This is a genomic window from Lactobacillus sp. UMNPBX17, assembly GCF_002553735.1.
Taxonomy (GTDB): Bacteria; Bacillota; Bacilli; order Lactobacillales; family Lactobacillaceae; genus Lactobacillus; species Lactobacillus gallinarum.
This window is the reverse complement of record NZ_PCYT01000006.1, coordinates 1-52315: the sequence shown is the minus strand read 5'-3', so window position 1 is coordinate 52315 and position 52315 is coordinate 1. Positions and strand designations below refer to the sequence as shown.

At 36.5% G+C, this 52315-nt stretch carries 52 protein-coding genes; 37 read left to right on the top strand and 15 right to left on the bottom strand.

Annotation, left to right across the window (positions count from 1 at the left end):
• Positions 1–121: 121 nt before the first annotated feature.
• Positions 122–2035, bottom strand: a complete 1914-nt coding sequence (locus tag CP368_RS02190) for an ABC-F family ATP-binding cassette domain-containing protein (protein WP_098045722.1) — start codon at positions 2033–2035, stop codon at positions 122–124.
• A 173-nt stretch (positions 2036–2208) separates the two neighbouring features.
• Between CP368_RS02190 and CP368_RS02185 the strand changes: the two genes are divergently transcribed.
• From CP368_RS02185 to CP368_RS02175, 3 genes are all read left to right on the top strand, one after another.
• Positions 2209–2856: a redox-sensing transcriptional repressor Rex gene (locus CP368_RS02185; RefSeq protein WP_025005199.1), complete on the top strand. Its 648-nt coding sequence runs from the start codon at positions 2209–2211 to the stop codon at positions 2854–2856.
• A 138-nt stretch (positions 2857–2994) separates the two neighbouring features.
• A complete protein-coding gene (locus CP368_RS02180; protein ID WP_025005198.1) occupies positions 2995–3453 on the top strand; it encodes a LytTR family DNA-binding domain-containing protein in 459 nt (152 codons plus the stop codon).
• Positions 3450–4196, top strand: a complete 747-nt coding sequence (locus CP368_RS02175; protein ID WP_087175998.1) for a hypothetical protein — start codon at positions 3450–3452, stop codon at positions 4194–4196. The genes CP368_RS02180 and CP368_RS02175 overlap by 4 nt, the downstream gene beginning before the upstream one ends.
• 33 nt (positions 4197–4229) lie before the next feature.
• On the opposite strand, the gene CP368_RS02170 is transcribed toward CP368_RS02175, so the two are convergent.
• Positions 4230–5216: a LacI family DNA-binding transcriptional regulator gene (locus CP368_RS02170; RefSeq protein ID WP_087175999.1), complete on the bottom strand. Its 987-nt coding sequence runs from the start codon at positions 5214–5216 to the stop codon at positions 4230–4232.
• Positions 5217–5228: 12 nt separating this feature from the next.
• Positions 5229–6686 carry a sucrose-6-phosphate hydrolase gene (locus CP368_RS02165; RefSeq protein ID WP_098045721.1) on the bottom strand — a complete coding sequence of 486 codons (1458 nt, stop codon included), beginning with the start codon at positions 6684–6686 and terminating at the stop codon, positions 5229–5231.
• Between the two features lie 221 nt (positions 6687–6907).
• Here CP368_RS02165 and CP368_RS02160 point away from each other — a divergent pair, with 221 nt between their 5' ends.
• On the top strand, positions 6908–8857 hold the full coding sequence (locus CP368_RS02160) for a sucrose-specific PTS transporter subunit IIBC (RefSeq protein ID WP_098045720.1): 1950 nt from the start codon (positions 6908–6910) through the stop codon (positions 8855–8857).
• Between the two features lie 268 nt (positions 8858–9125).
• Here CP368_RS02160 and CP368_RS02155 read toward each other — a convergent pair whose 3' ends face one another.
• Positions 9126–9176 (bottom strand): hypothetical protein, encoded by a 51-nt coding sequence (locus tag CP368_RS02155; protein WP_324170368.1) that lies wholly within the window; start codon positions 9174–9176, stop codon positions 9126–9128.
• Positions 9177–9555: 379 nt separating this feature from the next.
• Here CP368_RS02155 and CP368_RS02150 point away from each other — a divergent pair, with 379 nt between their 5' ends.
• The 3 genes from CP368_RS02150 (at position 9556) to groL (ending at position 12234) form a co-directional block, all read left to right on the top strand.
• A complete protein-coding gene (locus CP368_RS02150; protein ID WP_098044056.1) occupies positions 9556–10089 on the top strand; it encodes a hypothetical protein in 534 nt (177 codons plus the stop codon).
• 179 nt (positions 10090–10268) lie between these two features.
• Complete coding sequence (gene groES, locus CP368_RS02145) at positions 10269–10553, top strand: co-chaperone GroES (protein WP_003627770.1); 285 nt, start codon at positions 10269–10271, stop codon at positions 10551–10553.
• Between the two features lie 52 nt (positions 10554–10605).
• Positions 10606–12234 carry a chaperonin GroEL gene (gene groL, locus CP368_RS02140; protein ID WP_025005191.1) on the top strand — a complete coding sequence of 543 codons (1629 nt, stop codon included), beginning with the start codon at positions 10606–10608 and terminating at the stop codon, positions 12232–12234.
• A gap of 168 nt (positions 12235–12402) precedes the next feature.
• On the opposite strand, the gene CP368_RS02135 is transcribed toward groL, so the two are convergent.
• The 4 genes from CP368_RS02135 to CP368_RS02120 are packed head-to-tail and all read right to left on the bottom strand — an operon-like array spanning position 12403 to position 16640.
• Positions 12403–13695: an ABC transporter substrate-binding protein gene (locus tag CP368_RS02135; protein ID WP_098045719.1), complete on the bottom strand. Its 1293-nt coding sequence runs from the start codon at positions 13693–13695 to the stop codon at positions 12403–12405.
• Positions 13695–14363, bottom strand: a complete 669-nt coding sequence (locus CP368_RS02130; RefSeq protein WP_098045718.1) for a response regulator transcription factor — start codon at positions 14361–14363, stop codon at positions 13695–13697. The genes CP368_RS02135 and CP368_RS02130 overlap by 1 nt, the downstream gene beginning before the upstream one ends.
• Positions 14356–15657: a sensor histidine kinase gene (locus CP368_RS02125; RefSeq protein ID WP_098045717.1), complete on the bottom strand. Its 1302-nt coding sequence runs from the start codon at positions 15655–15657 to the stop codon at positions 14356–14358. Before CP368_RS02125 ends, CP368_RS02130 begins: the two co-directional genes overlap by 8 nt.
• Entirely contained in the window at positions 15657–16640 is a 984-nt protein-coding gene (locus CP368_RS02120) for a substrate-binding domain-containing protein (RefSeq protein ID WP_098045716.1), read from the bottom strand. The genes CP368_RS02125 and CP368_RS02120 overlap by 1 nt, the downstream gene beginning before the upstream one ends.
• A gap of 210 nt (positions 16641–16850) precedes the next feature.
• On the opposite strand from CP368_RS02120, the gene CP368_RS02115 reads away from it, so the two are divergent.
• The 20 genes from CP368_RS02115 (at position 16851) to trxA (ending at position 38510) form a co-directional block, all read left to right on the top strand.
• On the top strand, positions 16851–17294 hold the full coding sequence (locus tag CP368_RS02115; RefSeq protein ID WP_098045715.1) for a PTS sugar transporter subunit IIA: 444 nt from the start codon (positions 16851–16853) through the stop codon (positions 17292–17294).
• Positions 17295–17312: 18 nt separating this feature from the next.
• Positions 17313–17816, top strand: coding sequence for a PTS sugar transporter subunit IIB (locus tag CP368_RS02110; RefSeq protein WP_098045714.1), 504 nt, complete (start codon positions 17313–17315; stop codon positions 17814–17816).
• Positions 17817–17856: 40 nt separating this feature from the next.
• Positions 17857–18726 (top strand): PTS sugar transporter subunit IIC, encoded by an 870-nt coding sequence (locus CP368_RS02105; RefSeq protein WP_098045713.1) that lies wholly within the window; start codon positions 17857–17859, stop codon positions 18724–18726.
• A gap of 2 nt (positions 18727–18728) precedes the next feature.
• Positions 18729–19571 carry a PTS system mannose/fructose/sorbose family transporter subunit IID gene (locus tag CP368_RS02100; protein WP_098045712.1) on the top strand — a complete coding sequence of 281 codons (843 nt, stop codon included), beginning with the start codon at positions 18729–18731 and terminating at the stop codon, positions 19569–19571.
• A gap of 22 nt (positions 19572–19593) precedes the next feature.
• Positions 19594–19938 (top strand): PTS fructose transporter subunit IA, encoded by a 345-nt coding sequence (locus CP368_RS02095; protein ID WP_098045711.1) that lies wholly within the window; start codon positions 19594–19596, stop codon positions 19936–19938.
• A 154-nt stretch (positions 19939–20092) separates the two neighbouring features.
• Positions 20093–22669 carry a DNA mismatch repair protein MutS gene (gene mutS, locus CP368_RS02090; RefSeq protein WP_098045723.1) on the top strand — a complete coding sequence of 859 codons (2577 nt, stop codon included), beginning with the start codon at positions 20093–20095 and terminating at the stop codon, positions 22667–22669.
• Positions 22669–24579 carry a DNA mismatch repair endonuclease MutL gene (gene mutL / locus CP368_RS02085; RefSeq protein WP_098045710.1) on the top strand — a complete coding sequence of 637 codons (1911 nt, stop codon included), beginning with the start codon at positions 22669–22671 and terminating at the stop codon, positions 24577–24579. The genes mutS and mutL overlap by 1 nt, the downstream gene beginning before the upstream one ends.
• A gap of 3 nt (positions 24580–24582) precedes the next feature.
• A complete protein-coding gene (gene ruvA, locus CP368_RS02080) occupies positions 24583–25173 on the top strand; it encodes a Holliday junction branch migration protein RuvA (RefSeq protein ID WP_025005189.1) in 591 nt (196 codons plus the stop codon).
• 47 nt (positions 25174–25220) lie between these two features.
• Positions 25221–26237, top strand: a complete 1017-nt coding sequence (gene ruvB, locus CP368_RS02075; protein ID WP_087176006.1) for a Holliday junction branch migration DNA helicase RuvB — start codon at positions 25221–25223, stop codon at positions 26235–26237.
• A 58-nt stretch (positions 26238–26295) separates the two neighbouring features.
• On the top strand, positions 26296–26709 hold the full coding sequence (gene yajC / locus CP368_RS02070) for a preprotein translocase subunit YajC (RefSeq protein ID WP_199161213.1): 414 nt from the start codon (positions 26296–26298) through the stop codon (positions 26707–26709).
• Between the two features lie 108 nt (positions 26710–26817).
• Positions 26818–28269, top strand: coding sequence for a glucose-6-phosphate dehydrogenase (zwf, locus tag CP368_RS02065; protein WP_098045709.1), 1452 nt, complete (start codon positions 26818–26820; stop codon positions 28267–28269).
• Positions 28262–29383, top strand: a complete 1122-nt coding sequence (dinB, locus tag CP368_RS02060) for a DNA polymerase IV (protein ID WP_098044060.1) — start codon at positions 28262–28264, stop codon at positions 29381–29383. The genes zwf and dinB overlap by 8 nt, the downstream gene beginning before the upstream one ends.
• Before the next feature lie 59 nt (positions 29384–29442).
• Entirely contained in the window at positions 29443–30399 is a 957-nt protein-coding gene (locus CP368_RS02055; RefSeq protein ID WP_087176010.1) for a bifunctional oligoribonuclease/PAP phosphatase NrnA, read from the top strand.
• Positions 30392–31753: a DEAD/DEAH box helicase gene (locus CP368_RS02050; protein WP_098044061.1), complete on the top strand. Its 1362-nt coding sequence runs from the start codon at positions 30392–30394 to the stop codon at positions 31751–31753. The genes CP368_RS02055 and CP368_RS02050 overlap by 8 nt, the downstream gene beginning before the upstream one ends.
• Positions 31754–31990: 237 nt before the next feature.
• Complete coding sequence (alaS, locus tag CP368_RS02045; RefSeq protein WP_098045708.1) at positions 31991–34630, top strand: alanine--tRNA ligase; 2640 nt, start codon at positions 31991–31993, stop codon at positions 34628–34630.
• Positions 34631–34690: 60 nt separating this feature from the next.
• Positions 34691–34948, top strand: a complete 258-nt coding sequence (locus CP368_RS02040; RefSeq protein WP_003627753.1) for an IreB family regulatory phosphoprotein — start codon at positions 34691–34693, stop codon at positions 34946–34948.
• Positions 34948–35376, top strand: a complete 429-nt coding sequence (ruvX, locus tag CP368_RS02035; protein WP_025005181.1) for a Holliday junction resolvase RuvX — start codon at positions 34948–34950, stop codon at positions 35374–35376. Before CP368_RS02040 ends, ruvX begins: the two co-directional genes overlap by 1 nt.
• A 1-nt stretch (position 35377) precedes the next feature.
• On the top strand, positions 35378–35689 hold the full coding sequence (locus tag CP368_RS02030) for a DUF1292 domain-containing protein (RefSeq protein ID WP_025005180.1): 312 nt from the start codon (positions 35378–35380) through the stop codon (positions 35687–35689).
• A gap of 62 nt (positions 35690–35751) precedes the next feature.
• Positions 35752–38109 (top strand): endonuclease MutS2, encoded by a 2358-nt coding sequence (locus CP368_RS02025; RefSeq protein WP_098045707.1) that lies wholly within the window; start codon positions 35752–35754, stop codon positions 38107–38109.
• 89 nt (positions 38110–38198) lie between these two features.
• Positions 38199–38510 (top strand): thioredoxin, encoded by a 312-nt coding sequence (gene trxA, locus CP368_RS02020; RefSeq protein ID WP_014563092.1) that lies wholly within the window; start codon positions 38199–38201, stop codon positions 38508–38510.
• Between the two features lie 45 nt (positions 38511–38555).
• On the opposite strand, the gene mscL is transcribed toward trxA, so the two are convergent.
• Both mscL and CP368_RS02010 read right to left on the bottom strand, forming a co-directional pair.
• Positions 38556–38927: a large-conductance mechanosensitive channel protein MscL gene (gene mscL / locus CP368_RS02015; protein ID WP_025005178.1), complete on the bottom strand. Its 372-nt coding sequence runs from the start codon at positions 38925–38927 to the stop codon at positions 38556–38558.
• A 104-nt stretch (positions 38928–39031) separates the two neighbouring features.
• Positions 39032–39445 (bottom strand): YslB family protein, encoded by a 414-nt coding sequence (locus CP368_RS02010; protein ID WP_098044064.1) that lies wholly within the window; start codon positions 39443–39445, stop codon positions 39032–39034.
• A gap of 76 nt (positions 39446–39521) precedes the next feature.
• Here CP368_RS02010 and murI point away from each other — a divergent pair, with 76 nt between their 5' ends.
• Complete coding sequence (murI, locus tag CP368_RS02005; RefSeq protein ID WP_098036979.1) at positions 39522–40325, top strand: glutamate racemase; 804 nt, start codon at positions 39522–39524, stop codon at positions 40323–40325.
• On the top strand, positions 40325–40945 hold the full coding sequence (locus CP368_RS02000; protein WP_098044065.1) for an XTP/dITP diphosphatase: 621 nt from the start codon (positions 40325–40327) through the stop codon (positions 40943–40945). Before murI ends, CP368_RS02000 begins: the two co-directional genes overlap by 1 nt.
• Positions 40946–40982: 37 nt before the next feature.
• Here the strand turns inward: CP368_RS02000 and CP368_RS01995 are convergent, their stop codons facing one another.
• Positions 40983–41834, bottom strand: coding sequence for a mechanosensitive ion channel family protein (locus CP368_RS01995; protein WP_098044066.1), 852 nt, complete (start codon positions 41832–41834; stop codon positions 40983–40985).
• 129 nt (positions 41835–41963) lie between these two features.
• Between CP368_RS01995 and CP368_RS01990 the strand changes: the two genes are divergently transcribed.
• Positions 41964–42389, top strand: a complete 426-nt coding sequence (locus CP368_RS01990) for a DUF948 domain-containing protein (RefSeq protein WP_003627742.1) — start codon at positions 41964–41966, stop codon at positions 42387–42389.
• Between the two features lie 17 nt (positions 42390–42406).
• Positions 42407–42775 (top strand): hypothetical protein, encoded by a 369-nt coding sequence (locus CP368_RS01985; RefSeq protein WP_025005173.1) that lies wholly within the window; start codon positions 42407–42409, stop codon positions 42773–42775.
• A 65-nt stretch (positions 42776–42840) separates the two neighbouring features.
• On the opposite strand, the gene CP368_RS01980 is transcribed toward CP368_RS01985, so the two are convergent.
• Entirely contained in the window at positions 42841–43947 is a 1107-nt protein-coding gene (locus CP368_RS01980; protein ID WP_098036978.1) for a Xaa-Pro peptidase family protein, read from the bottom strand.
• A gap of 145 nt (positions 43948–44092) precedes the next feature.
• Between CP368_RS01980 and CP368_RS01975 the strand changes: the two genes are divergently transcribed.
• A complete protein-coding gene (locus CP368_RS01975; protein WP_087176020.1) occupies positions 44093–45094 on the top strand; it encodes a substrate-binding domain-containing protein in 1002 nt (333 codons plus the stop codon).
• A 47-nt stretch (positions 45095–45141) separates the two neighbouring features.
• Here the strand turns inward: CP368_RS01975 and CP368_RS01970 are convergent, their stop codons facing one another.
• Entirely contained in the window at positions 45142–46512 is a 1371-nt protein-coding gene (locus tag CP368_RS01970) for a glycerophosphodiester phosphodiesterase (RefSeq protein ID WP_098044067.1), read from the bottom strand.
• Between the two features lie 93 nt (positions 46513–46605).
• Between CP368_RS01970 and CP368_RS01965 the strand changes: the two genes are divergently transcribed.
• From CP368_RS01965 to CP368_RS01945, 5 genes are read left to right on the top strand one after another with little or no spacing between them, the layout of a single operon-like run.
• The gene (locus tag CP368_RS01965; RefSeq protein ID WP_025005169.1) at positions 46606–46926 is read left to right on the top strand and encodes a hypothetical protein; all 321 of its coding nucleotides are present in this window, start codon (positions 46606–46608) and stop codon (positions 46924–46926) included.
• Positions 46927–46940: 14 nt separating this feature from the next.
• The gene (locus CP368_RS01960) at positions 46941–48332 is read left to right on the top strand and encodes a bifunctional UDP-sugar hydrolase/5'-nucleotidase (protein WP_098045706.1); all 1392 of its coding nucleotides are present in this window, start codon (positions 46941–46943) and stop codon (positions 48330–48332) included.
• Entirely contained in the window at positions 48316–48933 is a 618-nt protein-coding gene (locus CP368_RS01955; RefSeq protein ID WP_098045705.1) for a YutD family protein, read from the top strand. Before CP368_RS01960 ends, CP368_RS01955 begins: the two co-directional genes overlap by 17 nt.
• Positions 48933–49712 carry a TIGR01457 family HAD-type hydrolase gene (locus tag CP368_RS01950; RefSeq protein ID WP_098044070.1) on the top strand — a complete coding sequence of 260 codons (780 nt, stop codon included), beginning with the start codon at positions 48933–48935 and terminating at the stop codon, positions 49710–49712. The genes CP368_RS01955 and CP368_RS01950 overlap by 1 nt, the downstream gene beginning before the upstream one ends.
• A complete protein-coding gene (locus CP368_RS01945) occupies positions 49709–50317 on the top strand; it encodes a TIGR01906 family membrane protein (protein ID WP_098036973.1) in 609 nt (202 codons plus the stop codon). Before CP368_RS01950 ends, CP368_RS01945 begins: the two co-directional genes overlap by 4 nt.
• 12 nt (positions 50318–50329) lie before the next feature.
• On the opposite strand, the gene CP368_RS01940 is transcribed toward CP368_RS01945, so the two are convergent.
• Positions 50330–50980 carry a VTT domain-containing protein gene (locus tag CP368_RS01940; RefSeq protein WP_025005164.1) on the bottom strand — a complete coding sequence of 217 codons (651 nt, stop codon included), beginning with the start codon at positions 50978–50980 and terminating at the stop codon, positions 50330–50332.
• Between the two features lie 9 nt (positions 50981–50989).
• Positions 50990–51985, bottom strand: coding sequence for an NAD(P)/FAD-dependent oxidoreductase (locus CP368_RS01935; RefSeq protein WP_162606866.1), 996 nt, complete (start codon positions 51983–51985; stop codon positions 50990–50992).
• Positions 51986–52315: the final 330 nt, after the last annotated feature.

The following is a 52315-nucleotide window of genomic DNA, read 5'->3' as shown; positions in this document are numbered from 1 at the left end:
TTTAAACAAAAAATGAAGCCAAACTTCTTATTATGCTTGACTTTACGTAGAAAAATCCGTTACTTAATATAGCCATAAACACAAAAAAGACTACCACATATTGTGGAAGTCTTTAGATATGTTATTCAAAATTATCCATTTCTTCGATTGCTTTTTCCCAAGCGTTATTTGCATCATCTAGCTGTTTTTGAACATCAGATAATTGCTCTTGAAGTGGTCCAAGCTTATCAAAATTGGAAGCAATATCAGGATTTGCCATTTCATTTTGAATACTTTGTTCTTGTTCTTCTAATTCTTCAATCTTTTGTTCAGCTTGGTCAATTGCGCGCTGCAATTTTCTCTTTTGTGAATCACGCTGTTTTTGTTCTTGGTAAGAAAGCTTTTGCTGGCTGACTTGTTTAGTAGGTTGAACTTCTGTTGAAGATGAGGCAGCTATTTCTTGCTTTGCTTTTTCATCAAGATAGTAAGAATAATTACCATTATATATCTTGGCGTGACTATTTCTAACAGAAACAATTTTATTAGCTAATTGATTAATGAAGTAACGGTCGTGAGAAACGAAGAGCAAAGTGCCATCGAAGTCTTTTAGTGCTTTTTCAAGCACTTCTTTTGCTTCGATATCCAAGTGGTTGGTAGGTTCGTCCATCAACAAGAAGTTATCGTGTTCAAGAGAAAGAACTGTTAAAGTTAATCTGGCTTTTTGACCACCGGATAGTTGTCCGACAGTTTTATCAATATCTTTAGCAGTAAAAAGAAAACTGGCCAAGATTGAACGAACATCACGTTCTGGCATTGTCTTATGACGATCCCAAACAGTGTCCAAAACGGTCTTAGAAGGATCAAGTCTTTGCAATTCCTGATCATAATACCCGATGTCTAAAGATGCGCCGTATTTAATGGAACCACCTTTAGGCTGCAATTGTTTCATAATGGTTTTAAGTAATGTAGATTTACCGATACCATTTGGTCCAATAATAGCTACACGATCACCTTTATTAATTTGGAAGGAAATATCACTAACCATTGTTTTGTCTGGATAACCAATAGTTAAATCGTTAAGAATTAAAACTTCCTTACCAGAAGGGCGCTCGCTATTAAAGTGAATTCGAACCTTGTTCTTATGCTTTGGTGGCTTGATTCGTTCGATTTTTTCAAGCTTTTTACGACGACTCTGAGCACGTTTGGTAGTAGTAGCTCTTACTAAATTCTTTTGAATAAATTCTTCGTCTTTTTTGATCTCGGCCTGTTGCTTTTCATATGCTGCTTCTTGATCTTTATCACGTTGTTCACGCTGCATTACGTAAGCAGAATAATTACCCTTAAATGGAGTTAATTTACCAAATTGCAATTCGAAGATTTGAGTTGCCAAATGATCTAAGAAGTACTGGTCGTGGGATACAACCAAAATTGCACCGCTATAGTTCTTCAAAAAGCCTTCCAACCAATCAAGCGTATCCAAGTCAAGGTAGTTAGTAGGTTCGTCTAGCAAAAGCAATGCGGGCTTACGCAGAAGCAACTTTACGAAAGCTAATCTAGTCTTTTCACCGCCAGAAAGGCTGCCAATCTTCTTTTGCCAAGTATTTTCTGGAAACTTGAAACCATTCAGGATACTCTTAATATCTGATTGGTAGGTATAACCGCCTTTTTGTTCAAAAGCAAATTGCTTTTGGTCATATTGCTTAAGCAGTTCCTGGTCTTCGGGATGTTCCGCAATTTGTTCTTGCATGTGAGTTAAACTTTTTGCTTCCTTTATTAAGGGTGCAAAAACAGATTCCATTTCATCCCAAATGGTCTTGTCTTCGTTTAATGCATTTTCCTGAGCAATGTAACCTACATCAATGCCCTTGTTAACAGTGAATTCACCGTGAGTTGGTTCTTGCTCGCCTGTCATAATTTTTAATAGGGTAGTTTTACCGACCCCGTTGGGACCAACTAAACCGATTCGGGCATTAGAATCGATTGAAAAAGTAACATTTTTAAATAAAGTGTTGGCACCAAATTGTTGTTCTAAATCGTGTCCTTGTGCAATAATCATAATTTTTCACCTAACCATTATTCTACCATATGGTAGAAAGTGATCGAATACTAAATACATGTGAAAAATAATCTTTGTGAAAAATATGTTTGGACAAACACCCTGTTAACAGGTATGATAGATATGCTTGATTGTGCATTCACAAACATGAAATACAGTTGGGGGCTTCTATTATGGATAGAATAAAAATTCCAAAAGCAACAGCAAAAAGACTACCTTTATATTATCGTTATTTGATCATTTTAAATGAAGAAGGCAAGGATAAGGTTTCTTCCACTGAACTATCTGAGGCAGTTCAAGTTGATAGTGCTTCGATTAGAAGAGATTTCTCATATTTTGGTGCTTTAGGTAAGCGCGGATATGGTTATGATGTAAAGAATTTGCTGAGCTTTTTCAAAAAGATTTTAAATCAAGATACATTGACAAACGTTGCTTTAGTTGGTGTTGGTAACTTGGGAAGGGCGTTACTTAATTACAATTTTAAGCGAAGCAACAATATTAGAATTTCTTGTGCTTTTGATATTAATAAAAAAATTACAGGTCGTATCCTAAGCGGCGTTCCTGTTTACGATATGAAAGATTTAAAGCAGCAATTAAGTGATCAACAAATTTCAATTGCTATTTTAACTGTTCCTTCAACCGCTGCCCAAAAGACTACTGATGAAATGGTAGATGCGGGAGTTAAGGGAATTATGAACTTTACACCGATTAGATTATCTGCTCCTGCAAGTGTAAGAGTGCAAAATGTAGATTTGGCAACAGAATTGCAAACATTGATTTACTTTTTAGATTCTGAAAAGCAAAAGAACGATGAATTATAATCTTAAAAGACTACTTTTCTAAATGAAAGGTAGTCTTTTTTACCTCTTAGTCATGAAAATTGACCACTTAGTCTAAATAGCTAGTTTTCACGCAAGATTCTTGGTTTAATATAGTTAAGTCGAAGGGAGGGATGAAGCTTGAAGGTAAAATTAAATATTGATCCTAATCAAAAGGAGACAGAAATAGTTATTAATGCTTCGGAATTAACGCCAGAAATTGAACAATTGTATCATGCCTTGCAGAAACAAACGCCTAATCTTGAGCAGATCGAAGCTATCAAAGATGATGTCTCTTATTATTTGAATTTAAGCGACATCCTTTTCTTTGAAACTGACAGTAAGATCGTCATGGCTCATACGACGAAAAATGCTTATCAAGTTAAATACAAATTGTATGAGTTAGAAGATATATTGGGCGGCAATTTTATGCGAGTAGCTAAATCTACTATTTTGAATTTGGATAAAATATATGCCATTACACGTTCGATTTCTAACTGTCAGATTAAATTTGAAGAATCATATAAAACGGTCTATGTATCGCGGCATTATTATCGTGATTTGCGTAATCGTTTAGAAGAAAGAAGGAATTTTCAATGAGAGGTAAATTGGGACGAGCTTTTTGGGGCATCTTCTTTATTGCCTGTGCATTGTTTGTAGTTTTAAACCAAATGGGGATTTGGACTTACAGACTAGGGTTCTGGGCTGCGATTGGGACAGTGATTTTTGCAATCAGTTTATTAGATGGATTAATTAATCGTCGGATCACTGAGAGTGTCTTTTCTGTTGCGTTCATTTTAATGATTTTCGCTGAACCACTACATATTACTCGGTTGGTACCGTGGACTATTTTACTTGCAGCAGTCCTAATTTCAATTGGATTGGGGATTATTTTTCGCAATCGATTTCATACGGTGGTTTATGCAAATAAGAAAATTAAAAACTTTAGGGACAAAAGAGAAAATCTTACAGATCATATCTTTACTGATACAGTAAGCAAAGAACAAGGTTCTCATGTAGTAGTTGATCAAACTATGTCAGACACTTCTCGTTATATTCATTCTAAAGCACTAGAGACAATCGATGTGAATGCTAAAATGAGTGATGTTAACTTATACTTAGATGATGCTCAGGCAGCAAATGAAACAGTGACAATGAATGTCAATATAACAATGACAGATTTGACGATCTATTTACCATTATCATGGCAGGTAGAAAGCAACATGGCATCTACTTTCATGTCAGGTGATTTTGAAATTGATGGTACGTCTAACGGTGGTGGACCAACTTTAATTATTCAAGGTCGTTCGAGCATGAGTGATATCAAAATAGAATATGTCTAAAAAATAAGGCTTGGAAATCTCCAAGCCTTATTTTCATGCGGTTGTTAAACTTTTAATTAATTTAACAGGTAAGATGTAATGCTTTTTGTTAAGTTCTTTATTAGGATCACTAATTCTTTGAAGCAAAAGTTTAACTAACAAAATAGCTATATCATTGATGGGTTGAGCAATTGTTGATAATTCAGAATGGTAAGTTTGAATTTGTTTAGTACCATCAAAGCCAATTACTTTTAAATCTTCAGGTACTTTTAATCCTAACTTTCGTGCTTCTTGTAAAACTAAGATTGCGGTTAAATCATCTGTGCAAACAACACCATCAGGATGATCATTTTGCAGCATTTCGTGAATAGTTATATTCTTCAATAATGTAGAATCAGAAAATGCTACTGAACAAATGTGGGGAGTAAAATTTAAATTTTCTGCTTCGTTTAAATAGGCCTTTAATCGTTGGTCTGTAGGGTTACCTTTTAATTGTTTATTTCCTAAAAAGAAAATTTTATGACAACCACTTTGAATTAAATCATGTACTGCTAATTTGATTCCTTGATAATTATCACAACTGACAATAGGTACATTTTCGGATAATTTACGATCAAAAGAAACAATCGGCAATCCTAATTCTTGATATTCTTCGATTCCTAAATTATGAGCTCCGGCAATAATACCATCAACCTGGTTGGCTAAGAGCATTTTTAGGTAGGCACGTTCTTTTTCTTTATCTCTTTGAGCATTACAAAGGATTATCTTATATCCCTTTTCAAATAAAATGTTTTCGATATCTTGTATTAGTTCCGCAAAAAATGGATTGGTTATTTCTGGGAAAATCAATCCAATTAATTTCATTTTTTTGCCTTGAAGTGATCGAGCAAGGGAATTAGGTTGATAATTTAATTCTTTCATAGCTGTGAAAACTTTATGTTTGGTTTTATCGCTTAAATAGCCATGATTATTAATTACTCGAGAGACAGTTGTTACTGAAACACCAGCTTTTTGTGCAACATCTGTCAATTTTACTGCCATAATATCACCTTATTAAAGGATCGTTTCCATATTGTAGAAAGTTCCTTGATAATTTGTATCTTGATCAAATTTAATTCGTTGGTTAACTGGATCAGTGAAAAATCTGCCAGTTAGAACATGTTCGCCACCGTTAACGAAGATTTCTACTAATGAGTGATCGACAAAAATATCAAGTTTTAAGTCTTCGTGTGGAGTAAAGCTAGTAGATCTAGTGGTGCCATAATCAACTGCTACTTTCTTCCCAGCCTGAGCACGATCCAAAGTTAATTTTCCATCGTTGGTATCAAACTTGATTTGCAAGCTTTCGCTTAAATCATCGTTAGCAGCAAAGTGCAAAGTGCCAGTTTGGTTAGCTGAAATATTTAACTTTAATTCATATTGGCCGGTAGTATTTTCTTTTATTGTCTTACCACTAACTTTTTCTTCATTTCTGCGTAATGACTTGATAGTTTCAACTGGTTCTTGAATTAGTTTGCCATCATGAATACTCAACTTCTTAACTTGGCTTAAGCAGTTAGCCCAATTTTCATCATCGGTTGGGTAAGTGGTATCAGGCAAACCAACCCAGCTAACTTCGTATGCAGTACCATCAGGGGCGTTAAATGCTTGTGTAGCATAAACATCGAAGCCTTCGTCGAGGTTGTGTAAAGGACCTGGGTTGATTAAACAGTGATTTTCAAAATCAATGTCATCGGCAATCACATACATGTTAGGGTAAATATCATCATAGTCTGCAATCTTTTTATCTAAACCTTGAGGGCAGAAAATGACTACGACTTTACCGCCGACGCGAACAATGTTAGGACATTCAATCATGTAGCCTAAAACGTGATCTGATAAGTTTAAGAAGCCTAATTCTTCCCAATTCTTAAGATCCTTAGATTTCCAAACATCAATATGACCGTGTTTTTCAGCTTTGTCTTGTGCACCTAAAATCGCATAGTAAGTGTCATTTTCCTTAAGAATTTGAGGATCGCGGAAATGTTCAGTGATGTGATCAGGATTCTTGAATAAAACAGTTTTGTCTTTGACGACACCATCTTTATCCATCCAAGCACCAATTTGGTAAGGAGTGCGAACCCAGTTTTCATCACGGTGATTACCTGTGTACATTAAGAATAATTTGCCGTCGATTTCACGAGCAGAACCTGAGTAGGCACCGTGTGAATCTGCCATGCTGTCAGGCTTAACAGCTAAGCCGAGATTGATCCAGTGAACTAAGTCTTGAGACTTGAAGTGGACCCATGATTTTAAACCGTGAACAGCACCAAATGGATATGATTGATAAAACAGGTGATATTCACCATTAAAATAAGAAAATCCATTTGGATCATTAACTAAACCTGAAATAGGGTGTAAATGGTAATGCATTTGATAAGCGGAATTTGCGGCCTCTGCTTGTAAGTCAAGTAAGGTCTCTGCATCCCATTTACTATAAGGTAAATAACGTTTTTCTCTTGTCCATTCCATAATTTTGCCTCCGTGTAAGCGTTATCTTTCATTTGTATTTTAGTAGATAATAAAAAATGTGTCAAACGCTTATCATATTTTATATCAGCAAAATTGGCTTATTAAGTCATAAGTCTGTAAAATAAATAAAGAAATTTCTGTCAAACGATTGACATATTTCATGAATGCGTTATCATAGTTAGTGAATTGAGAATAAAACGTTTACATAGGAGGAAACAAATATGGACCACAGAAAGGTGGCTGAACGAGTAATTAAAGACGTGGGCCGCGACAATATTATCGCTGGTGCTCACTGTGCTACTCGTTTGCGTTTAGTTTTAAAAGATGACTCAAAGGTTGACCAAAAAGCATTGGACAACGATCCAGATGTTAAAGGTACCTTTAAGACTAATGGCCAATATCAAGTTATTATTGGGCCAGGGGATGTTAATGATGTTTATGATGAATTCATTAAGATCACTGGCTTGAAAGAATTATCAACCGATGATTTGAAGAAGGTCGCTGCAGAAGGTAAAAAGAAGAATCCAGTAATGGATTTCATTAAACTTTTGTCTGACATCTTTGTTCCAATCATTCCAGCCTTAGTTGCTGGTGGTTTGTTGATGGCTTTGAACAACTTCTTGACTTCACCAGGACTATTTGGTTCTAAGTCAGTTGTTCAAATGGCACCTAATATTGCTGGCCTTTCTAACATGATCCAAGTCATGTCAGCTGCTCCATTTATCTTTATGCCAATTCTGGTAGGTATGTCGGCGGCTAAAAGGTTTGGAGCTAACCAATTCTTGGGTGCTGCAATCGGTATGATTATGACCACACCTAACTTGGGTGGTGCTACTAAGTTCTGGGATATCTTTGGTTTACATGTTGCACAAACTAACTACCAATACCAAGTTATTCCTGTCTTAGTATCAGTTTGGGTATTATCAATTTTGGAAAAGAGATTCCACAAATGGCTTCCATCTGCAGTTGACTTTACCTTTACACCACTTCTTTCAATTATGATTACTGGTTTCCTTACTTTTGTAATTATTGGACCAGTCTTCAAGGGTATCTCAGACGCTATTACTAATGCAATCGTATGGCTTTACAACACTACTGGTGCCTTTGGTATGGGTGTCTTTGGTTTGACTTATTCAGCAATTGTTACTACTGGTCTTCACCAAAGTTTCCCAGCTGTTGAAACTCAACTTTTGGCAGCATTTGCTAAGAATCCAGCAAGTTCTGGTGACTTTATCTTTGTTACCGCATGTATGGCTAACGTTGCTCAAGGTGCCGCAACCTTCGCAGTTTACTTCTTGACTAAGAACAAGAAGATGAAGGGGTTGGCAAGTTCATCAGGTGTATCTGCACTTCTTGGTATTACTGAACCAGCATTGTTCGGTGTTAACTTGAAGTACAAGTTCCCATTCTTCTGTGCTTTGATCGGTTCAGGTGTTGCTGCTGCATTTGCTGGCTTCATGCACGTAACTGCTGCAGCTCTTGGTTCAGCTGGTTTCCTTGGATTCCTTTCAATTTATCCAAAGACTATCCCAATGTGGGTTGTCTCAGTTGCAATCAGTTTTGCAGTTGCATTCATTCTTACTTACGTTTATGGTAAGGGTCACTTGAAGGAAGAAGTTGCTGAACAAGACGTTCCAGTAAACGATGCTGATGATTACGCTGAAGAAAACCAAAAGGCAGAAAAGCTCGGTAAGGAGGAATTATCATTAAAGGATGAAGTTATTGCTTCACCAGTTGATGGTACTCCAGAAAGCTTAACTAAGGTTAACGATCAAGTATTCTCAGCTAAGTTAATGGGTGACGGTGCTGCTGTTATCCCTAGTGACGGTACAATTTACTCACCAGTTACTGGTACTGTAACTATTGCTTACGAAACTAAGCACGCATACGGTATTAAGTCAGATGACGGTGCTGAAGTATTGATTCACATCGGTCTTGATACTGTAAACCTTAAGGGTGAACACTTCGAAAGCTTTGTAAAACAAGGTCAAAGAGTTGAAAAGGGCGATAAGCTTGGTACAGTTGACCTTGATGCTGTGAAGAAAGCAGGTTACGACACTACTGTCATGGTAGTAATTACTAACACTGCTAACTACGCAAATGTTCAACGCATTACCGACGCTGGCGACAAACACGGTGATAATTTGATCGCTGTCACAGCTCATAATTAATCATTAACTTATATAACTTACACTTCTCTAGAAAACAAAAAAGTTAAAAAGATAGATAAAATAAAGAAGACACTAAGAAAGATTATTTCTTGGTGTCTTTTTGTGTAATTAATATGTGAATGGACGAAATATGTTATAATTTAAGTAAAGAAAAAAGGAGACACAAAGGTCTCCTTTGCAGCCCGCTTTAAGAGCGGTGGCTAAAAATTATAAGATTGACGAACGTCTACTCAAATAACCTGCCAAAGTTATTGAATTGAGTGGCGTTTTATTTTTTGTCGTGATGATCGATGTAGGTCAGCAAAGCCAACACAAACATCCCAAACAAGAGCATCAAAGAAATGCAATCGTAAACCGACATGGTTGAACCCTTTCTCTAGTTTATTGACCATAGACCTCACCTCCGGGAGGTAAAACAACCACCGCTCATAAAACTTTCTGCGGAAATAATTATATCGAAAGCTAGTTCGCAAAGAGGAGACGAACAAGTAAAAAAGCTCGCAATTGCGGGCTTTTTTAGTATGTCTATTTAAAACAAGAATCTAATTAACTTAATTCTTTTGCTGATTTGACCAAAAGATTCCAACTAATTGGATTTTTATGCTGAAATAGAGTAAAGATGTGAGTTGATTAAATTTTGATTATTAGTAGTGTTACACCTTAACAACATGCTATAATTTTGGCTAATTAAAGGGGAGATGATGAGAATGAAAAAAAAGAAAAATGAAACACTAAAAATCACTTGGATCATGACCGCTGTTTATTGGGTAGTTGGTCTATTATGCATGTTTTGGGGCAAGATAGATCATGCTTTTGCTAACCAAGTAAAAGATATTAACAATGTGTATGCACTGACCTTATTAATTATTCTGATTTTGCCACTGCTTTTTTCAATCTTATTATCCATGAAAGTGAAGCCACCACGTTTAATTTGCAATCCACTGGTTGCCGTAATTTACTTGCTAATCGTAATTGCAGCAGGGATGGCATATAATTTTCAAAATATTATTGGCTATTTCTTTCCGATTATTCTTTTTGTTTTGATGGCATTTTTGGCAATCTTTTATGCTTTGCCTAAAACCATTAGAAATAAGAAAAATAGTAAATATTATTTCGTTGATGGTAAAGATAAAGAGGAATGTAATAGCTTTTGGGATGCATATAAGCAATATTATGCGATGGGATTAACCTCTGGCATTATTGAAGGTTTACTAACTGTAGTTTTTAATTAAAAATAAGATAAAAATAAAATTAGCACTCTTTTATAAAAAGTGCTAATTTTTTCTTGCTTTTTTTAATAAAACAGGTTATTATCATATTTGTAAGTTAGCACTTAAGAAATAAGAGTGCTAATCACTGATAAAGATATCAAAATTTTAAAAAAGAAAACTAATTATAAGGGGGACTAAACGTGTTACAACCAATCGGTGATCGCGTGATCGTAAAAGTTAAAGATGAAGAAGAAAAGACTGTTGGTGGTATTGTTTTAGCATCTAACGCTAAGAAGAAGCCAACTGAAGGTGAAGTTGTAGCCGTAGGTGAAGGTGCTTACGCATCAAACGGTGAAAAGATTCCTATGTCAGTTAAGAAAGGTGACGTAGTTCTCTACGATAGATATTCTGGCACCAACGTTGAATACGAAGGTGAAAAGTACTTAGTACTTCACGAAAAAGACATTTTAGCAATTGCAAAATAATTGACGCAATTATTAGAAATTAAAATACGAGATTAAGGAGCATAGATAACCTATGGCAAAAGATATTAAATTCTCAGAAAACGCAAGACGTTCACTTTTAAAGGGTGTTGATAAGTTAGCTGATACTGTTAAGACTACTATTGGTCCTAAGGGTAGAAACGTTGTTTTGGAACAAAGCTATGGTAACCCAGACATCACTAACGATGGTGTTACTATTGCTAAGTCAATTGAATTAAAAGACCACTACGAAAACATGGGTGCTAAGTTAGTTGCTGAAGCAGCTCAAAAGACTAACGACATCGCTGGTGATGGTACTACTACTGCTACTGTTTTAACTCAAGCTATCGTACGTGAAGGTATGAAGAACGTTACTGCTGGTGCTAACCCAGTTGGCATTCGTCGCGGTATCGAAAAAGCTACTAAGGCTGCTGTTGATGAACTTCACAAGATCAGCCACAAGGTTGAATCAAAGGACCAAATCGCTAACGTTGCTGCTGTTTCATCAGCTTCTAAAGAAGTCGGTGCTTTGATTGCTGACGCTATGGAAAAGGTTGGTCACGATGGTGTTATCACTATTGAAGACTCACGTGGTATTAATACTGAACTTTCAGTAGTTGAAGGTATGCAATTTGATCGTGGTTACTTATCACAATACATGGTAACTGACAACGACAAGATGGAAGCAGACCTTGATAATCCTTACATCTTGATCACTGACAAGAAGATTTCAAACATCCAAGATATCTTGCCATTACTTCAAGAAATCGTTCAACAAGGTAAGTCATTATTGATCATTGCTGACGACGTAACTGGTGAAGCTCTTCCAACTCTTGTTTTGAACAAGATTCGTGGTACTTTCAACGTTGTTGCTGTTAAGGCTCCTGGCTTTGGTGACCGTCGTAAGGCACAATTACAAGATATCGCTGCATTAACTGGTGGTACTGTTATTACTGAAGATCTTGGTCTTGAACTTAAGGACACCAAGATTGATCAATTAGGTCAAGCTCGTCGTATCACTGTAACCAAGGACTCAACTACTATTGTTGACGGTGCTGGTTCAAAGGATGCTATTGACGAACGTGTTGACACTATCAGAAAGCAAATCGAAGACTCAACTTCAGACTTCGACAAGAAGAAGTTACAAGAACGTCTTGCAAAACTTACTGGTGGTGTAGCTGTTATCCACGTTGGTGCTGCTACTGAAACTGAACTTAAGGAACGTCGTTACAGAATTGAAGACGCTTTGAACTCAACTCGTGCTGCCGTTGACGAAGGTTACGTTGCTGGTGGTGGTACAGCTTTAGTAAATGTTGAAAAGGCTGTTCGTGAAGTTAAGGGTGAAACCACTGATGAACAAACAGGTATCAACATTGTTCTTAGAGCTTTGAGCGCACCAGTTCGTCAAATTGCTGAAAACGCTGGTAAAGATGGTTCAGTAATCTTAGACAAGCTTGAACACCAAGAAAACGAAATTGGTTATAATGCTGCTACTGATAAGTGGGAAAACATGGTTGACGCTGGTATTATCGACCCAACCAAGGTAACTCGTACCGCTTTACAAAACGCTGCTTCAATTGCTGCTCTTCTTCTTACTACTGAAGCTGTTGTTGCAGAAATTCCTGAACCAAAGCCAGCACAACCAGCAGGTAATCCTGCAGGCGCACCAGGAATGGGAATGTAATTGTAGCTCTTAATGCTTTAGCATTTAGAGATACAATTCTTGATTACGAAGTAATCAAGTTCCTTAAAAGAATGCTGTAATGCAACACTCTCACTCTATTTCAAGAAAACAAATAAATATTAAAAACTTCGAAGTTGAAAAAAGTTCATCTTCGAAGTTTTTTTGTATTTAATTTTTCAATATAGAATTAGCTTGTTGTTGAATATAGAAGAGATGTTTATCTAGTGTATTAGTATCTAAGGCGTTGATTATGGAATGATCCAATGTGTTGTAAACTTCACTCCAATTTCTAAGTTTAGGTTGATTCCAACCATTATTCATGATGGCGTTCAGCTTAGTAGTAGATAAACTACCTTGACTATTTTGATTTAAAATCTTTTGTGTTTTCTGATTTAAAACGACCTGTGGTAAAACCGAGCATCCCTTGTTAACTTTCATTGCTTTCTGTTGAACCTTGGGATTAAGACAAAGTGTCTTCAGAAATGACCATGCTAGTTTGGGATTGCGAGCCTTTGATGCGATTGCAAACATGGAAACATCTATTTGAGTTGCCTTAGCATTCTTAATATGAGGCATTTGCAAACAATTCCAAGTAAAGCTTTTTTCATTAGTTACATAATAAGGATAAGAAGTATAGGTACGATATTTAGCTAAATTAATAGGCGTAAATGCAACCTTTCCTTTATCAAATAATTGGCTATCAACTTTTCTTGTATGACCAACATTTTGTAAATACTCGATTAAATTAAATCCTTTAATAGCCGCATTGTTAGTTAACTGAATAGGATTATCTTTAGATTTACTAAGTTTGTAATTATAAGCTAATAGAGCGTTGTCCCATTTATAGTCAGAGGTAATTCCCAGATCTGGATCCTTGCTTTTAATAAGTGCTAATTGATGACAAATCTTTTTTAACTCGGTTGGGGACCAATTAAATGATGGAATGGATAATTTATTTCTTAAAAGTAAGTCCTTATTCATTACCATAAATTGAGGATTAGCTTGAAAGGGTAAAGCATACTGATGATCATTCAAGTTACCAGCATCAAGAGCTACCGAATAAAAGCGATCAGGTGATATTTTGTCTTCAGCCATAAAACCTGACAAATCTTTAAAAGCACCATCATGTGCCAGTAGATTGAATGAATTGTCAGGCACAATCATTAAATCAGGGGTTTTACCTTGAACGATTTTTTCGCTAAGCCAGTTACGATAGTCAGATTTCTGAATTCCATTTTCGTATTTAATCTGAACGTGGGGATGCTTCTTCTTGAATTGTTTGATGGCATAGTCAAAAGCTTGATATTGATGATTATTAGGTACGTCCCAGGAACTACCACTATAAATACCAATTGTTAAGACATGTTCCTCCTGCCAAGCTTGATATTTTATTATTGCCGTAATCACAATTAGAAGAAACAAAACACTTAAATATAAAATATCCTTTTTTGTTTTAGTCATTAGCTAAAATCCTTATTAATAATGCCTTTTTGTACGGCCCAAATAGCTAATTGTGTTCTATCATGTAATTCTAGGCAGCTCAAAATTTTAGAAATATAGTTTCTAACAGTTCCTTCTGATAGAAATAACTTTTTAGCAATTTCCTTGTTAGTTCGCCCCAAGCCAACTTGTTGTACTATTTGTAATTCATTTTTACTTAAATTCTTTGCCTGGGTATCATCGACCGAAATAGAATAGTTAGATTGTGCCATTTTAGAAAAGAGACGGAAAACTTTACCAGCAATGTCTGGATTAATCATGGCTCCACCCGAATATACAGTATCAATTGCTTGATATAAATCATCAGGGGATACGCCTTTAAGTAAATAGCCTGAAGCACCGTATTTTAAAGCGCTGAAGATAAAATCATCATCATCAAAAGTAGTTAAAATAATGACCTTGATATCAGGATATTTTTCCTTAATATGTTTGGTACAAACCGTGCCATCCATTACCGGCATGCGAATATCCATTAAGACGATATCCGGTTTATTTTTTTCGATACTTTCCAAAGCTTCTTGACCATTGGTTACAGTATCGGTAATAGAGTATTTAGGATTAACCTCAAGGATAATCTTGATTGAATCCTTAATTAATTCCTGGTCATCAGCTATAAGAACTTTAATCATTATTATTACCTTCCTTAGGAATCATTACGATAGTAGTAAAACCAGCTTTACCGTCAAATTTAATTTGACCACCTAAACTAGATACTAAATCTTGCAAGTAATTTAGGCCAACTCCTGGCTCAAAATCAGGAGTACTGAGGCCATTATTGTGGATTATTAACTGATAATAGTTGTCTTTCATACTACATATAATCATAACTTGAGTAGCATGACCGTGCTTGAGAGAATTAGTAAAGGTTTCCTCAATGATATGAAAAATCACATCTTCTGTTGTTTTTTCTAATTTTTCAGCATCCCAGTTGTATTCTAAGTCAATTTGAAGGTGAGATATGTTTTGAAACTTATTAAGCAAACCTTCAAGTGCAGCCTTGAACGTGTAATTATCTAGTGCTCCAGGTCTGATTCTATTTAAAGATTCGCGAATATTCAATAGACCTTCTTTAACAGAATCAGAAACTTTTCCTAATTGTTTTTTAGCAGCGGTGGGATTGACGTCAATCAGCACGATAGCTGCATCTAATCCTACGGCAAAACCGGTAAGAGTATGACCAATTGTGTCATGAATATCACGGGCTAATCTTTCTCGGTCTTTATCGTGGGAGATATGTTCTGTTAAATCCGCCATGGATTTGAATTCTTCACTAATTGCTAATTTATTTTTGAGCTCTTGTTCACGTGTAATAGAGTAGTGTGCATACAAAACCAAAATAATAATAAAGAGCATTAAATTAGTTAAAGAAAGTAAGTTGCGAATAAAGGAAATAATGGATTCTGTTGATTGTGGTAAAAAAGTGATGTATGAGGATAGACTTGGTGCCTTGATCATTTCATTAATTAAATTTTGATCAGAGATAGAGAAAAGAATAAGCAGAATAAAGCCAGTCGATAGCCATAGCCGATATTTATTAAATTCCGCTTCGTCTTTATTGTTAAGAAAAAGATTGATGAAAACTAAGAGAAAGATTCCGTTGTAAGCCATATTTAGTGAAAAGAAAATGGCTAATGCTAAAACAAGTTCTAATAGAAGAATGAGATTGTTTTTAATCTTAGTTAGGTCAGCATTTTGTCTAAAAATAATGATGATAGCCAAAATAAAGAAAAGAATTAAACTTCTTGAAAAGATTACCATTGGACTAGTAGGAATAGAATTTAATCTAGTTAGCAGTTGATAATCTAGTTGATTTTCATTGATGTAGCGGCTAATAAAAAGATATAGAGAAGCATTAAATAAAACAGCGAGAAAGTTAATTCCTAATAAAACATTTCTTAATTTAACGATTTGATGAAATTTCATTATTGCCACCCACTTATATTATGCTGATCTAAATTATTTTTATTAATTAGATAGACTGGAACAATGATCTTTTTAGGTACCTTTTTATGCTCTATCAAGCGGTAAGTTGCATTAATAGCTATTTTAGCCATCTTAAGCGGAGATTGCGCTGCCGTAGCTACTACGTCCGAATTTAGTGTAAACATCTTTTTCATATTCTCGGAACCGTCAACACTATAAAGGGATACATGATGTGAATAATTAGTAGAATCGATTGCGGCTAGTGCTCCTATTGCAGCCCGGTCATTTAAAGCCATGATGGTGTCAAAATTAGTCCCATTGTTAATAGCTTTTTTAACTAAAGGTAAAGAAATTTCAGATTGTCCATATGTATTTAAACGTTTGACGATCTTGAAGTTCTTTGCCTTTTTACTATGTTTAAGAGTATCAATAAATCCTTGAATCCGTTCAACACCTGAAATGGCAGATCTATGTTCTAGTAGCAAGATTCTGCCGCTTTTTTGTCGTTTGAGCATGTATTTTGCATTTAATTGTCCTGCATGATAATTAGCAGATTCAATTGTACAATCAGCAATTTTCGAATCTTTAAGCGGACTATCAATAATGACAATCTTAATCCCTCTGCTTCTGGCTTCTTTAAGTGCTTGATTTAACTTCTTAGAATCTCCATTAACAGGATTAATAATGATTGCTTGTACACCCTTGTTAATAAAAGAATGAATTTCTTCGATTTGTTTTTGCTGGCTTAGTGCCGGATCGCGATTATAAAGATGATCACCCCGATTGTTAATCTGGTTAGCGATTTGTTCATTAATAATAGGGTAAAACTCATTATTCATCGTCATATAACTGCTGCCGATTTTAATAGGACGGCGTTGTCCTATGTGACAGAAGTAAATGCTTAAAGTCAGCATTATTAAAATAATGGCGATAATACATTCGATTAGTGCATATTTATTTAGATTTAATCGTTTTTTGCTCATAGGATTTTCCTTAAATAATAGCGAGAATTGTATTAAGCAGTATTTAAGTAAAAGTTAATAGTAACTGTATAAATATTATAAGCGAAAAAGTCAGGTAAAAAATGTGACAAATGTCATTAATCAAAATTCGAAACAAGTTACATTTGACACTATGTAAGCGGTTAATTAAATGATAAATTTACAGTGTAAACAAACGAGAGGAGCGAAAATATGAAATATCTGATCATGGTTTCCCATGGCCGCTTTGCGGAAGGAGTTAAAACATCTTTGGAAATGTTTGCTGGGGATGCAAACGATCGTGTATTTGCCTTATGTTTGCATAATGGTAAATCTGCTGATGACTTTAAGCAAGATGTTGAAGACTTTCTTGATCAACACAAATTCAAGGAAGACGATGAGTTTATTATTTTAGCCGATATTATCGGTGGTAGTCCTTTAACTACTTTCTTAAATGTCTTTTCAGCACGAGGCTATTTAGACAGAGCTGTAGTTTTAGGTGGGATGAACTTCACGATGGCATTAACGGCAACCGTTTCTTTAGACACTATGGATAAAGAAGCTATCGCTAAGACGGCATTAAGCGAAGCTAAGACTGCTGTACAACAATATGAAGTTCCATCATCCACAGATAATGATGACGACGATGATATTTAATTTTTAGGAGGAAAAATTATGACAGTATCACTTGTTAGAATTGATGATCGTATGATTCACGGCTTAATTACCACTCGTTGGGCAAAGGAAGTTCCTTGTGACGGCATTATCGCTGTTAATGATAAGGCTCATGATAATCCAATTTTAAAAGAAGCATATAAGTCAGCTGCAGAAGGTCAAGGCAAGAAATGTTTCGTTTGGACTATGGACCACTTTAACAAGGTTAAGGACAAGGTTTTAGCTTCAAACACCCGTTACTTCTTAATTACTAAGAATCCACTTGATATGAAGAAGATTTTAGTAGATTGGGGCTTCGTTCCTAGCGATGTTAAAGAAGTCGTTGTAGGGCCAGGTAATGATCGTCCAGGTGCAATTAAGCTTGGTGATAATCAATCATTTACTAAAGAAGAAGGAGAAGCTTTTGAAGCAATGGCAGAAAAAGGCTACAAGATTCACTTTGCACTTCTTCCAGATAAACAAATTGGTTACTGGGACAAATACAAGAACAAGTTTGGTTATTAAACAATGGTAAATAACTTGAAATAAAAAAGAGGGAATAAAAATGACAATAAGTTGGTTACAAGCTGCCATCCTTGGTTTGTTTGCATGTCTTTGTTCTAACTCATGTATGGCAGGTCAGGCTGTTGGTAACTATACAATCGGTCGTCCACTTGTCGGTGGTTTAATCTGTGGTATTATTTTGGGCAATATTCCTTTAGGTATTGCTTGTGGTGTTGCTACTCAGTTGGTTTACATCGCATTGGTAACTCCTGGTGGTACTGTTGCAGCTGATGTTCGTGCTATTTCCTACATTGGTATCCCTTTAGCAATGGTTGCTATTAGTTCACGTGGTTTGAATCCATTTAGTAGCGATGCTGCTAACTTAGCTAAATCATTGGGTACCTTGGTAGGTACTGTTGGTTCAGTATTATTCTACGCAGTTGCTTTCATGAACTTGATTTGGCAGGCATTTGGTTGGAAAGATATTGAAAAGAATAAGTTAACTAGACTTTATGGCGTTGACTTCGGTTGGCCATGGCTTTCACACTTATGTTTTTCATTCTTACCAACAATGTTAATGACTCACTTTGGTGCACAAGCCGTTACTGCTTTGCGTAATGCTTTACCAATGGACGGTATTCCAATGAAGACGTTGTTCACTGTCGGTGCAATGCTTCCATGTGTTGGTATTGCGATTTTGCTTCGTCAGATTGTTAATACTTCAGTTGACTTTATTCCATTTTTAGTTGGCTTCACTTTAGCTGCTTCATTACATTTGAACTTAGTTTCAATTACTATTATTTCATTGCTTTTCGCTATGATCTTCTACGAAATTGAAATGTTTGGTGTAAAGAAGGATAACGGTCCATCTGCTTCAACTGCTTCAGCTTCAAGCTCAGATGACGATGATGAAGAAGAGGAGGATATCTAATTATGGATGCTGGTAACGAAAAAAAGATTAGTAGGAAAACATTAAATAAATCTTTTAACCTCTGGTTCTGGGGAGCATTAACCTGTTTCTCACAAGAACACATGCAGACATTCGGCTATTTAGCTTCAATGCTGCCAATTATTAAGGAACTTTATCCAAATAAAGAAGAGCAACAAAAGAATATTCACGCATATACTGCATTCTTTAACACAAACCCAATGCTTGGTTCAGTTATTATTGGTACTACCGCTTCAATGGAAGAGGCTCGTGCTAATGGTAAAGGCATTGACGGAGAAACCATTAACGACATGCGTGCCGGTTTGATGGGTCCTATCGCTGGTATTGGTGACTCACTTATTGATGGTACCTTGATTCCTATCTTGCTTGGTTTGGCATTAGGTATGTCACAAAATGGTTCACCAGTTGGTGCAATCTTTTACATCATTGTTTGGGACTTGATCGCATACTTCGGTCAACGCTTCCTTTACTTCCGTGGTTACAAGTTAGGTGACAAAGCCGTATCAATCTTAATTGGTAAACAAGGTAAAGCTATTCGTCACGCTATTTCAATCATCGGTGGTATGGTTGTTGGTGGTGTTTTGGCTAGTTGGGTAAATGTCACTACATCACTCCAATTAAAAGATTCTACTGGTAAGGTATTCTTGAATTTGCAAAAGCAGTTAGATAGTATTTTCCCTGGCTTATTAACTGTAATTGTAACTTTGCTTTGCTGGTGGTTAATGGCTAAGAAACATGTATCAGCTATTTGGACAATGATTATTTTGATCGTTGTCGCACTCCTCGGTGTATTAGTTGGATTCTTCAACCCAGGTTTGAAGTACTAATTTATAGAAAGGTTGATTTCAAATGACAATTGAAGAAATGCAAAATGGTTATAAAAAAGAAGTTAACTATCAAAAACATATGCTTCGTAACTTAGGTTACTGGTTCCAACTTTTCCTAACTATTAGTGCAATAGGTTTAGTCCTAATATATTATTTCCATACATCCATGTTGTTTTTCTTCATTGTCGGAATCATACTAATGGTTATTGGTGTACTAGGAATGTTTACTTTTGGCTATGCATCATGGCGTGGTCGAAAAAATGTAGATCTAGTCATTAAAGATTATGAAAATAAATTAGCAGAAATCAAAAAAATTGATAAAAATCCAATTGGTACAGAAAAAATAAAGTATAGATCAAAAAATTAACTCAATCCCTTCTCTAGGTTAAAAACTTCGAAGTTGAAAAAAGTTCAGCTTCGAAGTTTTTCTTTTCTCTTCCTTTATAGCGTATAATACTTAACAGTAACTCACTCTAGATGAAAATAGGAAAGGGACGTAAATGGCTGAGAAAACAACTCCTATGATGGAGCAATATTATGAAATAAAGAAGCAATATCCTGACGCCTTTCTTTTTTATCGCGTCGGAGATTTTTATGAATTGTTTGAAGATGATGCGGTTAAAGGGGCACAGATTCTAGAATTAACTTTGACACATCGCTCAAATAAGACCAAGAACCCTATTCCAATGGCTGGCGTTCCGCACATGGCTGTGGATACTTATGTGAATACTTTGGTTGAAAAAGGGTATAAAGTAGCTCTTTGTGAACAACTTGAAGATCCTAAAAAAGCTAAAGGCATGGTGAAGCGAGGCATCATTCAACTAGTAACTCCGGGTACCATGATGAATGAAGGACCTAATGATGCCAAGGATTCTAATTATTTAACTTCTGTAGTTACTACTAAAAATGGCTTCGGTTTAGCTTACAGTGATTTATCCACCGGTGAAATTTATTCTACTCATTTGAAGAGCTTTGCCGCAGTTTCTAATGAACTTTTGTCTTTGAGAACAAGAGAAGTTGTGTATAACGGCCCATTAACTGAACAAAACAAGGACTTTATGCACAAGGCAAATATTACGGTTTCAGCACCTACACCAATTGAAGGCGAGCATGCGGAAATTTCGTATGTTGAACAGAATTTGACCAATACAGCCGAAAAAGAGGCAACACGTCAATTAGTCGGTTACTTGCTTTCAACGCAAAAGCGAAGCTTAGCTCACTTACAAATTGCTAAGAGCTATGAAGTAAATCAGTATTTGCAGATGTCACATACTGTACAAAACAATTTGGAATTAGTGGCATCAGCTAAGACCGGTAAAAAGATGGGGTCACTCTTCTGGATATTAGACAAGACCCATACCGCCATGGGAGGTCGTCTACTCAAGCAATGGTTGGCCCGTCCATTGTTAAATGTGGATATCATTAATCATCGTGAAGAAATGGTTCAAGCATTGCTTGATGGCTATTTTACTCGAGAAAATGTGATTGATGCCTTAAAAGGTGTATATGACCTAGAACGTTTAACAGGACGAATTGCCTTTGGCAATGTTAATGCCCGTGAATTATTGCAATTGTCGCGTTCTTTGCAAGCAGTGCCGGTTATTCTTGATGCACTTAATCAATCTGACAGTGATGTTTTGACAGATTTCGCCAAAAAAATTGATCCTTTAAAGGGTGTTGCTGAATTAATTTCTACTACTCTAGTAAAAGATCCACCACTTTTAACCACAGACGGTGGATTAATTAGAGATGGTGTGGATAAACAACTCGATCGCTATCGGGATGCCATGAACAATGGTAAAAAGTGGCTTGTTCAAATGGAAACTGATGAACGTCAAAAGACAGGCATTGACAACTTGAAAGTCGGTTTCAATAAGGTCTTTGGCTACTATATTCAAGTATCTAATGGTAACAAGAGTAAGGTGCCTCTTGATCGCTATACTCGTAAGCAAACTTTAACTAATGCAGAACGCTACATTACTCCAGAGTTGAAAGAGCATGAAAATTTAATTTTAGAGGCGCAGACTCGTTCAACTGATCTTGAATATGATTTATTTGTTCAATTGCGTGATGAAGTCAAGAAGTACATTCCTGCTTTGCAAAAATTGGGTAATCAATTAGCTGCCTTAGATGTTTATTGTGGCTTCGCTACAGTTGCTGAACAAAACAATTATTGTCGCCCATCTTTCCACACTGATAGTCAAGATATTGACGTCGTTAATGGTCGTCACCCGGTTGTGGAAAAAGTAATGACTGCAGGTTCATATATTCCTAATGATGTGAAGATGGATTCTGCTACAAATATCTTTTTGATTACTGGACCAAACATGTCAGGTAAGAGTACTTATATGCGGCAGATGGCGTTAATTGCCATTATGGCGCAAGTTGGTTCATTTGTCCCTGCTGATAGTGCAGCTTTACCTATCTTTGATCAAATCTTTACTCGTATTGGTGCAGCTGATGATTTGATTTCTGGTCAAAGTACTTTCATGGTGGAAATGAGCGAGGCAAACGATGCTTTGCAATATGCTACGAAGCGCAGTCTAGTTTTATTTGACGAAATTGGACGTGGTACGGCTACTTATGATGGTATGGCCTTAGCGGGTGCTATTGTTAAATACTTGCATGATAAAGTTGGTGCCAAGGCACTTTTTGCTACGCACTATCATGAATTAACCAGCCTTGATGAAACACTCGATCATTTAAAAAATATTCACGTTGGGGCGACCGAAGAAAATGGTAAGTTGATTTTCTTACATAAAATCTTGCCAGGTCCTGCTGATCAAAGTTATGGTATCCACGTTGCACAACTTGCTGGCTTGCCACGTGCCGTTTTACGTGAAGCAACTAAATTATTGAAGCGCTTAGAAGCACAGGGGAGTGAACTGGCACCAGTTAGTCAGCAACTTGATTTATTTGCCCAACCAGCAACGGATTCTGATGAAATTGAAGATAATGACAGTGAAAATAGTCCGATGACCGATGCGGAACAAGATGTGCTTGATGATATTTCTAATCTTTATTTAGCTGATAAGACACCATTGCAAATCATGCAAATGGTAGCTGATTGGCAAAAGGACTTGAAGGATGATAAGTAATGGCTAAAATTCACGAGCTATCTGAAAATTTAACTAATCAGATTGCAGCGGGTGAAGTAATAGAGCGTCCGGCTAGTGTAGTTAAAGAACTTGTGGAAAATTCACTTGATGCTGGTGCAACGAGAATTAGAGTCGATTTTATTGATGCCGGATTAAAGCAAATTGTAGTCCAAGATAATGGAACTGGAATTGCACGTGATCAAGTAGATTTAGCATTTACTAGGCATGCCACAAGCAAGATTAACAATGAGCATGATTTGTTCAAGGTTTCTACTTTAGGATTTCGTGGTGAAGCTTTAGCTTCAATTTCCGCTGTTAGTCATGTCGAAATTGTGACAGCCACAGAAAATGCGATTGGGATTAAGGCAGAATTTAGTGGCGGCAGTAAAAAAGGCCAAGAAGATGCAGCGTCACAAAAAGGAACTAAAATTACAGTTCGAGACCTATTCTTTAACACGCCTGCGCGATTAAAGTATTTACGTAGTCCACGGACTGAAATTATGAAAATTGTGGATATTATTAACCGTTTATCTTTAGGTTATCCGCAAGTTTCGTTTACCTTGTCAAATACGGGTAAAGTTTTACTCAGAACAACTGGCAATGGCAATTTAAAACAGACGATCGCTAATGTATATGGCCGTCATATTGCTGAAAAAATGGAAAGTTTTGAAGCAAAAGACAGTGATTTTAAGATTACAGGATTAATGTCCAAGCCGGAATTAACTCGTTCTACGCGCAACTTTATCTCGATCTTATTGAATGGCCGTTATATCAAGAATTTTCAATTGAATAATGCCATTATGGATGGCTACGGTTCAAAATTAACGGCACGTCATTATCCTATTGTCGTGATCGCTATTCATGTTGATCCATTATTAGTAGATGTGAACGTCCATCCCACTAAGCAAGAGGTACGTTTATCTAAAGAAAAAGAACTTAGTCGTCTGATCACTGGTGCTATTAGCGATGCTTTGCTAGATAAAACTGAACAAAGTAGTGGCTTTGCCAATTTAGAAAATAAACGTGAGACTTTAGTTGATCAATTAGAATTCAATTTGAATCAAGATGTTGTCAATACAACGCGTAAGACGCCAGAAGTTCATGAAGAAGCTGAGAAGGCAGAATTTTTAGTAAAACAAGAAGCTAAAAAAGCTGAGGAGCCTAAAAAAGAAACTACGCATAACTATGTGGATATCAATATTCCACGTGAGGATGATCAATATATCATTACTAAAACCTGGGATGAGAATGTTGCCTTGCAACAAAAATTGATGCCGTTTAGCAATAAAAAGGTAGATCAAGAAGTTATTTCAACTGGGGATGAAACTTTAGCCAATAATTTGCCGCGCCTTGCTTATGTTGGGAAAATGGATACGTATATACTGGCTGAAAATGATGGTGACTTATATTTGATTGATCAAGTGGCCGCCAGACGCCGTCTTCAATTTGAACAAATCTATCAAACTATTACTTCTAAAAAAATAGTGCAGCAAGGTTTGCTGACACCGATTGTGTTGGAATTTGGCAATTTAGATTTTTTGCAAATTAAAGATAAAATTGATCAAATTAAGCAACTAGGCATTTATTTAGATGAATTTGGTCAGAATAGTTTTATTGTGCGTTCGTACCCTACATGGATTCATGAGCATGTCGAAGAATCCATCCGTGAAATTTTGGATAATTATTTAAATCTTGATAAGGGTAAATCGCAAAATTTATTTAAACGAGTAGCGGCTTTAGAAGCTAAACACAGTGTTAAAGGTAAAATCAATTTATCCGCTGCAGAAGGTGCACAAATTATTGCGGATCTGCGTAAAACGTCCGATCCTTATCATGATGCAGATGGCCAGTTAATTTTAGTGCGGATAAGTCAGAACGAGTTAAGAAAAATGTTCAAGAAGGATGAATAATAAATGTACGAATATTTTGAAGGAATAGTTACAGTTATTACACCAAGTTATATCGTAGTCGATGTAAATGGCGTAGGTTATAAAGTATATAGCCCAACTCCTTTTGCTTACCAAAAGGGAGATAAAGCTAAGATCTTTATTGAACAAATTGTAAGAGATACAGGAATTACTCTTTATGGTTTTCAAAGTGAAGATGATAAGGGGCTCTTTCTTAAACTCTTAAGCGTTAGTGGGATTGGTCCTAAGAGTGCCTTAGCAATCATGGCAGCTGAAGATGCCAACTCTTTAGCCGAAGCAATTGAACAGGGAGAAGTAAAATATTTAACTCGTTTTCCTGGTGTCGGCAAAAAGACGGCGTCTCAGATTGTGCTTGATTTGAAGGGCAAGCTAGGCGATTATGTTGCTCGACTTGATCGTCAAGATGAAGAACAAGGAAATATCCCGCCAGCATTGAATGATGCTTTGTTAGCATTAATTGCTTTAGGTTATACTCAAAAAGAAGTCGACCGCATTACTCCTAAGCTTGAAGAAGTTAATGCAGATACAGCCGATCAATACATTAAAAAAGGTTTAGCATTACTGCTTAAGAAGTAGATCTTGTTATAATAGTAAATATTGATATAAGTGAGGAAGTGAAACTGGTGGCAGAAAATGAAGATGCAGTAACTTCAGGTGAAGTAGAAAATTCTGAAGAAGAACAAATGGAATTGTCTTTAAGACCCCAAACTTTGGATCAATATTTAGGTCAAAAGCGTGTTAAAAAAGAAATGTCCATTTATATTAAAGCCGCAAAACAGCGTGATGAGGCTTTAGATCATGTCTTGCTTTATGGACCACCAGGTTTAGGTAAGACAACTTTAGCTTTTGTAATTGCAAATGAACTTGGCGTGCATTTAAAGAGTACAAGTGGTCCTGCAATTGAAAAAGCGGGGGATTTAGTAGCACTACTTTCAGATCTTGATCCAGGGGATGTGCTTTTTATTGATGAAATTCATCGTCTTGCTAAGCCTGTTGAAGAAGTTTTGTATTCAGCAATGGAAGACTACTATATTGATATCGTAATTGGTGAAGGGCAGACTACACATGCTGTTCACGTGCCGTTGCCACCATTTACTTTGATTGGGGCAACAACCTTGGCTGGTCAATTATCTGCACCACTCCGAGATCGATTTGGTATCGTTGAACACATGCAGTATTACACAATTGATGAACTAGAAAAGATTGTCCAACGATCAAGTGATGTTTTCCATACTTCAATTGCACCTGAGGCGGCTCATGAATTAGCCCGAAGGTCTCGAGGAACGCCGCGTGTAGCTAACCGTCTTTTGAAACGTGTTCGTGATTTTGCGGAAGTTAAAGGTGAAAAGACAATTTCTCTTGCTACAACTGAAGGTGCATTGAAGCAGCTTCAAGTGGATGACGAGGGGTTAGATCAGACTGACCGTCGTTTGTTACGGACAATGATTGAAGGCTACAATGGTGGACCTGTTGGCATTAGAACCTTGGCTGCTAATGTAGGTGAAGATATGGAAACAATTGAATCACTCTATGAGCCTTATTTGTTGCAGCATGGATTTATTTTGCTTACACCACGTGGGCGAATGGTGACAGACAAGGCATATTTGCAATTAGGTTTTCCTGTTCCAGGTGATAAATAATATTATTTTCTGTATAATAGACATAATATCTAGACAATAATTTTATGAGGTGAAAGATTTGAATACTTTATTTTTAGCAAATGCTGGCGCTGCTGGTGGCAGCAACATGATGATGATCATCTTGTTCATCGTTTTGATCGGTTTTACTTACTTTGGTATGATTCGTCCGCAAAAGAAGCAACAACAACAAAGATTGCAAATGATGGATAAGTTGAAGAAGGGTGACGGCGTTGTTTTAGTTGATGGTTTGCACGCTAAAGTTGATAAGATCAACAGTGACAAGACTATCGTAGTAGATGCAGACGGTATTTACTTAACTTTCGAAAGAATGGCTGTTCGCCGCGTTATTCCTGCTGCAGCACCAGTTGAAGAAAATGATGCTCCTGCAGCAGATAAGACTGAAGATGCACCTGCTAAAGAAGATACTAAGAGCACTGATGCTTCTTCAGATGAAACTAAAGAAGACAAATAATTAATAATAGCAAAAGCGTCAATTCAGACGCTTTTTGTTTTGCCATGAAAAAGCTTGTTGTAAAATAGAAATGATTTAAAAAAGCAAATTAAAGAAAAGGATAGTATTATGAAAAATATTCCTGTAGTTATGATTATTTTTGGTGGTAGTGGTGATTTAGCTCACCGTAAGCTTTACCCAGCTTTGTTTAATTTGTATCAACAAGGCTTAATTCATGATAATTTTGCCGTAATCGGAACAGCTCGTAGACCTTGGTCACACGAATATTTACGTGAACAAGTTAGTGATGCTGTTCATGAAACTCACGATGAGGTTGATGAAAATAGTTTAAAGCATTTTGCTAGCCATTTTTACTATCAATCACATGATGTTACAAATGTTGAACACTATGAGACACTGAAAAAATTAGCTCAAGAATTAGACGATCGTTATTGCGCACATGGCAACCGTCTCTTTTACATGGCAATGGCTCCAAGATTCTTTGGCACGATCGCTACACATATCAATGACCAATGCTTAACAGGTAGTGGCTTCAATCGAATCGTAGTAGAGAAGCCGTTTGGTCATGATTTGGCATCTGCCGAAAAATTAAATAAAGAAATTACCGCTTCGTTTAATGAAGATGATATCTTTAGAATTGACCACTATTTGGGCAAAGAAATGGTTCAAAACATTATGCCAATGCGTTTTACCAATCCTTTAATCAAAAATATTTGGTCAGCTGATTACATTAAAAATATTCAAGTCACTTTGGCAGAACGATTGGGAGTGGAAGCACGTGGTGGATACTATGATACTTCCGGTGCTTTGCGTGATATGGTTCAAAATCATATCTTCCAAATCATTACTTTGCTTGCTATGCCAGAACCCAAAGATTTAACTTCTGCTAGTGTCCACAAAGCTAAGCAAGATTTGCTTGAAAGCATGATCATTCCTAGTCCAGAAGAAGTAAAAAAGGATTTTGTTCGCGGTCAATATTTAGGTAGTGATACTACTTTTGCTTATAAGCAAGAACCAAATGTTGATGAAAATTCTACTACTGAGACCTTTGTAGCTGGTAAAGTTAAATTTAAGGAAGGCCCAATTGCCGGTGTGCCGATTTACTTTAGAACTGGTAAAGAATTTAAGGAAAAGAAGAATAGAATCGATATCGTATTAAAGCATATCAATAATCCTTATGGTCAAGCCCATTCCAACAATATTACGATTGAGATTGATCCTACTAGCAAGATTTATATCACCATTAATGGTAAAAAGATCGATCAACCAGGAATTAGACGCGAAGATTTAACCTATGAATTTTCAAAATCTGAAATGGTAAAAGTTCCAGACGGCTATGAGCGGCTTTTACATGATGTTTTTGTCAATGATTCAACTAACTTTACCCATTGGAGCGAATTAAAACGTTACTGGGAATTTATCGATTCTGTTGAAGCTGATTGGCAAAAAGAAAATGAAGCAGGCAATGCCAAAATTGCTCAATATTTGCCATATAGAATGGGTCCAAAGGAAGCAAACGATATCTTCGAGGCTCCAACGGAACATTGGATTTATGAATAAGCAAAATTTATTGCCGCAAAACGACATCCATCGTCGGATTATACATCTGGATATGGATGCTTTTTACGCTTCAGTTGAAACTCAAAGAAATCCAGAATTAAAAAATAAGGCACTAGTTATCGGGCAAGATCCTCGTAATAATGGTGGGCATGGAGTTGTAGCAACTTGTAATTATATAGCTCGAAAGTACGGCGTTCATTCGGCAATGCCTGCGATTAAGGCGGTTAAGTTGATTCCAAAGTCAGAATTAGTTTTTATTAGACCTGACTTTAAGAAATATCGTAGCGTGTCAGCCGAGATTCATTATTTTATGCATAATATTACAGATAAGGTAGAATCAATTGCTTTAGATGAAGCTTATCTTGATGTCACCCATAATAAGTTAGGACAAAAATCCGCGGTCCAATTAGCAATTAGCTTGCAACGCCGGATTAGAACAGAGCTTGGACTGAATTCATCTTTTGGCGTTTCTTATAATAAGTTTTTGGCTAAAATGGGGTCAGAATATGCCAAGCCCTTTGGCAGAACCGTTATTTTGCCTGATGAAGCTAAGCAATTTTTAGGGATGCAAAAAATTGAAAATTTCCCAGGCGTAGGTCCTAAAACGCAAGAACAGTTACATGAGATGGGGATTTATACAGGTGCGGATTTGCAGCAGGTTGATGATTTTGTTTTAATTAAAAAGTTCAAAAAGATGGGCTACTTCTTAGCGCAGCATGCACATGGGATTGATTTGCGCCCGGTCATTGCGGATTCAGATGCAAATCGTAAATCGATTGGTATGGAACGCACTTATGAGCCGGCTATTTATACACGTGATGAGGCGTTGACGCACATTCGGCATTATTGTAAACATTTAGAAGAAGAACTAAAAAAGCGTAACTTTTTTGCCCAAACTGTAGTAATAAAAGTTAGAGATAATGATTTTGATACTGTGACTAAGCGCAGAAAATTGACGAAACCGTCAAATAGCCAGTATGATTTCTATGACAGCGCCCGTGATTTGTTTGATAAAACCAGTAACTTTTTGGAAAAAGGTATTCGGTTAATCGGGGTAACTGTTACTGATTTTAAGCAGGATGAATATCAAGCAATCAATTTATTCGATTACTAAAAGAAGTCCTTTTTCTGGTAAACTAGATACAGATAATTTTTAGAAGATGAGGAAAAATAATGAGTAGTTTTGATGACATTTACGAAAAAATCTTACAATATCCAACTATTATTTTGCACCGTCACACTAGTCCTGACCCAGATGCAATTGGTTCACAAGCTGGTCTTGCACGTGCAATTATGGAAAAATTCCCTGACAAGCGCGTTTTATGTGCTGGTGAAAATGACGAAGGCGATTTAGCTTGGATTAATCATATGGACCAAGTTAAAGCAACTGATTACGAAGGTGCATTGGTAATTACTACTGATACTGCTAATACCCCAAGAATTTCAAACAAGCTTTACGACAAGGGTGACTTTTTAATTAAGATCGACCACCACCCAGATGTAGATCCATACGCTGATATGAGTTATGTTGATCCTGATGCTCCAGCAGCTTGTCAAATCATCGTTGACTTCTTAAATGAAGAAGGCTTTAAGATTACTCCAGAAGTCGCTTACCCACTTTACGCAGGTATTGTTGGCGATACTGGTCGTTTTATGTATCCAGAAACTTCAGAACATACCTTTAAAGTAGCAGCTCAACTTGCTTCAACTGGTATTGATATTACTGAAATCGCTAGAAACATTGCCGATGTAACCTTTGATGAAGCTAAGCTTCAAGCATTAGCAATGGACAAGATGGAAATCGATCCAGTTGGTGCTGCTTACACTATCTTGATGCAAGATGATTTGAAGAAGTTAGGTTTGACTGATGATCAAGCTAATGTTGCAGTTTCAACTCCAGGTCGAATCAAGGATGTTTTGGCTTGGAACGTATTTGTTGAAAAGCCAGATGGCACTTTCCGTGTGCACTACCGTTCAAAGGGTCCAGTAATCAATGAATTAGCTGCTAAGCATGATGGTGGTGGCCACGCATTAGCAAGTGGTGCCAATGCTAAGGACATGGACGAAGTAAAGCAAGTCTTTGCCGAAGTTGTTGAAGTAACTAAGAAGTATAAAGAAGATCATGAATAATATTTTCACAGATTCCAGAATTAAACCAGCTATTCAAGAGGGGTTAAAGAAGATCCATTTTGAAAAGCCAACTAAGGTGCAGGAAAAAGTTATTCCGGCAATGCTTTCTGATTTGAGTGTTGTAGTGCAAGCTGCAACTGGGTCAGGCAAGACACATGCTTATTTGGTGCCTATCTTTAATGAAATTGATGAAGATGCTCACTATGTGCAAGCAATTGTGACTTTGCCTAGTCGTGAATTGGCTGATCAGCTTTACCAAGTGGCACGTCAATTAAGAGATGCGGCAGGGATGCATTTTTCTATCGCTCACCTTGCTGGTGGTACTGACCGTGAACGTCAGTTAGAAAAGTATCAAAATAATACGCCACAGTTGGTAATTGCCACTCCTGGACGACTCCTTGACTTTGTACAAAAAAAGGTATTCATTGTTGATCAAGTTAAGACTTTTGTCATCGACGAAGCTGATATGACTCTTGACATGGGCTTTTTGGCCGATATTGATCAAGTAGCAAGCAAGATGCCTAAGGATGTACAAATTGCAGCTTTTTCAGCTACTATTCCAGTTAAGCTATCTAACTTCTTGCGTAAGTACATGGCTCACCCAGATCAAATCGTGATCGATAATCCAAGTGTCATTGCACCTACAATTAAGAATGATTTGCTTGATATTGGTTCAAAGAACCGTAAGAGCATTTTGTACAAGTTATTGACTATGGGTCAACCATACTTGGCTTTGGTTTTTGCAAATACAAAACAAACTGTTGATGAATTAACTAGATACTTGCAAGATCAAGGCTTAAAGGTAGCTAAGATTCATGGTGGGGTAACTGAGCGAGAAAGAAAGCGGACTTTGCGTCAAGTTGAGCAAGGACAATTTCAATATGTTGTTGCTTCTGACTTAGCAGCACGTGGTCTTGATATCGATGGGGTAAGTTTAGTTATTAACTATGAAATACCACGTGATATCGAATTTGTAATTCACCGGATTGGTCGTACCGGCCGTAATGGTTTATCAGGTCATGCGATTACTTTAATTCGTGAAGAAGAAATGAATCGAATCGAAGATTTGGAAAAGATGGGCGTTCATTTTGACTTTGTTGAACTTAAGAATGGTGAATTAGTACCACGTAAGCATTACCGCAGTCGTGAGAACCGTCAAGGTAAGAATCGCAAGCTTGATACTAAGTTAGTTGGTTACGTTAAAAAAGAAAAGAGAAAGCGTAAGCCTGGCTACAAGAAGAAGATTAAGCGAGCAATTCAAGAAGATAATCGTCAAAAGCGTAAGCTTGAACAACGTCATGAGATTAGAAAAGCTAAGCGTTTAAGAAAACGCAAGCGTGAACAAGGACGTTGACAGACGAGGATTTTGTAGTACAATTATTTTCAGCTTAAGATATGTCTATTAAAGTTGAATTTCAAAGAGAGAGCCAATTGGTGAGAGGGCTTAATTCGCTTTAACAGATGCTCCTTTAAGTTGTATTAATTAAGAATATCAAGAGGTAACAAACACTGTTGCAATCAAGGTGGTACCGCGCGCGGAGCGTCCTTGAATAAGCAATGGTGTTTTTTATTTTGTTTATGGGAGATAAAAATGAAGAAACTAACTAGTTCAGAGTTTCGCCAAATGTTCCTTGACTTCTTCAAGGATCATGGCCATATGATTATGCCAAGTGCATCACTTATTCCACAAGATGACCCAACTCTTCTTTGGATTAACTCTGGTGTTGCTACTATGAAGAAATATTTTGATGGTTCAGTTGTACCAAAGAACCACAGAATTACTTCTTCTCAAAAGTCAATCAGAACTAACGATATTGAAAATGTTGGTAAGACCGCTCGTCACCAAACTTTCTTTGAAATGCTTGGTAACTTCTCAGTAGGTGATTACTTTAGAGATGAAGCTATTCCTTGGGCTTGGGAATTCTTAACTAGTCCTAAGTGGCTTGGCTTACCAAAGGAAAAGCTTTACTGTACTGTTTATCCAAAAGACGTTGATTCACAACGTGTCTGGGAAAAAGCTGGTATGCCAGCAGACCATATTGTTAAGTTAGAAGACAACTTCTGGGATATTGGTGAAGGTCCATGTGGTCCTGATACTGAAATTTTCTACGACCGTGGTCAAGAAAACAACGACGTTGCTGAAGACGATCCAGAAAACTTCCCAGGTGGTGAAAATGCACGTTACCTTGAAATTTGGAACATCGTATTTTCACAATACAACCACTTGCCAAATGGTAAGTACGTAGACCAACCACACAAGAACATCGATACTGGTATGGGGCTTGAACGTGTACTTTCAATTTTGCAAGATGCACCAACTAACTTTGAAACTGACTTATTCTTGCCAATTATTCACGCTACTGAAGAAATGACTGACGGTAAGAAGTACGGTGAAAACAAAGAGGACACTACTGCATTCAAGATTATTGCCGACCACGTTCGTGCCGTAAGTTTTGCTATTGCTGATGGTGCTCTTCCATCAAACTCAGGTCGTGGTTACGTTCTTCGTCGTTTGATTCGTCGTGCCGACCTTAACGGTCAACGTTTGGGCATCAAGGGGGCCTTTCTTTACAAGCTTGTACCAGTTGTTGGTAAGATTATGCAAAGCCACTACCCAGAAGTTATGGATCAACGCGGCTTTATCGAAAACGTAATTCAAAACGAAGAAGAAAGATTCCAAGCTACTCTTGATACTGGTTTGACTTTGCTTGATGACTTAATTGATAAGGCTACGAAGTCAGATGACAAGACTATCTCAGGTAAGGATGCCTTCAAGATGTTTGATACTTATGGCTTCCCATACGAATTGACCTTTGAATCAGCTCAAGATGCTGGCCTTAAGGTTGATAAGAAGGGCTTTGATGCTGAAATGCAAGCTCAAAAGGAACGTGCACGTAAGGCTCGTGGTGATCTTCAATCAATGGGTCGTCAAGATGTAACTTTGATGAACATTAAGGACAAGTCAGTCTTTGAACGTGATACTTATGAAGAACCACATGCCAAGCTTCTTGACATCGTTGTTGACGATAAGTTAGTTGACAAGGCTGATGGCGAACACGCAACCTTAGTCTTTGACAAGACTCCATTTTATGCAGAACGTGGTGGTCAAGTTGCCGACCACGGTAACATTTATGATCAAGATGGTGAACTTGTTGCTAAGGTAACTGATGTCCAACACGCTCCAAACGACCAAAACTTGCACTTTGTTGACCTTATTTTACCAATGGAAAAGGGCAAGGAATATATTTTGAAGATTGACAAGGAACGTCGTGAAGGTTTACGTCACTCACACTCAGCAACCCACTTGCTTCACGCTGCACTTCGTCAAGTTTTAGGTGAACATACTCACCAAGCAGGTTCATTAGTTGATCCCGACTACTTGAGATTTGACTTCACTGCTATGGAACCAATGACCCCACGTGAAATTAAGTCAGTTGAAGAATTAGTTAACCAAAAGATTTGGGAAGCTATCGATGTTAAGACTACTATCACTACACCTGAAGAAGGTGAAAAGATGGGTGCTTTAGCCCTCTTTGATGGTAAGTACGGTGACAAGGTTCGTGTTGTTCAAATGGGTGACTTCTCATCAGAATTCTGTGGTGGTACTCACTGTGATAACACTAACCAAATCGGTATCTTCAAGATTACTTCTGAATCAGCTGTTGGTGCTGGTATGCGTAGAATTGAAGCTGTAACTTCAAAGAAGGCATACGAATACTTAGCAAATCGTTCAGGTTTACTTGATGATATTCAAACAGAAGTTAAGGTAACTAAGCCAGACAACATTATTGATAAGATTGACTCACTTGAAAGTGACTTACATGATAGTCAAAAGCAAGTTGAAGCTTTGACTAAGCAAATCAACCAAGCTAAGGCTGGTCAAATCTTTGATGATGTAAAACAAGCTGGTGACTTGACTGTAATTGCTACTATTGCAGATGTTAACGGCATGAACGACCTTCGTGAACTTGCTGACAACTGGAAGAGTGGCAACAAGTCAGACGTCTTAGTTTTAGCTGCTGAAAATGATGGCAAGGCTAATATGATTATTAGCTTGAATCAAAAGGCCTTAGACAAGGGTCTTAAGGCTGGCGACTTAATTAAGAAGGCTGCTCCAATCTTTGGTGGTGGCGGCGGTGGTCGTCCTAACATGGCTCAAGCCGGTGGTAAGAAGCCAGAAGGTCTTAACGACGCTATCAAGGCTGTAATCGAAGAAATTTCAAAGAACTAAGAATTAATTAATTGTGTTTAAGCTTTTTTTCAAGTAAAATTGTTGACAGGAGGAATAAATATGAGTTCGCTAGATAAGACTATGCATTTTGACTTTAACCAAAATAAAGGAAAGAATGTTTATGACACTCTGCAAGATGTTTACAATGCGCTTGAAGAAAAGGGCTATAATCCTGTCAACCAGATTGTAGGTTATTTACTTTCTGGCGATCCTGCTTATATTCCACGGCATAATGATGCCCGTAACTTAATTCTTAAGCACGAACGTGATGAAATTATTGAGGAACTCGTTAAGAGCTATCTTGGTAAGAATAAATAATGCGATTATTAGGTTTAGATATAGGCTCTAAAACTGTGGGTGTTGCGGTCAGTGATGAATTAGGAATTACTGCACAGAAGTTAGAAACTATTAAAATTGATGAAACTAGATATAATTTTGGGATGCGTCCATTAAAAAAGTTAGTTAGACAATATGAAGTAGATGGCTTTGTATTAGGTCTGCCTAAGAATATGGATGGCACTTCGGGAGCTTCAGTTGCCCGCAGTAAGGCTTACGGTAAAAGACTCGAAGAAAAGTTTGGCTTGCCCGTGCATTATTCTGATGAAAGATTAACAACTATCGAATCACGCCGAGTACTCGTAGAAGATGCAGGTATTCATGATCGTAAAAAACGTAAACAAGTGATTGATCAGATGGCAGCGGTGCTCATCTTGCAAAATTATTTGGATTTACACCGAAAGGATTAATATGGCAGCACAAGTTAATGGTGACGATCAAGATCGTCAAATTACTTTGATCGATGATCAAGGTAATGAAGAATTGTATGAAGTATTATTTACTTTTCATTCAGATGATTATGATAAGTCATACGTACTTCTTTATCCAGCCGCTGTTGGGGACGATGAAGATATTGAAGTACAGGCTTTCAGTTATGATGCAGATGACGCAGGTGATGTCACTAGCAGTGATTTGCATGAGATTGAATCTGATGATGAATGGGACATGGTACAAGGAGTTTTGAATACTTTCTTGGATGATGATCGCCTAAGTGGTAAATAATAAAAAAGGACTAGCTGCGGCTGGTCCTTTTTGTTAGTTTATAAAAAGAAATATAAATAGCTATGAATGATAAAATTTTAAAGATCTTAGAGTTCGGTGAAATTACTAAAAGATTAAGTAAATTAGCAATTACCGCTCCAGCTAAAGATGCGGCATTGAAGTTAAGACCGAGTGGTAATTTTGACCGAGTACAAAATGAATTAAAACAAACTTTAGCATTGGCTGACTTATTGCGAGTTAAAGGACAACTTCCGTTAAATGATTTTCAAGATGTTCATCCTAGCACTAAAAGATTGAGTGTAAAAGCAAATCTGAATGCTCAGGAATTGGGTAATTTACTTCTTGTTTTAAGCTTAGCCAATGAGATTAACGAATTTCTGGAAGGTGTTGATGATGAAAAGCTTAACTTATCAGCTATCGATTCAGTTTTGGATCAGTTAGATGTTCCAGACCTTTTATTTAAAGAATTAAAAAAATCTGTTGATTATGATGGTGAAGTACTTGATACAGCTTCAAGCGCATTAGCACATTTGCGTCACGATATGCGTAGTAACGAAGAAGACATTAAGAACCGGATGGATGCTTATACCAAAGGAAATAGCAGCAAGTACTTGTCTGAACAAATCGTTACTATTCGTGATGATCGCTATGTTATTCCAGTTAAGCAGGAATATCGTGGCAAGTTTGGTGGGGTAGTTCATGATCAAAGTGCAAGTGGTCAGACTTTATTTATTGAGCCTGAAGCAGTTTTGAACTTGAACAACCGCCAGCAAAACTTAATTGCTCAAGAAAAACAAGAAATCCGCAATATTTTGAAAAACTTGTCTGGCTTAGCTAGAGAAGAAATTGATAGCATCAATAATATTGCTAATGCATTAACTCGTTTAGACTTTTTGCAAGCAAAGGCAAAATTGGCTAAGCAAATGAAAGCTAGCGAGCCTAAGTTGACTCAGGATCATTCGCTGGAATTACGAAATGCACGTCATCCATTAATTGATCCAGAAAAAGTTGTTCCTAATGATATTCGTTTAGGCGGCGATTTTGATACAATGCTGATTACTGGGCCAAACACCGGTGGTAAGACTATTACTCTTAAGACCGCTGGCTTGCTGCAATTGATGGCTCAGTCTGGTTTATTTATTCCAGCTGAAGAAGGCAGTAAAGTTGGCGTATTCAAAGAAGTTTACGCTGACATTGGTGATGAACAATCAATCGAACAATCATTAAGTACTTTTTCATCACACATTAATGACATTATTGCCATTATGAAAAATGTAGATAAAGAAACCTTGGTTTTAATTGATGAAATTGGTGCAGGAACCGACCCAGAAGAAGGTGCCAGTTTAGCTATTAGCATTTTGGACTTTTTGCGCAAGAAAGATGCTAAGATCATGGTCACTACGCACTATCCTGAATTGAAGCTTTACGGATATAACAGACCACGCACTACTAATGCATCGATGGAATTTGACTTAAAGACTTTATCACCAACATACCATTTACAAATTGGTATTCCAGGTCACAGTAATGCTTTTGCGATTGCTCGTAGGCTGGGGATGCGTGAAGATGTAGTTAAAAATGCGCAAAACTTAATGTCAGATGAGGATTCTGATATTAATAAGATGATTGCTAAATTAAATGCGCAAACTAAGGCGGCTACTACAGCTCGCAACCGATTCGAAACGAGTTTAGATCGCAGTCAAAAACTTGAACAAAAATTGCAACAAGCGCTTGATTGGTACAACCAACGTGTTCAAAAGCAACTCGATTTTGCGCAAGAAAGAGCTAATGAAGTTGTAGCTAAGAGACGTAAAAAGGCTGATAAAATTATTGCCGAGCTGGAAAAGCAGAAAAATGCTGGCGTTAAAGAAAATAAAATTATTGAAGCTAAGGGTGAACTTAATAGCCTAGAGCGTCAGGCCCACAATTTAGCCCATAATAAAGTCTTACAGCGTGAAAAACGGCGTCATCATGTAAGTGTAGGGGATCAAGTAAAGGTCCTTTCATATGGACAAACAGGTACTATTACCAAGAAATTGTCTGAACATGAATATGAGGTTCAAATGGGGATCATTAAAGTCAAAGTTAGTGACCGCGATATTGAGAGAATCGATAAGAATAATACACAACCTAAGAAAAAATTGGTTAGAGCAACAAGTGCAATTAGACGTAGTAATGCACATAGCGAGTTAGACTTGCGTGGTCAACGCTACGATGAAGCTATGACTAATTTGGATCGTTATATTGATTCCGCATTACTGGCAGGTTTAGATATTGTAACTATTATTCATGGGATCGGTACTGGTGCAATCCGTAAAGGCGTTTGGCAATATTTGCGTAGCAGTAACCACGTTAAAGGCTTTAATTACGCGCCTGCTAACGAAGGCGGTAATGGTGCCACAATTGTTAAATTAAAGTAAGCAACCTTCTTGTAAAAAGTAAGTAAAGCTGATATATTATTAATATAGATTTAAAGATAAAACGATATTAATTGAAAGAGGTAAAGCATATGGTTGATGCAATTACTGATCAAAATTTTGAAGAAGAAACTAAAGATGGCGTTGTTTTAACAGACTTTTGGGCAACTTGGTGTGGTCCATGTAAGATGCAATCACCAGTAATTGACCAATTGGCAGAAGAACGTCAAGATGTTAAGTTTACAAAGATGGATGTTGACCACAATCAAGAAACTGCTAAGAATCTTGGTATTATGGCTATCCCAACTTTGATTATTAAGAAGAATGGTCAAATTGTTGATCGTTTAACTGGTTACACTCCAAAGGAAAAGTTGAACCAAATTTTGGATCAATACGCTGGTTAATTAAAATAAAAAAATAAGCTTGTGGCGAAGCCACAAGCTTTATTTTTATGCTTCTTTTTCTTTAAGAAGATCACGGATTTCTTTTAAGTAGTCTACTTCAGTTGGAGCAGCTGGAGTTTCTTCTTCTTCCTTTTTCGTAAATTTATTAACGGCTTTTACGATTAAGAAGACAATGAAGGAAATAATAAGGAAATTGATGATGGAATTTAGAAAACTTCCGTATCTAAAATTAGCTTCTCCTACTTTAAGAGTTAAGTTAGACAAGTCAATTCTACCGATAAAAAGACCGATGAGCGGATTGATTAAGTTTTTAACAAGTGATTTTACGATTGCTGTAAAAGCTGCACCGATAATCACACCGACTGCTAAATCAATAACGTTTCCGCGTGCAATAAATTGTTTGAATTCCTTAAGCATTTTATTACTCCTATATCTAAATCTAAAAATATTTTAATCTAAGGTAAAGCATATAGTAATAATAAATTATAGTCTATAAAAAAGTTATCTTTTTTGCTAAATTTTTAGCCAAAACGAGCAATGATTTGAACTTTCTTTTCTTTAGGTAAAATGGTAATTTCACTTTCGGTGATTTTACCAGTTTCCTTTTGTACGGTTTCGGCAATCATGCCACTTTCAAGAGAAAATTCTTTACTATCACTGTCTAAACGGTCTTCGATATTTTGACCGCTTAATTCAAAAGTGATGGAGGCTCTTCTTTCTTTGGTTTTTACAAGAGTACCAAATTTAGCCATATGGAAGAAATCAATCAAATCATCAAAATCGCTTAAGTCGTAGTGACGTGAAATTCTTTTGCCAGCCCAATAAAGAATAGGGGCATCGTCATCACCTAAAATAGTTGGTAAAAGAAAGTCACGGTAAAGTTGATTAATAAAATATACGTGTTCGTTTGCGTTTTCTGTCATAAACTTATTCATCCCTTTTATTATTTTTTATTTTACCGTAAACTAGTAGGAGTAGAAAATAATTTTTTCTTAATAAGAGGTTTTTATTATGGATAATCGTCCCATTGGATTGTTAGACTCGGGTGTTGGCGGCTTTACAGTTGTTAAAAAAGTAATTGAAAAGTTGCCTCACGAATCTACTGTTTTTATTGGTGATAGTGCCAATATGCCTTATGGTGATAAAAGTCGTGAACGAATTATTGAACTTACACGCCGAAGTGTGAAGTTTTTATTGCAAAAGAAAGTAAAGTTGATTATCTTTGCCTGCAACACAGCTACTGCAGTAGCAATGCCAACTTTGCAAAATGAAGTTGAACAACAAGTTATCGGGGTTATTCAATCAGGTAGTTTAGCCGCGGCTAGAACGACTAAAAATAAAAAAGTCGCAGTAGCAGCAACTCCGGTAACGATTAACTCACATGCATATCAAAAAGAAATTAAATTCAGAGATCCTGATATCAAGGTGATGGAAGTTGCAGCGCCAGAGCTTGCTCCACTCATTGAAAGTCAAAAGGATTATGATACAAACTTAGCAGCGGTAAAACGCAGTATTGCCCCACTTAAGGGTCAAGATTTTGATACTTTTGTTTTGGGCTGTACGCATTATCCACTAATTCAAAATGAATTTGCGGAAGCATTAGGTGATAAGATTCAAATCGTAGATCCTGCTGATCAAGTAGCACAATATACTTTTAATGTTATGCGGCGTGATGGTTTATTTAGTTCATCTGATCAAGCTGGAAAACATGAATACTACACCACTGGAGATCCTGATAAATTCTCAGAAATGGGGAGAAGATTTTTAGGACAAGCAGATTTGACTAGTCATCAAGTAGATACGAGGAATTTATAATGACTAAGAAAATTTTATTTGCGACTGGCAATCAAGGAAAAGCTAAGGAATTAAAGGAAGCTTTTAAAAGAGCTGGAGTGGATGTTGAAATTAAAACTAATGCAGATTTAGATAATCCGCCTCATCCAATTGAAAGTGGAAGAACATTTGAAGCAAATGCCAAGATTAAAGCTCATGAGTTAGCAGAATTTTCAGGATTACCAACAATTGCGGATGATTCAGGCTTAATGGTTGATGCATTAAATGGTGAACCTGGCGTAAGAAGTGCTCGTTATGCTGGTGAAGCTCATAATGATGCCAAGAATAATGCCAAGTTGTTGGCTAATTTAGGCGGTGTACCTGATGAAAAGAGAACGGCCAAGTTTTGGACGACGATCGTTGTTTCAATGCCAGGTGAGTTTGATAAAGATCTAGTTGTTTCAGGTACTTGTTCAGGCCGGATCCTTGCTGCACCACGCGGTGAAGATGGATTTGGTTATGATCCACTGTTCTTTATTCCTGAAAAGGGTAAGACTTTTGCACAAATGACAACAGATGAGAAAAATGAAATCTCTCATCGTGGTAATGCAGTGAGAAAATTGTTGCAAGAATTGCCTGATTGGCTAAAACAATTCAATTAAAAAAGTGTTTAGAATTTTTCGTTCTAAACACTTTTTTCTATGCGCTAGTTTTGATTGTACTAGCAGTTGTTGCAAATTTAATATCATTTTTTTGCAAAGCTTGAATGTATTTACCTAAATATAAATTTTTAACTATCGATTGCTTTTCAGGTTTTACCTTAAAATAAACGCCATAGGTAACTGTGCGTCCATTTTGCCCAGTAACCCCAATAATTGAAGGGCCAGAAGAAACGGTGCCTTTTTCAGGTTTAATTGATTTATTAACCTCTTTAATAATTTTGGTGATATGACTAAAGTCATTGTCTGCATCTAATTCAAGATTAATAGTTAGTCCAATAGCATTATGGGCCAGATTTTGTACAATCGTAATATTGCGGTTAGGAATGTAAATTATTGAACCATCTGATGCTTTTAATCGAGTGGTTCTAAGACCTAATTGATCTACAGTACCGACTTGACCATTAATGGAAACTGTATCGCCGACATCAAATTGGTCTTCACTTAAAATGAAGAAGCCGTTAACTAAATCACTCACAAAACCTTGGGCCCCCATACCTAAGGCAAGAGAGAAAATTCCGGCACTGGCTAATAAAGTTCCCACTGGCACGCCGATAATGGATAAAATACCGAAAAGATAAAAGAATATCAAGGTATATTGAAAGATACTGTTGATTAAAGCAGTAATTGTTTTAGTCCTTTTATTTCTAATTGTATTGTGTCTAGCCAAGTAGTTGTTAATTATCTTGTGACCAAAGTGGGATAAAAGGTAAAAGATTAGGGTAGTAATGGCTAGTTGCCAAATAATTGATAGAAAATTTTGCCCAATTTTGTCCCAATTGAACTGAATTTTATGCAGACTGAAATGAGTAGGTAATGTGGGTATTTTCATAAATAGTTTTATAATATCCTTTCTTGAATTTAATAGGTTATAATAAAAGAATAACAAGACATTAATTGAGAATAAAGTATATTCATGCTAGACTTTTTTTAGATGGTATATGGAGGTAGAAGTTAGAAGATGACAATTTCTTATGGTGCTTTAGCAGGTTTAATTGCCGCAATTGCATTCTTAATTTTAGTATTATTTACGATCCCTATGCTTATTCGTACAGCAAAAGTTTTGAAAGAAACAAGTGCTACTATTCAGACAACTAATGAATCAATGAAGAAGCTTTCTGAAGATATGGATGGTCTGATGGATCAAACTCATAATTTATTAGATCAAACTAACGACCTAATGATCGATGTTAATGGTAAAATGAAGACGTTGGATCCAGTAGTAAAAGCTGCTGCTGATTTGGGTGAGAGCGTATCAGAATTGAATGATTCATCAAAGAAGATCGCTAAACGCTTTAGTAGCAATCATTTTAGTCACGCTGGTCTTGTTTCTTCAATTGCGGCTACTGCTTTTGCAAGACGCAGACGCCGTAGAGGTGAAAATTAATAAAGGAGGATTTCACTATGAAAAAATTTGCAAGTTTCGTATTAGGTGCTGTAGCTGGTTGTGCAGCAGGCTTTATTGCAGGTTCATTACTTGTTAGTGATGAACAAGTTGATGATGTTAAGAACAAGATTAAAGACAACGATAAACTTCAAGATTTGAAGAAGAAGTACGACAATGGTACTGAAATCGTTAAGAATCAATTAGCTTCATTCCCAAAGAACGTTGAAGATGATTCAGAATTAAAGGACTTCGATGACATCGTTATTGATGATTCAAACAAGGACAATGATGTTGCTGATGGCGATAACGCAGAAAAATCAGTTGATGATTTGAACAATGCTGAAAATGACAATACTGCCTCAACTCCAGATAATTCAGAAGAATAATCAATTATTCATCGCAAAATAAAAAGCTGACGTCATGTCAGCTTTTTTTGCGTCTAAATTTTAGATTAATCTCTAACAGGGATAATCTTCAAGTCTTTATTGGTATGTGTAAATGTCTTAAAACCATCCTTGGTTACGACACCACAGTCTTCAATTCTTACTCCAGCAAAGCCAGGGATGTAGATACCTGGTTCAATGGAGAAGCACATCCCCTCTTCAAGAACTAAATCATTGCCTTGAACGATTGATGGATATTCGTGGACATTTTTACCGATACCGTGGCCTAAACGGTGAATGAAGTATTCGCCATAGCCGGCTTTAGTAATGATATCACGAGCAACGCTATCAAGTTCTTCAGCAGTAATACCAGGCTTAGCAGCTTCAATTGCGGCTTGTTGCGCTTCGCGGTCAACTTCGTAAATTTCACGTTGCTTGTCTGATGGCGTACCATAAGCGACTGTTCTACTTGAGTCAGATGCGTAACCATCATGCATAGTACCTAAGTCGAATAAAACTAATTCGTTAGGTTGAACAGTGTTCATAGTTGGACCAAGGTGTGGGTTAGCTGCGTTCTTACCAGCTTGGACGATCGTTTCAAAACTTTCGTGCATTACGCCTTTTTGAATCTTTAATTGGTAATCAATTTGACCAGCAATACTTCTTTCAGTCACACCGGTTCTGATTGCATCAAAACCAATTTGAAAGGCAAAATCAGCTTCGGCACCAGCGCCTTGTAATTTTTTAATTTCTTCTGGTGTCTTGTAAAGACGAAGTCTTTCAATGAATGAAGAAACATCATTAGTAAAACTTGCATTTGGAAATTCGCCGCGCAGGTATTGGTAATGAGCAACGGAAAGATCGTCTTTTTCGATAGCCCAGGTGTGAGTATCTTTAGTTCTCTTTCTTACGTTGTTGGCGATTAATTCCCATGGATCTTCTGAATCAAGGTAACCAAAAACGTCACCGTTCCATTCAGAATCTTTTGCTTCTTCTACATTTAAAGCAGGGCAGAAAATAAAAGGATCTGCATCTTTAAATACGAGCAAAGCAAAGATACGTTCATGAGGATCCATAGAATATCCCGTGAAGTAAGAAATAGTAATTGGGTTAGAAATGTATGCAATATCATTGTTTGAATCTTGCAGCCATTGTTGTAATTTATCTAAGTTCATAAATAGCCTCTTTTTTTGTTAGTTTAGTGTCAGTATATCATGTTTTTGTATGAAAAAATGAAAGAAAATCTGTAAACGTTTGCACTTAGAGCAAAATAATGATAAATTAAGGTGAAGGATTTTTCGGAAGGACTGAGAATAAGCGATGCATAAACAAGAAGTTACAATTTATGATGTTGCTCGAGAAGCTAAGGTGTCTATGGCGACAGTTTCTCGTGTTGTTAACGGCAATAATAATGTGAGAAAAGAGACACGTGATCGTGTTCTTGAAGTAATTAAAAGATTACACTATCAACCAAATGCTGTAGCGCAAGGTTTAGCATCTAAGCGTACCACTACAGTAGGGTTAATCGTCCCAGATTTGACTAATTTATATTTTGCAGAATTATCTAAGGGTATTGATGATATTGCACTTTTATACAAGTATAACATTATCATTACCAGTATTGAAAATCGTTTGATGAAGGAAGATCAAGTAATTCAAAGTTTGCTTAATAAGCAAGTAGATGGCGTGATCTACATGTCAAACCGTTTGCCAAACGAAGCTGCAGAAGCATTTAAGAGAACTAATACTCCAGTAGTATTAGCTGGGACTAAGGATAATCGCGATGAGTTTGCATCCGTAACTATTGATTATAAGAAAGCTGATACCGAAGCATTGAATTTATTAATGCACGATGGCAAGAAGAACTTGGCACTCGTGGTTGGTGATGAAGATGCAGTGGTAAATGGTGAAAATAGAATTCCAGCATACAAAGACTTTATCAAAGAGAATAATCTGGGTGAACCACATGTTTACACCGGGGTTAAGGATTATTCAGATGGTTACAATTTATACCCACAACTCGTTAAAGATGGTATCGATGGTGTAATTGTTACCCGTGATATTTCATCTGTTGGTATTTTGAACTCAGCCATGGATGCAGGCAAGAAGATACCAGAGGATTTGGAAATTGTTACTGCAAGTGCAACTCAACTTGCTTCTGTTGTTCGTCCAGCCTTGACTACAATCAAGCAGCCACTTTATGATATGGGTGCGGTAGCTATGAGAATGTTAACTAAGTTGATGAATAATGAAGAAGTTGACGAAACTCATATTGAATTGCCATATGAATTAGTTAAAAAACAAAGTACTTTAAATCAATAAAAAGTATCAAAAAAAGAAGTAGTTGATAAAAACTGCTTTTTTTTAATTTAGTGAATAATTTGATTAATTTGTTTTCGCTTTTGCCAATAAGTTGATGTGAAGATTAATTTATTAGGATTGAAAGTCAATAAAACTAAGTTCGTGTATTTGCTTACTCGTGGCAAGTTGTTATATTGCTGAAAAGCTTTTTTATTGAAAAAGCCGTAGAAAAGTATTTGATCAGCCTTAATCCAACCTTTCTTGGTGTAAAGCCACATGTTCTTAGGACCGCCATTAAAGTTTTGAATTTTAAATAATGTGTTAGCAGGCAAGAATTTCTTTGTTTTTGCTTGATTGTCAGGATAACTATAAATTGCTACTTTAGTGTTAGGCTTAGCAATTATTTTTTTATTTTCATAAGGTGCAATATCATTACGGCGTAAATCTAAGTTGACGAATTCCGCTGAAATAAAAGTTTTTTCTGCTATCTGATAGTATAATTTGTTGTCGACTCGCACGCCGTAAGTTACATTAACTTTTTGGTTAGGTCGAACGTATTTCTTTTCCTTAATTCGGACATAGGGATTCATCATAGTAGGGGTCTTAGTTTTACCAAAATAGATTCCTGTTCGATTGATAGCATATTTTTTAGTACCACTTTTGGCTAATTTATATTTAAACCCAGTAGCGGGGAAGTTGGTAACGACTCCATCGACATTACGATTAATTAACCAATGCCAAAGAGCAGGTGATTCATCCATTTCTGCCCAGACAAATAATTGTTTATGCAATTTGTGGAGCCAGTGAATTAAGAAGGGATGCTCTTGAACAATGTCAGAAGCGGCGTTTACGGCATTTACTTGAGGCAAAATACTGAAGTTAATGCGTTTTAAGCTACCTACAATGAAGATTAAATAAGCATCAGGCATTATTTTTCTAAAATGAAACAGACTTGCTGCAGAAAATGAATGAATCATGATACGTTTTTGCATATGATACTTCTTAACTACTGCAGCAATTTTATCTTCTAATTCGTAAGATGGGTTGATACTATGATCAATCTTGGTTTCTAAAACAAATTTGGCGCTAGGTTTATTTTTATAATGCTCAAATAATTCATTAAGCGACATTACGTGTTCGCCATTATCGTACTTTAGCTGTTTAAGTGTCTCAAAGTTATTTTGTGATACAATTGCATGTGTATGAGTGACTCGCTCAAGGTCGTCATCATGAGAGATGACTAAAACTCCATCTTTGGAAAGTTGGAGATCGAGTTCGACGTAATCAGCACCAGAATTGAAGGCAGAATCATCAGACTGAATAGTTTCTTCAGGATACTTGATGGGATCGCCGCGGTGACCAACAACAGTAAAACCACTTGTCGTTAAAAAGATTAAGCTAAAAAAAAGAGCCCAAAATAGTTGGCTTTTAAATTTCATATGTGTACACCTCTATCGCATATTAACAATAGCATGGTTACACATTTTTTTCTATTTATAGTATGATTCTGTTATTCCAAAAGGGTGAAATTGATGGAACAATTGGATTTAATTGAAGAGATTACCAGAAATGATGGTAGTCGTTATTATGAAATTTCTAATATTGATCAAAATGGAATTGCTGAATTAGCGGTGGACCATGGTGAAATTAAAAAAGTACGGATATTACAGTTGAATATTCCGCGTACTACTGCATTAATTGAGTATGAAAAATATATCAATGATACTTATGATTTGCAGACATTGACTAATGAAGATGATTGGAAAAATCCTAAGTGGGTAGAATGGGATAAGCCTAAAGGCAAAATTTTGGATGCTTATCACATGATATTGAAGGCCAATCGAATTGGATAGAAAGTAGTACAAAAATGGAAACTTTGCGAATTTTACATACTAATGATCTACACTCACATTTTGAACACTTTCCTAAAATTGGGCGCTATTTAAAAAAGGCTCAGGCAGATACTTCAGTTGATGAAGTTTATACTTTTGATGCCGGTGACTTTATGGATCGTTCGCATCCCTTAACCGATGCAACTGAAGGCCAAGCTAATATTAAATTAATGAATGGCTTTCACTATGATGCGATCACGATTGGCAACAATGAAGGAATATCTAATCCGCACTGGGTGTTAGAAAGATTGTTTGATCATGCTGATTTCCCAGTAATTTTGGCTAATTTGCGTGAAGAAGACGAATCCATGCCTAAATGGGCAGTGGGTCATAAAATTATTAAAACCAAGAAAAACACGCGAATTGCTTTAATCGGCCTTACTGCAGCATATCCCATGACTTATGGTCCTAATCACTGGCATGTCAAAATGCTAGGTCATGCAATGGATCAACAATTAGCTCAAATTAAGGATCAATATGATGTTTTGATTCTGATTACTCATGTAGGACTTAAGATGGACCGCTGGCTTGTCAAGAATTATCCGCAAATCGATCTGATCGTTGGTGGTCACAGTCATGATCTATTAGCTCATGGTGAAAAAGTTGAACATACTTGGATTACCCAAACTGGAAAATGGGGTAATTACGTTGGCGATATTCATGTTGAACTCGAAAACCACCATGTAACTAAAATCGTGCCTGATACGATTCCTACAGCTTCAATGCCAGAAATGCCAGAAGATGAGGCAGTTATTCAAGGCTACTATGATAAAGGTCAAAAACTTTTGTCTGAACATAAAGTAGCTAAGCTGCCTGAAAAATTTAATGATGACAAAATTGCGGCAGTTCAAGTTTCGCTTGATGCGATTGCTGATTTTGCCAAGACAGATTTAGCAATTTTGAGTTCAGGATTATTTTTGACCCCATTTAAGAGTGGAGTTTTAACTCAGTATGATTTGCAAAAGGCATTGCCACATCCTATGCATGTTGTGCGTTCTACCTTAAAAGGCAGCGATCTTTGGCGTTTAGTAATGGAAATTGAAAAGAATCGCCATTATTTGGATCATTTTCATTTGCAAGGGATGAGCTTTAGAGGCAAGATCTTTGGGCAAATGTATTACAAGGGAATTAAAGTAGATACTCGTAAGCGAATCGTTTATGCCAATGGTCATGAGATTGATCCAGAAGAAGAGTATCAAATCGCTTGCCTTGATCACTATGTATTAGTGCCATTCTTCCCGACTTTAGCTATTGTTGGTGAAAATGAATTCCTATTCCCTCAATTTTTGCGTGAAGTTGTTGGCAATTATTTAGCTAAAATATACCCACTATCATCGAGAAGTGAAGTAAATGACAGAAAAAAATAAAACTAATTCAGAAAAAAGCGCAGAGGAAAAAGTAAATAAATTTGAAGAAGAGAAGCCTTTGCGTCATCCGCTTGCTAACGTAGTACAGGATGGTAAAAGTATAAAAATTAATGATCAGTTATATACCATTGTCACTAATGAACGGGATGCGCTCGATCTAGAAATGCTCCGTAAAAAATATGATCCATTTTTGGATCAATATGATTATTTAGTAGGGGATGTTTCAAGTGACCACCTGCGCTTAAAAGGCTTTTATAAAGATGAAGCTCGCACTTCGATTGATAAAAAAGAGATGGCGATCGTAGATTATTTAACTGAATATTGTAATCCGGGTGGGCCGTATTTTATTTTGGAATTAACTAATCCTACTCATCATTATTCACATCAAAGACCGCGCAAAACGCATTATGAACGTAATCGTAAGAATGATCGCTTCCACTCACGTCGACGTCACGGCAAGGGATATCGTAAAACTGAAAATAATCCATTCAAGAAGCGTCGAGTTCATCAAACCAAATTTAAAAAGAAGCAGTCAATTGCAGTCAAAAAAGAATTTGGACGTCATCATTCTTTTATTATTAAGAAAAGAAAGGGAAACTAGTGAAAGATTACCGGGTATTTTTAATTGACTTAGATGGGACAGTTTATCGTGGCAAGGATACTGTTGAATCAGGAGTAAGATTTGTTCATCGTTTAATTGAGCAAAAAAAAGATTATTTATTTTTAACCAATAATACGACTAGAACACCTCAAATGGTGGTCGATAAATTAAAGAGACACGGGGTAGAAACCGATACTGATCATATTTATACGCCAAGTATGGCGACAGCCAGTTATATTTTGAGTCAGAATAAAGATCATTCAAATAAAAAGATCGGTTTATACATCATTGGCGAAATCGGCTTATGGAGAGAGCTATTGCAGCATACTGAATTTGAACTTAATGAGGAAAATCCTGATTACGTTATTGTCGGGATGGACAAGGATTTGACTTATCATAAAGTTCGTGTAGCCTCAAGAGCGATTAGACGCGGGGCTACTTTTATTGGTACTAATGCTGATATGAATTTGCCTACAGGGGATGAATTAATCCCAGGCAATGGATCTCAGTGCGTTTTTGTTGCAGCGGCTAGTGGGGTAGATCCGTTATACATTGGTAAACCAGAATCTATCATCGTAAAAAAGGCTTTAGCTAAAGTAGGATATTCTAAAGATGATGCCTTACTAGTAGGTGATAACTACGATACTGATATCAAAGCAGGTTTTAATAGTGATGTAGATCAATTATTAACTTTGACGGGTGTAACTCAAAAAGAAGATATTGTTGGCAAACGCCAACCAACGTATGTGGTTGATAACTTAGACGAATTCGAACTATGATTACAAAAGATAATTTTTTTGGACTGATATATCATTTTTTGTTTGCCATTTCGAGTAGTGTAGTGGGAGCTATTGTCGCTAGCTGGCCGCTTTTGTTTATTTTTATGCTGGTACAAAAGACATATGAGACTGTTCACATGTCTTTATTTCAAGTAATGCATAATTATAACCAGTTGATGATTTATTTGATCTGGCCCTTTAAAAAGCGGCTTAAAATGGATAATTTTCCCACATCCGCTAATGCAGCAGAACATTTTGCGGAATGTAAGCAATTATTCGTTTTTGCTGTACTCGTATTTATTGTTTGTTTAATGCTGTATTTTGTTTTTAAAAAGCGTAGAAAAAAAGCGCTGCTTAGCTTGGATAAATCTGCAGCACTTATTTTATTGTTATTGCCAATCGTAGTATTTCCTTTTGCAGTAACCAATTTTGATAGTTTTTTTATAATTTTTCACCACATGTTGTTTAACAACAATGATTGGTTATTCGATCCGAATACTGATCCGATAATCAATGTGTTAACCGAAGGCTTTTTTGCATCTTGTTTTGCAGTAGCCGGGATTATTTACGAATTATATTTTGCTGAAAAGTTGTTACGAAGATAAAAAAGAGTTCCATTAGTGGAACTCTTTTTTGAGTGAGATTTTTTTCTTCAAAGCTACGATGGCAATTGGAACAACTGAAACCAGGATGATGGCAATTACAATCATTGAGAAATGATCTTTTACTACAGGGATGTTACCAAAGAAGAATCCGATAACAGTAAATAATCCTGTCCAAAGTAAACCACCGATAATATTATAAGCAATAAATTTACCGTAATGCATTTTGCTACCGCCAGAAATAAAGGGGACAAATGTCCGGATAAATGGAATAAATCTTCCGATCACAATTGTAATTGGACCATGGCGTTCAAAGAACTTTTCTGCAGCTAGTCGATTATTTTGATTGATTAATTTATTGAACCAACTGTGTTTTTCACCTGCTCTAGTAGACCATGCTCCAATTTCATAATTGGCGGTGTCACCTAGTATGGCAGCTAAGGCAACGATTAAATATATTAGCCAAATATTTAAACCATATTTTGGGTTAGCGGCCATCGCACTAGCGGCAAAGATAAGTGAATCACCTGGCAAGAATGGGAAAATAACTACACCAGTTTCAATAAAAATGATGGCGAACAAGATCAAGTAAGACCAACCACCAAATTGGTTAACGATTGTGACCAAGTGGTCATCAATATGTAAGATAAAATCGATTAAAGTCATTTCTTTCTCCTAAATGCTAGTTGAGTGAATGGTTAAAGTTTTTTCTGGAAATAGATCACGCATAATAGAAGTAATAGCGATTTGAGCTTCTCCAAAACCTAAAGCAATTAGAGGAACCCGTCCAGGATAGCTTACTACGTCTCCAGCAGCATAGATTCCATCAATGTTGGTTTTCATCGTTGGATCAACAGCAATATTAGTTCCGTTGAGCTCGATTCCCCATTTTTTTACAAAACGATTATTAGCTTTGAAACCATAAGCGACAATAATTTGATCAAACTGCTCATGGCGTGGTTGAACATCACCCATACCTTTAAGAGTTATATCCAATTGATTATTAACTAATTGGATGTCCTTTGGAAGATAGGGAGTTAAAATTTCGACGTTTGCTAAAGAACGAAGCTTTTTAACGTTGGATTCAAGACCGCGGAATTCATTACGACGATGGATAATTTTGACATTTGTATAATTTGCCAATTCAATTGCTAAATCAAGAGCAGAATCGCCTCCACCGAAGACGCCTATCTTTTGGTTGGCAAAATCTTTAGGGTCTTTAATGAAGTAGTGGACTCTTTTTTGAATATCTTCATTCATCTTCAATGGTAATTCTTTAGGTTTGAATGCTCCTGCACCTGTAGCAATAATAATGCTTTTGGCTAATACCATATCATCTAAGATGAAACCGTCGTCGCTTTTTTTAACATCATTAACTTTATGATTAGTAATAATTTCGGTTTCCTTTGGTAAACCTGATTTTAAATTTTGGATTAAGGCTGTTCCACTGATTGTATTATAAGCAGGGATGTCACTAATTTGTTTAAATGGATAAAGCATTTGGGGCTGACCACCAACCTCAGATAATGAATCGAAGATTAAATTAGACAAGCCATGCAAGTGAGCAAAATGAGCTGCAAATAATCCAACAGGACCGGCACCTATAATTGCGAGATCAACTTTTTTAATTTTTAAAACCTCCTCTAAGTGTTGATGTATCAACTTTAACATGATTTAAGACAATAATCATTTAAAATTTGTACTTGTTTAAATCTGTTGACTAAGGTATATTAATTAAGTCGTCTTTTGAAGGACAGATTTAATTAATAAAAAAATACTTGCAAAACCAAGTTAAGTATTATATATTAATAAAGTCGTCTTGAAAGATGACGAAGAGCTCGAGAGCTTTAAAAAAGTTTTTGAAAAAAAGACTTGCAAAGTTAAAGCAAAACGAGTAATATATTTAAATGTCGTCAGGCGAGAGCCGAGGCGACGAAAAATAAATCAAAAAAGTTCTTGACAAAGGATTTGAGATTTGATAAAATATAAAAGCCGTCTGGT

Coding starts and splice junctions, on each gene's coding strand:
- CP368_RS02190 (WP_098045722.1), bottom strand. CDS start 2,035: ATGATTATTGCACAAGGACACGATTTAGAACAACAATTTGGTGCCAAC.
- CP368_RS02185 (WP_025005199.1), top strand. CDS start 2,209: ATGGATAGAATAAAAATTCCAAAAGCAACAGCAAAAAGACTACCTTTA.
- CP368_RS02175 (WP_087175998.1), top strand. CDS start 3,450: ATGAGAGGTAAATTGGGACGAGCTTTTTGGGGCATCTTCTTTATTGCC.
- CP368_RS02170 (WP_087175999.1), bottom strand. CDS start 5,216: ATGGCAGTAAAATTGACAGATGTTGCACAAAAAGCTGGTGTTTCAGTA.
- CP368_RS02165 (WP_098045721.1), bottom strand. CDS start 6,686: ATGGAATGGACAAGAGAAAAACGTTATTTACCTTATAGTAAATGGGAT.
- CP368_RS02160 (WP_098045720.1), top strand. CDS start 6,908: ATGGACCACAGAAAGGTGGCTGAACGAGTAATTAAAGACGTGGGCCGC.
- CP368_RS02150 (WP_098044056.1), top strand. CDS start 9,556: ATGATGAGAATGAAAAAAAAGAAAAATGAAACACTAAAAATCACTTGG.
- groL (WP_025005191.1), top strand. CDS start 10,606: ATGGCAAAAGATATTAAATTCTCAGAAAACGCAAGACGTTCACTTTTA.
- CP368_RS02135 (WP_098045719.1), bottom strand. CDS start 13,695: ATGACTAAAACAAAAAAGGATATTTTATATTTAAGTGTTTTGTTTCTT.
- CP368_RS02130 (WP_098045718.1), bottom strand. CDS start 14,363: ATGATTAAAGTTCTTATAGCTGATGACCAGGAATTAATTAAGGATTCA.
- CP368_RS02125 (WP_098045717.1), bottom strand. CDS start 15,657: ATGAAATTTCATCAAATCGTTAAATTAAGAAATGTTTTATTAGGAATT.
- CP368_RS02120 (WP_098045716.1), bottom strand. CDS start 16,640: ATGAGCAAAAAACGATTAAATCTAAATAAATATGCACTAATCGAATGT.
- CP368_RS02115 (WP_098045715.1), top strand. CDS start 16,851: ATGAAATATCTGATCATGGTTTCCCATGGCCGCTTTGCGGAAGGAGTT.
- CP368_RS02110 (WP_098045714.1), top strand. CDS start 17,313: ATGACAGTATCACTTGTTAGAATTGATGATCGTATGATTCACGGCTTA.
- CP368_RS02105 (WP_098045713.1), top strand. CDS start 17,857: ATGACAATAAGTTGGTTACAAGCTGCCATCCTTGGTTTGTTTGCATGT.
- CP368_RS02100 (WP_098045712.1), top strand. CDS start 18,729: ATGGATGCTGGTAACGAAAAAAAGATTAGTAGGAAAACATTAAATAAA.
- CP368_RS02095 (WP_098045711.1), top strand. CDS start 19,594: ATGACAATTGAAGAAATGCAAAATGGTTATAAAAAAGAAGTTAACTAT.
- mutS (WP_098045723.1), top strand. CDS start 20,093: ATGATGGAGCAATATTATGAAATAAAGAAGCAATATCCTGACGCCTTT.
- mutL (WP_098045710.1), top strand. CDS start 22,669: ATGGCTAAAATTCACGAGCTATCTGAAAATTTAACTAATCAGATTGCA.
- ruvA (WP_025005189.1), top strand. CDS start 24,583: ATGTACGAATATTTTGAAGGAATAGTTACAGTTATTACACCAAGTTAT.
- zwf (WP_098045709.1), top strand. CDS start 26,818: ATGAAAAATATTCCTGTAGTTATGATTATTTTTGGTGGTAGTGGTGAT.
- dinB (WP_098044060.1), top strand. CDS start 28,262: ATGAATAAGCAAAATTTATTGCCGCAAAACGACATCCATCGTCGGATT.
- CP368_RS02055 (WP_087176010.1), top strand. CDS start 29,443: ATGAGTAGTTTTGATGACATTTACGAAAAAATCTTACAATATCCAACT.
- CP368_RS02050 (WP_098044061.1), top strand. CDS start 30,392: ATGAATAATATTTTCACAGATTCCAGAATTAAACCAGCTATTCAAGAG.
- alaS (WP_098045708.1), top strand. CDS start 31,991: ATGAAGAAACTAACTAGTTCAGAGTTTCGCCAAATGTTCCTTGACTTC.
- CP368_RS02040 (WP_003627753.1), top strand. CDS start 34,691: ATGAGTTCGCTAGATAAGACTATGCATTTTGACTTTAACCAAAATAAA.
- ruvX (WP_025005181.1), top strand. CDS start 34,948: ATGCGATTATTAGGTTTAGATATAGGCTCTAAAACTGTGGGTGTTGCG.
- CP368_RS02030 (WP_025005180.1), top strand. CDS start 35,378: ATGGCAGCACAAGTTAATGGTGACGATCAAGATCGTCAAATTACTTTG.
- CP368_RS02025 (WP_098045707.1), top strand. CDS start 35,752: ATGAATGATAAAATTTTAAAGATCTTAGAGTTCGGTGAAATTACTAAA.
- trxA (WP_014563092.1), top strand. CDS start 38,199: ATGGTTGATGCAATTACTGATCAAAATTTTGAAGAAGAAACTAAAGAT.
- mscL (WP_025005178.1), bottom strand. CDS start 38,927: ATGCTTAAGGAATTCAAACAATTTATTGCACGCGGAAACGTTATTGAT.
- CP368_RS02010 (WP_098044064.1), bottom strand. CDS start 39,445: ATGAATAAGTTTATGACAGAAAACGCAAACGAACACGTATATTTTATT.
- murI (WP_098036979.1), top strand. CDS start 39,522: ATGGATAATCGTCCCATTGGATTGTTAGACTCGGGTGTTGGCGGCTTT.
- CP368_RS02000 (WP_098044065.1), top strand. CDS start 40,325: ATGACTAAGAAAATTTTATTTGCGACTGGCAATCAAGGAAAAGCTAAG.
- CP368_RS01995 (WP_098044066.1), bottom strand. CDS start 41,834: ATGAAAATACCCACATTACCTACTCATTTCAGTCTGCATAAAATTCAG.
- CP368_RS01990 (WP_003627742.1), top strand. CDS start 41,964: ATGACAATTTCTTATGGTGCTTTAGCAGGTTTAATTGCCGCAATTGCA.
- CP368_RS01985 (WP_025005173.1), top strand. CDS start 42,407: ATGAAAAAATTTGCAAGTTTCGTATTAGGTGCTGTAGCTGGTTGTGCA.
- CP368_RS01980 (WP_098036978.1), bottom strand. CDS start 43,947: ATGAACTTAGATAAATTACAACAATGGCTGCAAGATTCAAACAATGAT.
- CP368_RS01975 (WP_087176020.1), top strand. CDS start 44,093: ATGCATAAACAAGAAGTTACAATTTATGATGTTGCTCGAGAAGCTAAG.
- CP368_RS01970 (WP_098044067.1), bottom strand. CDS start 46,512: ATGAAATTTAAAAGCCAACTATTTTGGGCTCTTTTTTTTAGCTTAATC.
- CP368_RS01965 (WP_025005169.1), top strand. CDS start 46,606: ATGGAACAATTGGATTTAATTGAAGAGATTACCAGAAATGATGGTAGT.
- CP368_RS01960 (WP_098045706.1), top strand. CDS start 46,941: ATGGAAACTTTGCGAATTTTACATACTAATGATCTACACTCACATTTT.
- CP368_RS01955 (WP_098045705.1), top strand. CDS start 48,316: ATGACAGAAAAAAATAAAACTAATTCAGAAAAAAGCGCAGAGGAAAAA.
- CP368_RS01945 (WP_098036973.1), top strand. CDS start 49,709: ATGATTACAAAAGATAATTTTTTTGGACTGATATATCATTTTTTGTTT.
- CP368_RS01940 (WP_025005164.1), bottom strand. CDS start 50,980: ATGACTTTAATCGATTTTATCTTACATATTGATGACCACTTGGTCACA.
- CP368_RS01935 (WP_162606866.1), bottom strand. CDS start 51,985: ATGTTAAAGTTGATACATCAACACTTAGAGGAGGTTTTAAAAATTAAA.